The 57,671-nt window shown below is 45.1% G+C and carries 30 protein-coding genes (2 of these 30 running past the window's edge); 28 read left to right on the plus strand and 2 right to left on the minus strand.

Annotated features, from left to right (window positions below; all coding sequences use genetic code 11):
* The 28 genes from QZ407_RS05165 to QZ407_RS05300 all read left to right on the plus strand — a co-directional run.
* Window positions 1-665, plus strand: partial view of a malectin domain-containing carbohydrate-binding protein gene (locus QZ407_RS05165; protein WP_295768271.1) — the end only. 3,019 nt of this gene lie to the left of the window's left edge; the window shows 665 of its 3,684 coding nt (coding positions 3,020-3,684); its start codon lies beyond the left edge, outside the window; the stop codon is at window positions 663-665.
* Between the two features lies 1 nt (window position 666).
* Complete coding sequence (locus QZ407_RS05170; RefSeq protein WP_295768274.1) at window positions 667-3,480, plus strand: family 78 glycoside hydrolase catalytic domain; 2,814 nt, start codon at window positions 667-669, stop codon at window positions 3,478-3,480.
* A 42-nt stretch (window positions 3,481-3,522) separates the two neighbouring features.
* Window positions 3,523-4,650, plus strand: coding sequence for a glycosylase (locus QZ407_RS05175; protein WP_295768276.1), 1,128 nt, complete (start codon window positions 3,523-3,525; stop codon window positions 4,648-4,650).
* 162 nt (window positions 4,651-4,812) lie between these two features.
* Window positions 4,813-7,233 (plus strand): beta-galactosidase GalB, encoded by a 2,421-nt coding sequence (gene galB / locus QZ407_RS05180; protein WP_295768278.1) that lies wholly within the window; start codon window positions 4,813-4,815, stop codon window positions 7,231-7,233.
* Window positions 7,234-7,461: 228 nt separating this feature from the next.
* The gene (locus QZ407_RS05185; protein ID WP_295768281.1) at window positions 7,462-9,036 is read left to right on the plus strand and encodes a sodium:solute symporter; all 1,575 of its coding nucleotides are present in this window, start codon (window positions 7,462-7,464) and stop codon (window positions 9,034-9,036) included.
* A 26-nt stretch (window positions 9,037-9,062) separates the two neighbouring features.
* A complete protein-coding gene (locus QZ407_RS05190) occupies window positions 9,063-10,013 on the plus strand; it encodes a dihydrodipicolinate synthase family protein (RefSeq protein ID WP_295768284.1) in 951 nt (316 codons plus the stop codon).
* Between the two features lie 450 nt (window positions 10,014-10,463).
* Window positions 10,464-12,095, plus strand: coding sequence for a fucose isomerase (locus QZ407_RS05195; RefSeq protein ID WP_295768287.1), 1,632 nt, complete (start codon window positions 10,464-10,466; stop codon window positions 12,093-12,095).
* Window positions 12,096-12,097: 2 nt separating this feature from the next.
* Window positions 12,098-12,796, plus strand: a complete 699-nt coding sequence (locus QZ407_RS05200) for a DUF3826 domain-containing protein (RefSeq protein ID WP_295768289.1) — start codon at window positions 12,098-12,100, stop codon at window positions 12,794-12,796.
* Window positions 12,797-12,952: 156 nt separating this feature from the next.
* The gene (locus QZ407_RS05205; protein WP_295768291.1) at window positions 12,953-16,084 is read left to right on the plus strand and encodes a TonB-dependent receptor; all 3,132 of its coding nucleotides are present in this window, start codon (window positions 12,953-12,955) and stop codon (window positions 16,082-16,084) included.
* Between the two features lie 12 nt (window positions 16,085-16,096).
* Window positions 16,097-17,974: a RagB/SusD family nutrient uptake outer membrane protein gene (locus tag QZ407_RS05210; protein WP_295768293.1), complete on the plus strand. Its 1,878-nt coding sequence runs from the start codon at window positions 16,097-16,099 to the stop codon at window positions 17,972-17,974.
* Window positions 17,975-18,357: 383 nt separating this feature from the next.
* Window positions 18,358-20,019 carry a polysaccharide lyase gene (locus tag QZ407_RS05215; RefSeq protein ID WP_295768296.1) on the plus strand — a complete coding sequence of 554 codons (1,662 nt, stop codon included), beginning with the start codon at window positions 18,358-18,360 and terminating at the stop codon, window positions 20,017-20,019.
* Between the two features lie 81 nt (window positions 20,020-20,100).
* On the plus strand, window positions 20,101-23,193 hold the full coding sequence (locus QZ407_RS05220) for a DUF6298 domain-containing protein (protein ID WP_295768298.1): 3,093 nt from the start codon (window positions 20,101-20,103) through the stop codon (window positions 23,191-23,193).
* Window positions 23,194-23,199: 6 nt separating this feature from the next.
* The gene (locus QZ407_RS05225) at window positions 23,200-24,597 is read left to right on the plus strand and encodes a glycoside hydrolase family 140 protein (RefSeq protein ID WP_295768300.1); all 1,398 of its coding nucleotides are present in this window, start codon (window positions 23,200-23,202) and stop codon (window positions 24,595-24,597) included.
* A 13-nt stretch (window positions 24,598-24,610) separates the two neighbouring features.
* Window positions 24,611-25,636: a glycoside hydrolase family 43 protein gene (locus QZ407_RS05230; protein WP_295768302.1), complete on the plus strand. Its 1,026-nt coding sequence runs from the start codon at window positions 24,611-24,613 to the stop codon at window positions 25,634-25,636.
* 21 nt (window positions 25,637-25,657) lie between these two features.
* A complete protein-coding gene (locus tag QZ407_RS05235; RefSeq protein WP_295768304.1) occupies window positions 25,658-27,505 on the plus strand; it encodes a six-hairpin glycosidase in 1,848 nt (615 codons plus the stop codon).
* The gene (locus tag QZ407_RS05240; RefSeq protein ID WP_295768305.1) at window positions 27,505-28,941 is read left to right on the plus strand and encodes a sialate O-acetylesterase; all 1,437 of its coding nucleotides are present in this window, start codon (window positions 27,505-27,507) and stop codon (window positions 28,939-28,941) included. The genes QZ407_RS05235 and QZ407_RS05240 overlap by 1 nt, the downstream gene beginning before the upstream one ends.
* A gap of 11 nt (window positions 28,942-28,952) precedes the next feature.
* The gene (locus tag QZ407_RS05245; RefSeq protein WP_295768308.1) at window positions 28,953-31,742 is read left to right on the plus strand and encodes a glycoside hydrolase family 2 TIM barrel-domain containing protein; all 2,790 of its coding nucleotides are present in this window, start codon (window positions 28,953-28,955) and stop codon (window positions 31,740-31,742) included.
* Window positions 31,742-34,498 carry an alpha-L-rhamnosidase gene (locus tag QZ407_RS05250; RefSeq protein ID WP_295768310.1) on the plus strand — a complete coding sequence of 919 codons (2,757 nt, stop codon included), beginning with the start codon at window positions 31,742-31,744 and terminating at the stop codon, window positions 34,496-34,498. The genes QZ407_RS05245 and QZ407_RS05250 overlap by 1 nt, the downstream gene beginning before the upstream one ends.
* Window positions 34,499-34,528: 30 nt before the next feature.
* The gene (locus tag QZ407_RS05255) at window positions 34,529-35,257 is read left to right on the plus strand and encodes a DUF3826 domain-containing protein (RefSeq protein ID WP_295768312.1); all 729 of its coding nucleotides are present in this window, start codon (window positions 34,529-34,531) and stop codon (window positions 35,255-35,257) included.
* 7 nt (window positions 35,258-35,264) lie between these two features.
* On the plus strand, window positions 35,265-36,416 hold the full coding sequence (locus QZ407_RS05260; protein ID WP_295768314.1) for a sialidase family protein: 1,152 nt from the start codon (window positions 35,265-35,267) through the stop codon (window positions 36,414-36,416).
* 145 nt (window positions 36,417-36,561) lie between these two features.
* Window positions 36,562-38,025, plus strand: a complete 1,464-nt coding sequence (locus QZ407_RS05265) for an acetylxylan esterase (protein WP_295768317.1) — start codon at window positions 36,562-36,564, stop codon at window positions 38,023-38,025.
* Window positions 38,026-38,175: 150 nt separating this feature from the next.
* A complete protein-coding gene (locus tag QZ407_RS05270; protein ID WP_295768319.1) occupies window positions 38,176-39,087 on the plus strand; it encodes a sugar phosphate isomerase/epimerase family protein in 912 nt (303 codons plus the stop codon).
* A 138-nt stretch (window positions 39,088-39,225) separates the two neighbouring features.
* Window positions 39,226-41,769: a right-handed parallel beta-helix repeat-containing protein gene (locus QZ407_RS05275; RefSeq protein ID WP_295768321.1), complete on the plus strand. Its 2,544-nt coding sequence runs from the start codon at window positions 39,226-39,228 to the stop codon at window positions 41,767-41,769.
* A 51-nt stretch (window positions 41,770-41,820) separates the two neighbouring features.
* Window positions 41,821-42,906 (plus strand): Gfo/Idh/MocA family oxidoreductase, encoded by a 1,086-nt coding sequence (locus QZ407_RS05280; protein ID WP_295768322.1) that lies wholly within the window; start codon window positions 41,821-41,823, stop codon window positions 42,904-42,906.
* A gap of 9 nt (window positions 42,907-42,915) precedes the next feature.
* A complete protein-coding gene (locus QZ407_RS05285) occupies window positions 42,916-44,511 on the plus strand; it encodes a sodium/solute symporter (RefSeq protein ID WP_295768324.1) in 1,596 nt (531 codons plus the stop codon).
* Between the two features lie 3 nt (window positions 44,512-44,514).
* Window positions 44,515-47,808: a glycoside hydrolase family 2 TIM barrel-domain containing protein gene (locus tag QZ407_RS05290; RefSeq protein ID WP_295768326.1), complete on the plus strand. Its 3,294-nt coding sequence runs from the start codon at window positions 44,515-44,517 to the stop codon at window positions 47,806-47,808.
* A gap of 236 nt (window positions 47,809-48,044) precedes the next feature.
* Window positions 48,045-51,410, plus strand: a complete 3,366-nt coding sequence (locus tag QZ407_RS05295; protein WP_295768328.1) for a glycosyl hydrolase — start codon at window positions 48,045-48,047, stop codon at window positions 51,408-51,410.
* 173 nt (window positions 51,411-51,583) lie between these two features.
* Window positions 51,584-53,629 (plus strand): glycoside hydrolase family 127 protein, encoded by a 2,046-nt coding sequence (locus QZ407_RS05300; RefSeq protein WP_295768330.1) that lies wholly within the window; start codon window positions 51,584-51,586, stop codon window positions 53,627-53,629.
* Window positions 53,630-54,345: 716 nt separating this feature from the next.
* Here the strand turns inward: QZ407_RS05300 and QZ407_RS05305 are convergent.
* Together QZ407_RS05305 and QZ407_RS05310 are read right to left on the minus strand one after the other, a co-directional pair.
* Complete coding sequence (locus tag QZ407_RS05305) at window positions 54,346-56,658, minus strand: DUF5703 domain-containing protein (RefSeq protein ID WP_295768332.1); 2,313 nt, start codon at window positions 56,656-56,658, stop codon at window positions 54,346-54,348.
* A 4-nt stretch (window positions 56,659-56,662) separates the two neighbouring features.
* Window positions 56,663-57,671 carry the 3' portion of a sialate O-acetylesterase gene (locus tag QZ407_RS05310; protein ID WP_295768335.1) on the minus strand. 416 nt of this gene lie beyond the right edge of the window, so only the last 1,009 of its 1,425 coding nucleotides appear in the window; its start codon lies beyond the right edge, outside the window; the stop codon is at window positions 56,663-56,665.

The following is a 57,671-nucleotide window of genomic DNA, read 5'->3' on the forward strand; positions in this document are numbered from 1 at the left end:
TCACTTCAGGTTCGGCTGCTTTTAGCATGAGTGAGGATGGAAGTGTGTATGTAGGCATGAATGCCGGAGCCGGCAATCGCCCCGAATGGTTGAAAGGGTATGAAGTAAGCGGCTTGAAAATTCAAACGGATGCAAGTAACGGTGCGACGCTTAACCTGTATCGCAAAGCGTATAAAAAAGGTGAGACAGTTAATTTGGGAGCCAATGTTGGTACGCAAATGTATACCGTTGCAGTGTTACCTAACGTTTCCCTTGCACCTGCAACTGATTTACGTAAAACCATCACCTACCGTGCCGATGATGCCTTAGCGCAAGGCAATGGGGCGGTTAAAGATACCCTGAGCGGTCGCAAGGTTATCCGCTTTACCCAGCCAGCGGGCGGTAGAGCAACTTTTGCCATTACCCCCGGTGTGGGCGATGTGTATGCGCTCCGCATTAAATATTACAACTTTACAGACAGGCCACTCACCGGAAAGATGACGCTGCTAGCCGAGGATGGCACCGTAATGAAAGAAGAGGATGTAATCTTTGGTGTTGTTAAAAAAGGTAAATCAGGAACCCATGCTACTACTACGGGTACCAGTATAAATGCAGGTAATTACCGTGTGGTAATTACAGGTGTTGATGCTAAAGCCCTCAACCTGTCGGGCGTTGAAATGCAATAAAATGAAGATCAAGAAATTATATATATGGCTTTTGTTACTGCCGGTACAGGTTTTTGCGCAGGCACTAAAGGTTGCTAACCTACAGTGTGAATACAAGGCTGCGCCGCAGGGGGTAGAGGCAGCATCACCAAATCTGAGCTGGCAATTGCAAAGTACCGGACACAATATTATTCAAACCTCATACCGGGTACTGGTGGCCGATAATATCCAAGCACTGGCTAAAAACACAGGTAACGTTTGGGATTCGAAGAAGGTAAGTTCGTCTGCATCTATTCAAGTGTTGTATAGTGGCAAGCCGCTGCAAGCCGCCAAAACTTATTACTGGAAGGTGATGGTTTGGGATAATCAGCAGCATACCTCGGCCTGGAGCAAACCCGCCGAGTGGCAAATGGGGCTGTTAACCAAAGCCGATTGGAAAGGCGCGCAATGGATAGCTTATGACAGGTTGCCCGATTCGTCGCATATTACTCCACTCATTCACCTACGTGGGCCTAAAAAGTTAGGCTTAGCCAATGATGTATTGCCTTTGCTGCGCAAAACGGTCACCATTAAAAAGCCTGTTAAAAAGGCTACGATGTACATAAGCGGTTTAGGTCATTTTGAGATGAGCGTAAACGGCACCAAAACCGGCGATCACTTTCTCGACCCGGGATGGACGGGTTATGATAAGCAAGCCCTGTACGTACCGCTTGATGTTACCAAACAACTAAAACAAGGCGAAAATGCCATTGGCGTAATGCTGGGCAACGGCTTCTTTTTTATTCCGCGCGATGTGCGTTACCGCAAGTTGACCGGCGCTTACGGCTATCCTAAAATGATTTGCCGCTTAGTAACCGAATACACCGACGGTACAACAGAAAGCGTAGTGAGCGACCCTACATGGAAAACCGCACCAAGCCCAATTACCTATACCAGCATCTACGGCGGCGAAGATTACAACGCCAATTTAGAGCAGGCGGGCTGGAACAAACCCGGCTTTAACGATGCCGCCTGGAAAAAGGCAATTGTAGTTGATGGTATCCTGCAGTTAGATGCACAAATAGCAGAGCCGTTAAAAGTGTTTGAACAATTCACGGCAAAAAGCATCAAAAATTTAGGCGCGGGTGTTACCGGCCAGTATAGTAAACCAAAGGATAGCACCATGAAGCAGAAGGTGATGCGCAGCCGGTACTTATATGATTTTGGACAGAACCTTTCGGGCATATTTGAGCTAAAAGTAAAAGGCAAAAAGGGTGATACCGTACGCATTTACCCTGCCGAGTTATTGGCTGCTGAAGGAACCATTAATCAAAAAGGATCGGGAAACCCGCATTATTATGATTATGTGGTGAAAGGTGATGGTGAGGAAGTTTGGCAGCCGCGTTTTACTTATTACGGGTTCAGGTATATGCAGGTAGAAAATGCAGTTGCACCGGGCGAGGCTAACCCCCATAAGTTACCTGTGGTAACCGGGTTGAAGAGCTTACACACGCGCAATGCTGCTCCAATTGTAGGCGAATTTTCATGTTCGAACGAGTTATTTAATAAAACGTTTGCGCTGATCGATTGGTCGATAAAAAGTAACATGGCCAGCGTGTTTACCGATTGTCCGCACCGCGAAAAGCTAGGCTGGCTGGAAGAAGCGCATCTGGTTGGAGGCTCCATCCGCTACATATATGATATAGCCAACCTGAGCCGCAAGTGCATTAACGACATGCAGGTAGCGCAGACGGCAGATGGCTTGGTGCCCGAAATTGCACCGGAATTTACCAACTTTGGCGGTATCTTTCGCGATTCGCCGGAGTGGGGGAGTAACTCTATTATTATGCCTTGGTATGTTTACCAATGGTATGGCGATAAGAAAGTATTGGCCGATAGCTACAGTATGATGCAGCGTTACCTTACCTATTTGGCAGGTATGGCAAAAGAGAATATCCTGAGTCAGGGTTTAGGGGATTGGTATGACTTAGGCCCCAAATCCCCCGGCTTGTCGCAAAATACCCCTCAGGGCATCACGGCCACGGCCATTTACTATTACGATTTAAACATTGTAAGCCAGATAGCCCGCATGCTGGATAAACCTGCCGATGCAGCTAAATATGAAAAACTGGCTATTGAGGTAAGAAAGGCATTCAATCAAAAGTTCTTCAACCAACAAACCAAACAGTACGGTACCGGCAGCCAAACGGCCAATGCCATGGCGGTATACTTTGATTTGGTTGAAGCGAAGGATAAACAAGCCGTAATTGCCAATATTGTAAAAGAAATTAAAGACCATAACAATGCGCTTACCGCAGGTGATATTGGTTACCGTTACCTTTTAAGAGTACTGGATGATGCCGGTCGCTCGGATGTGATATTTGACATGAACAACCGATCGGATGTACCAGGTTACGGCTATCAACTGGCCAAAGGTGCCACAGCACTAACCGAATCATGGCAGGCGCTGCCGGGTGTGTCAAATAACCACCTCATGCTGGGCCACATCATGGAATGGTTTTACAGCGGGCTTGCTGGTATAAAACAGCCCGATAACGTTAATGGCGTTGGTTTCAGGTCTATTGATATTAGGCCAGAGCCGGTTGGCGATGTAACATCGGCGCAAGCCAAAACACAATCGCCTTATGGCATCATCAGCACAAAATGGAAAAAAAAAGGCGGCACTTTTTTACTGGATGTTGAGATACCGGCCAATAGCAGGGCTACGGTTTACCTGCCGGTTGCACAAACCGCTAAGTTGAGTATGAACGGTAAGGCAGTACAGGCCACAGGGTATGAAAATGGCAAGGCAATAATGAAAGTGGGTTCGGGTACTTATCATCTTGAAGCTAAGTAGGATTACTGACTATATGTGATTTTTTGAAAGATAAAGTTGAAAATGAAATACAAAAACATAGGTTTAATGCTGGTTATGCTGTTATTGGCAACTAGTACAGTTTGGGCGCAAAAGGCTAAGAAAAATGTGCCCGAAAGCGTAATGAACGACATTTACGAAAAGATAAAAACACCTCATAAATACGGTTTGGCGCTGGTTCCGGTAGAGAACAGCAAAAAGATGGATTGCCCTACTGTGTTTCGTAAAAATGGGCAGTGGTATATGAGTTACATCATTTTTGACGGCCGTGGTTACGAAACGTGGCTGGCCACCAGTGCTGACCTGCTTAACTGGAAAACCACCGGGCGCATCATGTCGTTTACAGATACTACCGATTGGGACAGTAATCAAAAAGCGGGCTATGTAGGCTTACAAGACCCTAAATGGGGCGGCAGCTACGAATTGCAAAAGTATGATAACAAGTACTGGATGTCGTACTTTGGCGGTAACAGTACCGGTTACGAAAAAGGATTGCTATCCATAAATATGGCCTATACCGAAAAAGATCCTACCGTGGTACACGAGTGGAGCCGCTTGCCAAAACCGGTATTAATGTCAACCGATAGCAATGTGCAATGGTGGGATAACCACACTATGTATAAAGAAACTGTGCTTTGGGATAAAAAGAAATCGCTAGGACATCCGTTTATTATGTATTACAACGCCAACGGCGACAGTGTAAATAAAAAACGCGGTGCCGAGCGCATTGGCATGGCTTTTTCAGACGACTTGAAAACCTGGACCCGTTATAAAAATAATCCATTGTTAGATCATAACATTGGCATAACCGGCGACCCGTACCTGCAAAAAATTGGCGACGTTTGGGTAATGTTCTACTTCGGTGCGTTTTGGAAAGATAAAGGCGGCGCGTTCAACCGTTTTGCATGCTCGTATGATTTGCAGAACTGGACGGAATGGAAAGGCGACGACCTGGTAAAATCTACCGAGCCTTATGATAATATGTTTGCGCATAAATCATGCGTAGTAAAATGGAAAGGTGTAGTTTACCACTTTTATTGTGCTGTAAATAAAGCCGATCAGCGTGGTATTGCCGTGGCAACATCAAAAGATATGGGCAAAAGCAAGCTTAATTTTGTAGCTCCCCCGCCATTAAAGGCTAAAAAGAGTTAATGCAGTTTGCGTTAGGGATAGCAGCGGAAAGCCCGGAGTGTAGCGTAGCAAAACGAGGACTTGCAGCGAATAGCCTGGGCCGGAGGCAACGCCCTGATTAATTATTGGTTGATTAAGTTGATTGGTTAAGTAGTTGTATTGAGAACCTCTCTTTGCAACATTATGATAAAATATGTACCTATGCGGTTAAAGTTTTTAAGTGCAGTAGCAATATTTATAATGAGCTTGGCAGCGGCGTATGCCCAGCCGGGACGTAAGGTGGAGAGCTTTAACAGCAATTGGCGCTTTTATTTAGGCGATGAAATCAATGCCAAAGAAGCTGCTTATAATGATAACGAATGGCGCCAGCTTACGCTGCCTCATGATTGGAGCATTGAGGGTAAGTTTGATGAAAAGAACCCAACAGGGCAAGCCGGAGGTGGTTTACCTGCTGGTATAGGCTGGTACCGCAAAACGTTCGCTATGCCGCAAATGGCACAGGGTAAAAATGTTTTTATTGATTTCGATGGTGTATACTGTAACAGCGAGGTTTGGATAAACGGGCACTCGCTGGGTAAACGGCCTAATGGGTATATCTCGTTTCAGTACGATTTAACGCCTTATTTGAATTACGGTGCGCAAAAAAACGTAATAGCCGTTAAGGTTGATAACTCGGCGCAGCCTAATTCGCGCTGGTACAGTGGTTCGGGAATTTATAGGAATGTGTGGTTAACTACTACTTCAAAATCATACATACCGCAGTGGGGAACGTTTGTTACCTCAAAAGTAAACGCCGCTAATGCCATTATGAGCATGCAAACACAGGTTGTGGTTAAGCAAAAGGGGTTGCGGTTAAAGGCATCGGTGCTAACACAATCGGGCCAATTGGTTAATTCTATCACCACAGAATTAAATGATAATGATACGGCTGCTACTGTTAGCCAGAATATTGTAATTGGGCAGCCAAAGCTTTGGTCGGTAAATAACCCATACCTGTACAAGGTTGTGTTGCAGGTTATATCGGGTAAGCAGGTGATCGATAAATATGTAGTGCCGGTGGGCATCCGTAGCTTTAATTTTGATGTAGATAAAGGCTTTTCGCTCAACGGTGAGCGTATGAAAATAAAAGGCGTTTGTATGCACCATGATTTGGGCGCATTAGGTGCCGCAGTGAATGTACGTGCCATGGAACGCCAGTTAGAGATACTTAAAGCGATGGGGTGTAACGCTATCCGTACGTCGCACAATCCGCCTGCGCCTGAATATCTTGACCTTTGCGACCGCATGGGCTTTATCGTGATGGATGAGGCGTTTGATATGTGGGCCAAAAAGAAGAACAAGCACGATTATTACCAGTATTTCCCGGCATGGCATCAGCGCGATCTGGAGGACCAGATTAAACGCGACCGTAACCACCCTTCGGTAATGATATGGAGCATTGGTAACGAGATACGCGAACAATTTGACAGTACGGGCATCACCCTGACCCGTGAGTTGGTTAAAATTGTAAAGGATTTAGATACCACCCGCCCAGTTACTACTGCCTTGAGCGAGGCCGATGGTAAAAAGAATTTCCTTTATAAGTCGGGGGCGCTGGATATTTTAGGCTTTAATTATCACCCCGAAACTTATGCCGATTTTCCGAAAAACTACCCCGGTGAAAAGTTCATAGCAGCCGAAACTATCTCGGGCTACGCCACCCGTGGTTACTATGATACCCCTACCGATAGCACGCGCCACTGGCCTACCAGTGCCAAAGCTAAACTTACTCAGGGTAACGATCGGTTTGCCGTTACCGCTTATGATAATGTGGCTGCTTATTGGGGATCGACCCATGAGGAAACCTGGAAGCTGATTAAAAAGTACGATTATCTTTCGGGAGAGTTTGTATGGTCAGGCTTTGACTTTATTGGCGAACCTGTGCCTTATCCTTGGCCTGCCCGTAGTTCATACTATGGTATTATTGATTTGGCTGGTTTCCCTAAGGATGTGTACTACATGTACCAAAGTGAATGGACCGATAAGCCAGTTCTGCACCTTTTGCCTCACTGGAATTGGGAAGCCGGCAAAACCGTTGATGTGTGGGCATATTACAATAATGCTGATGAGGTAGAGCTATTCCTGAACGGACGTTCGTTAGGTACCCGCAGCAAGCAGGGCGAGGATTTGCACGTGGTTTGGAAGGTGCCTTTTGAGCCGGGTATATTGAAAGCGGTATCGCGTAAGGATGGTAAAGTAGTACTAACTGAAGAGAAACGTACTGCAGGTAAACCTGCTAAAATTGAATTGGTTGCTGATCGTAAACTCATCAAGTCAGACGGTAAAGATCTGTCGTTTATAACGGTACGCATTTTGGATGCCGGAGGCAATGTAGTGCCTGATGCAGATAATCTGGTAAATTTTACTGTAAAAGGTAAGGGGACTTTGGCCGGTGTTGATAATGGTGCACAGGCAAGTATGGAATCTTTTAAAGAACCACAACGCAAGGCGTTCCATGGGCTTTGTTTGGCTATAGTACAGGCTAGTAAAAGCGCCGGGTTACTTACTGTAACGGCACAATCAGAAGGCTTGCTGCCTGCCACGGTTATAATCAGAGTAAAGTAGTTACCATAGCAGCCCTCCCTCAACAGGAGGGCTTATATTGGTAATAAATTAATCTCACATTTCCAAAGTCACCCCTCCCGGGGAAGATTTTGAAAGGGCTGGATAATATGCTATAACATGAAGCGAAAATGTTATAGAACAAACTGTGTGGTATCTGATAGTTTTGTTTTTAAGGCATAGGCATTCCTGGCCAGCCGACCAATTAAACCAAATATCAGTTTTACATAGATGAAAAGCCTACCAGCTCTCGATCTTGGTGTTATTGCTATATACCTGTTGGCCATGTTGCTGGTTGGCTTTTATTTTTCGCGTAAAAATAAAAACGCCGAGCAATTTACCAAGGCATCGGGTTCTATACCCGGCTGGGCTTTGGGAATATCTATATACGCCACCTTTTTAAGCAGTAACACTTTTTTAGGTGTACCTGGCAAAACTTTTGGCACCAACTGGAATGCTTTTGTGTTCAGTCTTTCAATGCCGTTGGCCGCCTGGTTTGCGGCTAAGTACTTTGTGCCTTTTTATCGAAATACGGGAGAGGTTTCGGCCTATACACATCTCGAGCACCGCTTTGGTGCATGGGCGCGCACTTATGCGGTTGTATGCTTTCTGCTCACTCAATTGGCTCGTATGGGTTCTATATTTTTCGGTATAGCCTTGAGTTTGCAGGCGCTTACAGGTTTCAGTATGAAGATGATTATCCTAACCATGGGCATTTGTATAATCATATATACTGTGCTAGGTGGCATTGAAGCCGTAATATGGACTGAGGTTGTTCAAGGCATCATCAAAACCTTTGGAGCACTGCTTATTTTATACATTATTATCACCAACATGCCGGGCGGCATAAGTAAGGTGGTTGAAATTGGGAAGACGGATAATAAGTTTAGTCTGGGTAGTCTTGCACCCGATTTTACCACGTCAACCTTTTGGGTGGTGCTGCTGTATGGTTTCTTTATCAATCTCAATAATTTTGGTATGGATCAGAACTATGTGCAGCGCTACCATACCGCTACGTCGTCAAAGCAAGCAGCCAAATCAATATGGCTGTGCGTTTGGCTGTATGTGCCGGCCTCGTTGCTATTCTGTGTTATTGGTTCGGCTTTGTATGCTTATTACCAGGTTAACCCCGAACTGACAGAAGCCATTCGCCACCAGGTAGCAACCGAGCGTTTACACGGAGCATCGGCTGCTGATATTGCTCAAATGGCGGCATCTTTAAAACCCGAAGATTACGGCGATAAGGTGATGCCTAATTTTATGGTAACTAAAATACCTGCCGGTTTAGTTGGTTTGATAGTTTCAGCCATCTTATCGGCTGCAATGAGTACCATTAGCTCAGGCATGAACGCATCAGCCACGGTTTTTGCCGAGGATATTTACAAGCGTTACTTTAAGCCCGGCATCAGCGTCAAGCAAAACATGACGTTGCTGCATACCGCCACCGTAGTTGCTGGTATTGCCGGTGTGGCTGCAGGTATAGCAATGATAGGTGTTAAAAGCGTGCTTGATGTTTGGTGGCAGTTATCGGGCATATTTGCCAGTGGCATGCTGGGCTTGTTTTTACTGGGCATCATCAGTAAGCAAACCCATAACCACGAAGCTATCATAGCCATTATCGTTGGCATCGTTGTTATTTTGTGGATGACGCTGTCTCCGCTTTTACCGCCCGATTCGGGCATGCTTCGTAACGTACTTCACCAAAATATGGTGATAGTAATTGGTACACTGGTTATCTTCTTAACCGGCATTATACTCACCCGTATAAAACAAAACAAATTGGCACGTACCTCAGCTACACATTAATTTTAATAATCATTTATCCCAATATAATGACTACTACTAACACCACACCGGCAAAAAAAGGTTTTATCCCCGTAATGCTTACGCCGTTTACCGAAACCGGTAAAATTGACTTTGACGCGCTTACAGGCCTTACGGAGTTTTACCTTGAAGCCGGAGCCGCCGGTTTGTTTGCCAATTGTTTATCGAGCGAAATGTTTGAGTTAGACGAGGCCGAGCGCATACAATTAATCGAGCATGTGCTGAAGGTAACTAATGGTAGTGTCCCTGTGGTGGCTACCGGCACCTTTGGCGGGCCTATAGCCAAACAGGCCGAATTTGTAAACCGCGTTGCCAATACAGGTGTACAGGCCGTAATTGGAATAACCGGTTTGCTGGCCGAAGAGAACGAAAGCGATGAGGTGTTTAATGGCAGGGTAGAAGAGTTGATGCGGTTAACCGGCAATGTATCCTTAGGTTTTTATGAATGTCCGGTACCTTACAAACGTTTGATATCTCCCGAGCAATTACATCAGTTTGTATCTACCGGGCGAGTTACATATCATAAAGATACCTGTTTGGATATCGAGCAAATTAAAGCCAAGTTGAACGGTACTAATCGTCAGCCTGATTTTGGTTTGTATGATGCTTATATGGTTCATGCAGTGGAATCGTTAAAAGCCGGTTCGGCAGGACTGTCATGTATACAGGGTAATTATTTCCCTGAGCTGTTAGTTTGGCTGTGTGATAATTATAACAATGAGGTATTAGCGGCTGAGGTAAATCGTGTGCAACAATTTTTTATTGACAACATGGATGTGATGCATAACGTATACCCAAAGGTTGCAAAATATTATCTTCAAAAGCGAGGTGTTAAAATGAACGGTTACACAAGGCGCAATGTTGGAGAAATTAGCTCTGACGTGAAAGAACAAGTTGATAAATTATACAAGGACTACAACGTTTTGCAGCATGAACTGCAGATAAAAAGTGTACTGTAGTTTAACAGTTTTTAATAAAAGTCGGCTGAGGTTTGCGAAAGCCAGCTTTTTGTTGTTCGCATTAACATCTTAATAGTTATTTGCATGGTTTGTTAATAATATTTCTACATCATTTTGTAATGATTGTAATGTTGATATTAAACACCTGTGCCATTGATAAATAAGGGTATAAATCAATATAATTTAGTACCCATTTGATGCTAATATCGTATAATAAATAGATAACAACTGTTAAAAAAGCCTCTCAGGGTTATCAGATATTTGTAATCTAACCAATTAGTGAAAATTTAAACACATCATTTTTTAAGCTGAGAATGGTAATTAAGTAGTTATAAACCAGTTAAATGTGTAAAAATAACACTAACATTTAAATGGTTGACTGCAATACCTGCACCTCTGTACGTTCAAGAAATCTGATTTAGCTTCCGCTATTGGTTACAAAGCCAAAATATGTCTAATACAAGCAGTAACAAACAGGTTTTATTAGTTGCCAGCGGCGATCTGCGCTTATCAGCAAATCAAAATTGCTGGGCAGCTCAACACGAAATGGAAAGCCAGCTAACGGCTGCCATTGAAAAGCAGGGCTGGACTGTAAAGCGCGCACATGCTTACGACGAGGTTAAACAACACGGATTTATTGATTCTCAAAAAATGGGTATTGATGTATTTCGTGGTATTGACCCTAATCAACCTATTATAGTTGCCGAAAGTGTTTGGCAATATACTCACCACGTTTTAGCTGGCCTAACAACGCATAAAGGTCCAATTTTAACATTAGCCAACTGGAGCGGTACATGGCCGGGTTTGGTGGGCATGTTAAACTTAAACGGATCATTAACCAAGGCAGGCGTTTCATACAGCACGCTTTGGAGCGAAGACTTTACAGATGACTTCTTTAATGCAAAAATTAAAGAGTGGCTGCAAACCGGCAAAATAAAACATGATCAAAGCCATGTAAAAAGCTACGATCTGGTAAATATTCCTTTAGAAGACGAAGCCATTGGTAAAGCATTCGGGCACAAGCTTAAAAGCAATAAAGCTATTATGGGTGTGTTTGATGAAGGATGTATGGGCATGTTCAATGCTATTGTTCCTGATGATCTGTTGCATGCTACAGGTATTTTTAAAGAACGTTTAAGTCAGTCTACCTTGTATGCTGCTATGTTGCAGGTAGCTGACGATGAAGCACGGGAAGTACTGCAATGGTTGCAGCAAAAAGGCATGCAGTTTAACTGGGGCACAGATGCTGCAACAGAACTCACCGAAGCACAAACACTGGAGCAATGTAAAATGTACATAGCCGCATTGCGTTTAGCCGATGAGTTTGGTTGCGATACTATAGGTATACAATATCAGCAGGGATTAAAAGACCTTACCGCTGCCAGTGATCTGGTAGAAGGTTTGTTAAATAATCAAGACCGTCCGCCGGTAAAATCAAACGATGGTCGTGAGCTTTATGCCGGTGATGCATTGCCGCACTTTAACGAAGTTGATGAATGTGCCGGTTTAGATGCATTGGTTACTTATCATCTGTGGAAAGAGTTAGGTATGCCTGGCGAAACCACGCTGCATGACTTGCGCTGGGGCAAGCATTTTAAAGGAGATGGTATTGATGATTTTGTTTGGGTGTTTTTAATTTCAGGCGCTGCACCTCCTGCCCATTTTATTGGTGGTTATAAAGGCGCGTCAAGCGACAGACAGCCGGCAATGTATTTTCGTTTAGGTGGTGGCAGTTTAAAAGGCATCAGCAAACCTGGTTACCTGGTTTGGAGCCGTGTTTATGTAATGAACAATGAACTGCACTGCGACTTGGGGGTAGGTGAATCTGTTTTATTACCAGATGCTGAAACTCAAAGACGCTGGGATATGACCACTCCGCAGTGGCCTATCATGAATGCTACGCTTAAAGGCGTATCGCGCGACCAGTTAATGGCTCGTCATAAAGCCAACCACATACAGGTAGTTTACGCTACCGATGAAAACAAAGCACACCAGGCATGCCGTATAAAAGCGGCAGCGCTAAGTGAAATGGGTTTAAAAGTTCATTTTTGTGGTGATGTAAATTTAAAAGTAACTAATTAGTGATGATGATGAGAAAAGTGATTTACGGTTTGCTTGCCGTAGTTTTATTGAGCGTTACAAGTGCAGTAGCACAAGATAATACCAGCGCTGCCGAAAAGGAAATAGCTTACCGTAAGGTGGTATTTGACCGCGCGGCAAAAATTGTTAAAGGCATCAATCTTCCTGATTCTGCCAGGGCACTTGATGTAACCAAGGTTGTAGCTAAGCAATATCAGGATTTAAATGACATATACACCTTCCGTGATAACCGTAAAGCGGCCATTAAAGCGGAAACCGGCGACAATAAAGAGGCTGCGGCAGCGCATTTGAAAAAGCTTGACGAAGAAACCACTGCCAAAATTGACAAACTGCACCCGCAATACTTAACCCGCTTAAAAAAGGCTGGCTTAACACCTGAGCAAATAAATCAGGTTAAGGACGGCATGACGTACAACGTACTAAACGTAACTACAACGGCTTATAACAGCATGTTGCCAAACCTTACCAACGAGCAAAGAACTCAAATTGCTGCCTGGCTTATTGAAGCAAGAGAACATGCAATGGACGCGGAATCATCAGAAAAAAAACATGCATGGTTTGGTAAGTATAAAGGACGTATAAATAATTACTTGTCTGCAGCCGGTATTGACATGAAGAAAGAAGAGGCTGCATGGTTAGCCCGCGTTAGAGAAGAAAAAAACAAACAACAGTTAAATAAATAAAAATTAAGCATACACGCAGCGTTACAACGCTCGTGTATGCTTTTAAGCAATAAATATTAAAACATAAATTTTAAGCATGAGATAAACATTACGCTTTTCCCTCCAAACAAAATTTAAATAACAAACCCAATTTGTGAACTATACTAAATTAATAAGATGAAGAAAATTCTACTTTTCTTATCGCTTTGTATTGCCTCAATATCGGTGTTCGCACAAACACGAACCATTACCGGTACTGTAGTAAGCAGCGATAAAAATGAGCCACTTGTGGGCGTAACTATCCAGGTTAAAGGAAGCCCAACGGCAACACAAACCGACGTTAATGGTAAATACGCCTTGAAAGTTACAAGCTTGCAAAATGTTGTGCTTACCGTGAAGTACTTAGGATATGCTTATCAGGAACGTACCCTGCGTGTTGGCGAGAATAACTTTGACGTAAAGCTTGTGCAGTCAAATAATAATCTTGACGATGTTGTGGTAGTTGGATACGGTGAGCAAAAAAAAGCTACTGTGACTGGATCAATAGCAACCATCAAAGCTAAAGACGTTGAAGACATACCGGCAGGTAACTTATCGTCACTTTTAGTTGGCCGTTTACCGGGTGTAAGCATTGGAGGCGTAGCCTCTGGTCGTCCGGGTGTAAATACAGCTATTAACATTCGTGCAGCAAGTTCATTTGGTGGAGTAACTCCAACATTATTTGTAATTGATGGTTTTGTTCGTGATCAAGCTGAAGGTCAGGCCGCATTTGATCGTTTAGACCCGAGTGAGGTTGAAAGTATATCAGTTCTTAAAGACGGTGCTGCTGCAGTTTACGGTGCTCGTGCCGCGGGAGGTGTTGTATTAGTAAAAACTAAGCGCGGAATTGAAGGTAAGGCTAAAATCAGCTATGCCGGTTCTTATGGTGTAAACAACCCAGTTAAAATTCCTGATATGTTAAGTGCCTATGACTTAGCTCGTCTTGTAAATGAAAATCTTCGTGTAAATTCACCTAATACTTATCAGGCAAACCGTTACACCGATGACGAACTGGATGCTTTTAGAAGTTTAAATTATAATTGGCTTGATGAGTCTTTCAAAAATTCTACCACTCAGCGCCATGCGGTTAACATACGTGGGGGCAGCAACAAAATTGGATATTTTGGTAGCGGTACATATTACAAAGAACTTGGTAACCTAAAAGGAACATCTTATGATAAGTATACTTTAAGGTTAGGTGTTGATGCTGAAATAAATAAAAACCTTACAGCAAGTATAACATTAGCAGCAGATAACAACGTAAATCAAATTCCTTACATCAACAACGAACAGGCCGAGCCAATGAACCTTACCTTTGCAAGTTTATTGCAAACACCGCGTTGGGTGCCTGTCTATATAAATGGTTTACCTGTAGGCCAAAACACCCGGGGGTTGGGTATTGCACACAACGTGTCGGCTGCTACTAACCGTAATAACTATTCGCGTACCACAGGCAATAACACTACCTTAAATGCATCATTGAACTACAAAGTGCCCGGGGTTGATGGCTTAAAATTAGGTGTTATTTACAACCGTAACGTGAGTACAGCTTACAATAAATCGCACCGGTTAAACTATACGACTTACATTTTTAATACAACCGGTACAAATGGTCACATTATTACCGACCAAAATCCGATTGCACGTATAATTAACAATGGCGAGCGTTTACTGGAGGATTACAACGGAAGTAATAGTTATCAGTTAAACGGAAGTATATCATATGATAAAAAGTTTGGTAAACACACCATTAACGCAATTGGCTTATACGAGCAATCTGAAACCAGCGGACAATTTTTACGTGCTTACAGAGATGGAAATCTTGTACCTGGCGACGAACGTCAGGAAGGTTTTAATCCTGCCTCAACCACAAGTTCAAGTAACCAGCCTATAAGTAGTCGTTTATCATATATCGGTCGTGTTAACTATAACTATTCTGAAAAATATTTATTGGAAGCTTCTTTTAGATATGAAGGTTCATTAAGGTTTTCACCAGAGAATCGGTGGGGTTTCTTCCCTGCAGTTGCAGCGGGTTGGAGAATTTCGGAGGAGTCTTTCTTTAAGGATAACGTAAAATTTGTTAACAACCTAAAGTTACGGTTATCAGCTGGCTTGTTAGGTAATGATGCAATTGCAACACGCCAGTATGAGCAAAGCTATGGTGTAGCTACATCAGGATATTTAGGATTAGGTTCTACACAGTTAACAGGTTTAAATCCTCGTCGCAATGGTTTGATTTTGTTCCAAACCTGGGAAAAAACACGTAACTACAACGCAGGTATTGATGTTGGATTTACTAATAACATAAGTGCAACGGTAGATGCATATTACAAGTACACTTATGATATTTTAACCAGTCGTGGTTCAATTTTGCCAACCAGCTTTGGTATTACCAGTCCGCCAAGTGAAAACTTTGGACGAGCAAGTGCCTGGGGTGTTGATGGTAGCGTTAATTACAACGGAAAAGTTGGTAAAGAATTTGGCTATACTGTCGGTATAAACGGAAGTTGGGGTAGAAACAGAGTACTTGAAATATACCAAAGTGCCGGTGCAATTGGTACTTGGGAAGATCAGGTTGGTAAAGGCTTCGGTGGTTCAGTAGGTTATATTGCTTTGGGTATGATGCGTTCACAAGCCGAGGTTGATGCCTTTATGGCTGCTAACCCAGGTTATACCATTAATGGACAGCCTCTTACACCAGGTATGATCTATTATCAAGACGTAGGTGGTCCTAACTATTCTGGACCGGATGGCAAAATTACTGCTGATGATCAGCGTATTATTGCCCCAGACAGAGGCAGTTTAGGTTTTGGTATTAATTTGGGAATGACTTACAAAGGTTTTAGAATTAATACCAACGTAGGGTTAAACGGCATTGGTGCTAAAACATTCTATGAGAATGATGCTATAAGACCAATTCAAAACACAAATGCTATTTTGAATTTGCCATCTTTCTGGAGCGACTTCTGGTCTCCCGAAAACCCAAATGCGGCATACCCGCGTCCTGTAAACAGTGCTTTCACAGGCGAGCGTTCAACATTCTGGATGCGTAGTGCTGTTACTCTTAATATTAATACACTTGATGCGTCTTATACACTACCGGCCAATTTAACACAGAAATTAGGTATACCGTCATTGCGTCTTTATTTTGCATCACGTAACTTATGGCGTATCATAAACCCGTTACCTTATCGTGATTATGCACTGTCTTCGTTTGTAAGATATCCAACTTTAAGAACATTTAATTTTGGTTTAAACATTGGCTTATAAAACAGATTTATAATGAAAAAAGTATTTTTATATATATCAGCAATTGTAGCGTTTAGCAGCTGTAGTAAAATATTGGAGCAACCAGATCCTACTGGGGTGCCGCCGGAGGTTGTTTTTGCAACAGAGCAAGCCGCAACCTTGTATGTTAACGACTTGTATTTTAGGAGCATGCCATTAAACGGTTTTGGTTTGAATGCCGCTTTTACCGAAGAGACTCCTACAACTTCTGCCACGTCGGCTGATGGGGTTTACATGTACGGTACTTTGGGTGTTGATGCGGTGGGCAATCCATTTTCGTTAGCAACCTACGGTCGCATACGTAACATCAATATTGGTTTGCAAGAAGTACAAAACAGTGCGTTAGATCAGGGGGCTAAAGACCGTTTAATGGGTCAAATGTACTTTATCCGTGCATGGGAATACTTTCAGTTGGTACGTATATATGGTGGTGTGCCATTTATATTAACCGTTGGCGATCCATTTAATGACAGTTTTGAGTTACCGCGTAAAAAAACCTCTGAATCATTTGAGTTAATTGTTTCTGACCTTGATAACGCTATACAAATGCTTTCACCTATAATGAACGATAGCGAAAGAGGACGCGTAACAAAACCGGCAGCAGCAGCTTTTAAAGCAAGGGTGTTATTATACTGGGCAAGCCCGCAGTATAATAACAATAACGATCCTGCCCGTTGGCAGCGTGCTTATGATGCATCAACTCAGGCTCGCATAATTTGTCAGGCCGCAGGTCGTGATTTGAACCCAACCTTTACCAATATTTGGTTACAGGAAAATACATCTACAAATAAAGAGTTGATTTTTGTGCGTCCGTTTGAATTTAATGCAACTATTACCAATTCTTGGGAAAACACTGCGCGTCCGCGTGAAGTAGGTTCAAATGGTGGATCTATAAACCCAACAGTGGAGTTAATGGAAGCTTTCCCAATGAAAGACGGAACGCCTTTCATTGCTCCCGGAACTGCTAAACCGGCTTATGAAAATAACAGCGTATTATTTTTCAAAGACCGCGATCCTCGTTTTTATGTAACAATTGTTTATAACGGTGCCGATTATCCGTTAACTGGCTTAAACCCTGGCACAATAACCAATGCCTCAAACCCTCGTGGTAACAGGCAGTGGCAATATGGTTATTATGCAAACGCAAATTCTACTGCCGTTACTCAGCTTGAAACCAATCCAACCTTAACAGGTTTTTATACCCGTAAAATGATTAACCCAAGCACAACGCAAACGTTGGTAACACAATCAGGTACTGATTGGGTTGAGATTCGTTATGCCGAAGTGTTACTTAATTTGGCCGAGTGTGCTAACGAGATTGGACAGTTGGCCGAAGCAAGAACTTTGGTTGGATTAATACGTGCACGTGCTGGTATAACAGCAGCTAATAATTATGGTATCACCGCTGCTACAAAAGATGAAATGCGTGCAGCAATTCTTAATGAGCGTCTATGTGAATTTGCTTATGAAGATAAACGTTACTGGGACATTCGTCGTCATAACCAGTATGCACAAGATTTGCCAGGCAATCCATATGGATCAAGCACAACCATCTACAACCCGTTTGCTAAAAAGAATGGATCTCAGCGTACAGGTTTATCATTTACGTTGAAGAAAGAATATCGCAATGCTGACTTTATTAAAATACGTGAGACCATTGACCTGAACACATCGTTCTACACTTATTTTACAGTTAGTCCTCGCATAAATCGTGAAGCTGGTACCGTAAATTATAGACAAACTAATTCACCTAGTGCCGGTAATCCAAGTTATAACTTCCTGCCAATACAAACTACGTTACTTAACCGCAGCCCTGGTGTTCTTCAAACACAGGGATGGGCAGCAAGTAACACATTCAATCCATTCGAGTAATGTAATTGTTAAAGAGCAACAAAGGGAGGCCGTAAAGCCTCCCTTTGTTGTTTTATTGCTTTGTATAATCTTGACTAAACCATTCGGTGTAAAAAGTATCATAATCGAGCAGAGCAGCGTTTATACTCCTCAAATATGTAACATATTTGCTATGTAGGGCTCATTTGGTCATTTGCGGGGGCAATGCTAACATCTCATAATAGTTTGTTAATATTTTATATAAAATCGCCCTTGCTACATTGCATCTTTGAAATAAGTATTTAAAGAACCAATATTACCTAGGTTTCCTGTTTTTATTTTGGAAAGCTTTTGCAGGTGAGGGCAAAAACTGTTACAGAGATACGCTTTTACTTCCGGGTAATAACCAATACAATGAACTGAAGATGAAGAAACGAATTTTAATTGCGTCTGTTTTTTTAGCCGGCATTACTGCAAATAATGCTTCGGCGCAATATCCTGATATTCCCGCCGATGTTAAAGCAGCAAGCGATGCCATGATGAAAGAGAATCAGCGCAAGTCTGATTCGGCATGGCAAATAGCTTACAAACAGGTTGATTATGATATGCGCCATGGAAAGCCGTTTATTCCATGGGCATCACGTCCTACTGATTTACCACAGGCCGATATTAAAGCATTTCCGGGTGCCGAAGGTGGTGGGGCTTACTCATTTGGTGGTCGCGGTGGTAAGGTGTATGTAGTTACCAGTTTGGCCGATAGCGGACCAGGTACTTTACGCTGGGCTTGCGAGCAGGGTGGCGCACGTATTATCGTTTTCAACGTTTCAGGTATCATCCGTATTAAAACTCCTTTAATCATTCGTGCACCATATATTACCATTCAAGGGCAATCTGCTCCTGGCATGGGTATCTGCGTGGCGGGCGAATCGGTTTGGATCAATACGCACGACGTGGTTATGCGTTACATGCGTTTCCGTCGAGGCGAAACCAATGTTGGCCGTCGTGATGACGCTTTAGGTGGTAACCCGGTGGGTAATATCCTTATTGACCATTGCTCAACCAGCTGGGGTTTGGACGAAAATATGTCGATCTATCGTCACATGTTCGACCCTGAAGATGGCAGCAAAGACGAGAAAAAAGGTACCGTTAACGTAACTATCTCAAACTGTATATACTCAGAATCATTAGATACCTGGAACCATGCGTTCGGTAGTACAACCGGCGGCGAAAACAGCATGCTGGTACGTAACCTTTGGGCTGACAATACCGGCCGTAATCCATCAATTGGCTGGAACGGTATTTACAACTTTGTAAACAACGTAGTATTTAACTGGGTACACCGTTCAATGGATGGTGGCGATTACACAGCTAAATTCAACATCATAAACAACTACTTTCAGCCAGGACCGGCTACGCCTAAAAACGAACCGGTAGGTCACCGTATCTTAAAACCAGAGTCGGGCCGTAGTAAGCTAAAATATAAAGTATATGGTATGGCTTATGTTAATGGCAACATTATGGAAGGCAATGCTAAAGTAACGGCCAACAATTGGGATGGTGGCGTACAGGTAGAGGGCGAAAAAGGTGAAGAAATGGAAGGTACTGGTAAATACACCGATTACATGAAATGGAATAAGCCATTCCCTATGCCGGCAACTAAAATTATGGATGCTAAAACTGCCCGTCAGTTTGTGTTGACAAATGCAGGTGCAACGCTGCCGGTACGTGATGCGGTTGATACCCGTATTGTTAAACAAGTAGCTACTGGTAAAATTGAATACAAAGACGGCGTTAAGCTACCTGAAACACAGTTTAAGCACCGTCGTTTACCTATCGACTCGTATAAAATTGGTATCATAACTGATCCAAGCCAGGTGGGTGGTTACCCTGATTACAAAGGCACACCTTATGTAGACAGCGATAACGACGGATTACCTGATGCTTGGGAAAAAGCTCATGGCTTGAATCCAAAAGATCCTAAAGACTCTGCAGCCATGGCTAAAAATGGTGGCGGTTACAGCAACATCGAAGTATATTTGAATACACTGGCTCAAAAAGGCGAAAAAAGTGTAGCACAGGTTAAGTAAATGTTTAATTGGATGATAATTGATTCCGCTTTTAAAAGAAACATAAGAATTTTGGTTGGTTGCATGTTTGGGTGCGCGCTTATGTGCGCGCCCGCATGGGCCCAAAAAACAAACAAAGTTAAACCTCAACCACCGGTTGCCGCTGAAAAGAGCGGCAAACTTGTTTATGCGGTTGACGGTAAAGGCAATCGTATCCCTGATTATTCCTACGCAGGATACAAAGCTTCAGAACAACCTATACCCGATGCTGCGGTAAAGGTTGTTGTTCCTGTAAAGTTTGGCGATGCTACTGTACGCATACAGGCAGCAATTGATTATGTAGCATCGTTACCGGCAAACAAAAGCGGCCTTAAAGGTACAGTACTCTTACAAAAGGGGATTTACCAGGTAAACGGAAGCCTGATATTTAAATCTTCTGGCGTTGTGTTACGTGGCAGCGGGATGGGCAACGATGGTACCACGCTAATAGCCGCAGGTACTGATCGTGAAACTTTCATAAGAATTGCGGGTAAAGATGACCGCAAGGTTATCGACACTGTTAAAATAGCCGATGGCTATGTGCCGGTTAATGCTACTTCATTTACTGTAGCTGGCAAAAAATTTAAAGCAGGCGATCATATCTTTATTCGTCGCCCGAGCACTAAAAACTGGATTGACTTATTAAAGACCGATCATTTTGGCGGCGGTATCACCGCACTAGGCTGGAAACCCGGCGAGCGTGACGTAATATGGGACAGAACCATAACTGCAGTATCTGGCAATAAAATAAGCATTGATGCACCGCTTACTACAGCCTTGGATACTGCTTACGGAGGCGGTTTAGTAAATACCTATCAATGGGCAGGCCGTATCAACAACATCGGCATTGAGAATTTAAAGCTGCAATCGGCTTACGATGTGCAAAATCCTAAAGACGAAGCGCACCGCTGGATGGCTATCACAATGGAAAATGTTCAGGACGCCTGGGTACGCCAGGTAGCTTTTGAGCATTTTGCCGGTTCGGCTGTTTTTGTGCTCGAAACAGGTAACCGCATTACGGTGCAGGATTGCAGGTCCACTGCTCCTGTATCTGAGATAGGAGGGCAGCGCCGCTACACTTTTTACACCATGGGTGGTCAAACGTTGTTCCAGCGTTTGTATGCCGAGCATGGTTATCATGATTTCGCCGTGGGCTATTGTGCTCCCGGGCCTAATGCGTTTGTACAGTGCCAGGCATGGCAACCGCATAGCTTTAGCGGTGCTATCGACAGTTGGTCGTCGGGTGTGTTGTTTGATTTAACCAACATTGACGGGCAGGCACTTAGCTACATGAACCGTGGCCAAGACGGTCAAGGTGCAGGCTGGACCACAGCTAACAGCATGTTCTGGAACTGTACCGCAGGTCGTGTTGATTGCTACCAACCGCCGGGTGCTCAAAACTGGGCATATGGTACCTGGGCACAGTTTGCAGGTGATGGTCATTGGGAAGAATCGAACAATTCCATCAATCCGCGTAGCTTTTATTACGCGCAGTTGAAAGAGCGTTTAGGCAAAGAAGTTCCTAAAGAACAATCAGATATTTTACCTTTCGAAGGCGAAGCATCAAGCAGCCCAACTGTTGAGGTGGCTATGGCTTTAACGGCAAACTCAGTTAAGCCGGCAGTAACCATAGGCGATTGGGTAAACCAGGCATCACAGCGTAACCCTATAACAGTAAATGCTGGCGGTGCTAAGGCTATCGATCAAATTGGTTTTAAACAGCCCACTGCACCTTCGTTAGCCGCTAAAATGGCTATTAATAACGGTTGGTTAGTTAGAGGCAACACTGTACTCAGCGGTTCTCGTTCTGATTCACCATGGTGGAATGGTTCGGTTGACCCTGTGTATTTAAAAAAGAATGCTAAACCGGCAATTACCCGTTGGGTGCCAGGCCGTACCGGTACTGGTTTAACCGATGATTTAACCGATGTGGTTAACTGGATGCAGGATAAACACATTGCAGGCTTTGAGCAAAACTATGCCCTTTGGTACGAGCGCCGTCGCGATGATCATGAGCGCATACGCCGTATTGATGGTGATGTTTGGCCGCCGTTTTATGAGTTACCTTTTGCCCGCGGTGGTAAGGAAACGGCTTGGGATGGTTTAAGCAAATATGATCTAACTACTTACAATAAATGGTACTGGAACCGTTTGAAACAGTTTGCAACCCTGGCCGATCAAAAAGGTCTAGTATTGATTAATCACAGCTACTTTCAACACAATATTATTGAAGCCGGCGCACATTATGCTGATTTTCCTTGGCGCCCGGTAAATAATATAAACAATACCGGTTTTCCTGAACCTGTGCCATACGCAGGTGATAAGCGTGTGTTTATGGCCGAGCAGTTTTATGACGAAACACATCCGGTACGCCGTAAACTGCATCAGGCGTTCATCCGCCAAAATTTGGATGCATTTGCCGATAATAACGGGGTAATACAATTTATCAGTGCCGAGTTTACCGGTCCGTTACACTTCGCAAAGTTTTGGGTAGAAACCATACAACAGTGGGAAAAAGAGAAAGGTAAAAACGCAATTACCGGCATCAGCACCACTAAAGATGTACAAGATGCTATACTGGCTAATCCGGCCCTTTCGGCAGGTATCGATGTAATTGACATCCGTTACTGGCATTACCAGGCCGATGGAAAAGTTTACGCTCCTGCGGGTGGCCAAAACCTGGCACCACGTCAGCAGGCTCGGCAGTTTAAGCCTAAGGCAACATCTTTTGAACAAGTTTACCATGCTGTAAGCGAGTATCGCCAAAGATATCCTGAGAAGGCAGTGATTTACTCGGGCGATGGCTTTGACCGCTTTGGCTGGGCAGTCTTTATGGCTGGTGGTTCGTTGCCTAATCTTCCGGTGGGAGTTGATGGCAGATTACTGGCCGATGCATCTACCATGAAGATAGTGAGTTTAAACGGTGAGCCAAAAGATCAGTGGGCGTTGGGTAATGCTGCCAAAGATTTTATTATCTATAGCAACGCATCCAATATTGCTACCCCTGCGGTAGATGCCAATGCAAACTATGAGGTAAACTGGATAGATACCAAAACCGGCGAAACCATATCAACGGCTAAGCAAAAGGGTGCAAAGCTTACTTCCTTACAAAGCCCTGCCAGTGGTTCGGTAGTGCTGTGGTTAAAAAGAATTTAAAATACTATGTCTAAAAAAATCATCTGCATTGTGCTTTTGGCATTGGTAGGGTTAGCTTTTGTAGCCAACAAACCGGCCGATTTGCCTCAACTTAAAATATCAGCCAACCACCGTTACTTCATGACCGGTAACGACAAGCCTTTCTTTTGGCTGGGCGATACCGGCTGGTTGCTGTTTGCCAAACTTAACCGTGCAGAGGCTGAAAAATACCTGGAAATACGTAAACAACAAGGCTACAACGTAATACAGGTGATGGTAATTCATGATATTAAAGAAGTGAATGCCTATGGTGATTCTGCTTTAGTGGCATCAAACATTGCCAATCCTAAAGTTACGGAGGGAAATAGTCCAGATAACGCTGCTCAGTATGATTATTGGGACCACGTTGATTACATTGTTGATTTAGCTGCAAAAAAAGGTATTTACATGGCTTTAGTTCCTGTTTGGGGATCAGTGGTGAAATCAAAAAACCACGATGTGCCAGCCGAAAAAGCCAAAGTATATGCTGATTTTTTGGCTAAACGCTACCAAAATTGCAGCAACGTAATATGGATGAACGGTGGCGATATTGCAGGTAGTGATTCTACCCGCGTATGGAACACTATTGGCGCAACCCTGCGCGAGGGAAATCCTGATAAGTTAATTACTTACCACCCGCGTGGCCGTACGCAGTCATCTACCTGGTTTCATAATGAGCAGTGGTTAGATTTTAATACTTTTCAATCAGGTCACCGCACTTACGCGCAAGACACCTCTAAAAAAGACCTTAAATACGGTGAGGATAATTGGAAATACGTAAATGTTGATTACAACAAAACCCCCGTTAAGCCCACATTTGATGCCGAACCCTCTTATGAAAAAATTCCATGGGGATTGCATAATGTAAAGCTTCCACGCTGGACGGCTGCCGATGTACGCCGTTATGGTTACTGGTCGGTTTTTGCAGGTGGTTGTGGCTACACTTACGGTAATAACGACGTAATGCAAATGCATAAACCAACTGATAAGAAGGCTGCCTACGGTTCTAGAGATTATTGGTACAAATCTATCAATGATCCTGGTGCTAAACAGATGGTGTACATCAAAAAACTCATGTTATCACGCCCTTACTTCGAGCGCGTGCCCGATCAATCGCTTATTGCAGGTAAGCAAGGCACCCGTTATAATTATTTGCTGGCTACGCGTGGTAAAAACTACGCCTTCATTTATACTTACAACGGTAAAAACTTCTCGGTTAGTACCAGCAGTTTGCCGGGTACTAAAATTAAATCATCGTGGTTTAACCCGCGCACAGGAGCAACCACCGCTGGTACCACCCAGGCCAAAGCCAAAACTCTTGCTTTTAATCCACCGGGTGAACCTAAAAATGGTAATGACTGGGTGTTGATTTTGGATGCTATTTAAGAATGGAATGTTCATGATAGAAGGAAGTATAAACACCCTGTCATTTCGAGGAACGAGAGATCTTCTTAAAGCGTTCAGCTGCCCGGTTCTTAAGGTTTTCCCTCTGTCGTTCCGGATGACGAAGTTTGTTATGCTGATATGCTGTGTGCTTTTAATCACCTCATGCGCCGCTAAAAAAGACGTTTACCTTTTTACCTCATTCCACGAACCTGCCAACGAAGGTTTGCGGATGCTGTATAGCAATGATGGTTACCACTGGAATGATTTTAAGCACGTATTCTTGAAACCTGAAGCCGGCGATGCCAAAATAATGCGCGACCCGTCAATGGTGCAGGGACCGGACGGAACTTTTCACCTGGTGTGGACTACCGGTTGGAAAGGTGATTTGGGTTTCGGCTATGCATCATCAAAAGATTTGATTCACTGGTCGCCTCAGCAGCACATTAACATTATGGCTACCGAGCCAACTACCGTTAATGTATGGGCACCCGAAATATTTTACGATGACGTAAAGAAACAATACATCATTGTTTGGGCATCGTGCATACCGGGCCGGTTTCCTAACGGGCAGGAGGATGCTAACAATAACCACAGATTATATTACACCACTACAACTGATTTTAAAGCATTCAGCACGGCAAGATTATTTCTTAACCCCGGTTTCAGCGTAATTGATGCGCAGATTCTAAAACGTGGAAGCGAGGATTATGTGCTGGTAATGAAAGACAATACACGTCCTAACCGTAACATTTTGGTGGCTACTGCTAAAGATCCGCTGGGGCCATATAGTGATTATAGCAACAGGTTTACGGAGCTTTTCTCTGAAGGACCCAATGCTACCAAGGTAGGCAACAACTGGCTTATATATTATGACTCGTACCGCTTAAAGAGATATGGGGCTATGCAAACCACCGACTTTAAAACCTTTACCGATTTCTCGAAAAAGGTGACGGTGCCCGAAGGTCATAAGCACGGTACAATATTAAAGGTAACCAGGAAAACGTTAAATAATTTAAAGAAAGAAACAGGCGTGCAGTAATGCAGGCCCTTTTGTGTATTTATGAAGTTATTAAATAGTAAAAGTATTTTAACCGTTATAGCGGCTATAGGTATAACAACTGTTAACGCGCAGGATACGGTGCACTACAGCGGTAAAACCTTATCAAACGTTGATTACCATCACGGACAGTTAGTGCCGGTTATAGGTGTGCATAGTCAGCAGGTTTTTCGTGCTAACCGCGAGCACCCCGATCAGGCCGATGGTTTTGGCTTCACCTATAACCATGCGCCTATGCTGGCTTACTGGAATAAAACTTTTTATGTTGAATACCTGAGCGATAAGGTAGGTGAGAGTATTCCGCCGGGGCAAACGTTAGTAGTTACCTCAAAAGACGGCAACACCTGGACCAAACCTGTTGTGGTATTTCCTCAATACAAAATTCCCGACGGTACAACTAAACCTGGTAAAGAAGGGTTAGTAGCCAAAGATTTAATGGCTGTAATGCACCAGCGTATGGGCTTTTACACCTCAAAATCAAATCACCTGCTGGTATTAGGCTTTTATGGTATTTGCCTTGATGCAAAAGACGACCCGAACGACGGCCTGGGCATTGGCCGCGTAGTGCGCGAAGTGTTGCCTGATGGTAAGTACGGCCCTATTTATTTCATTCACTACAACCCAAAATGGAACGAGAGCAATACTTCATACCCGTTTTATAAAAAAAGTAAAAATAAGGCGTTTGTGCAGTCTTGTGATGAGCTGATGGCCAACCCGCTTATGATGATGCAGTGGGTAGAGGAAACTGACCGTAAAGATCCGATCATTCCCCTGCATAAAGAATACAAGGCATTTAATTATTATCACCTGACTGATGGTCGCGTGGTGGGCTTGTGGAAAAATGCATTAACCGCTATAAGTAAAGATGGTGGTAAAACATGGCCAAACGCTACCCGTGCACCACGCTTTGTAAATGCGGCAGCCAAAATTTGGGGACAAAAAACAAGTGATGGAAAGTATGCCACGGTTTACAATCCTTCGGAATACCGTTGGCCATTGGCTGTATCAGTTAGTAAGGATGGTTTAGATTATACCAACCTGTTGCTGGTAAATGGAGAGATATCAACCATGCGTTATGGCGGTAACTACAAGTCATACGGACCACAGTATATACGCGGTATTATTGAAGGTAATGGTACCCCGCCTGATGGTAAAATGTGGCTTACTTACAGTATGAACAAGGAAGACATCTGGGTGTCATCGGTACCCGTGCCGTTGACCGAAGTTGCAACCACCCATGCTAATGATAATTTTGCTCAGCTACCCGCCGGTAAAGAACTGGATAAATGGAATTACAACAGCGGTTTATGGACTCCCGTGTCTATTGATAAAGCGCCTGATGGCACTAAAAGCCTCGCTTTAAAAGATTGGGACCGTTACGATTATGCAAAAGCAGAACGTATTGTGCCTGCATCGGAAGTTTTGGAAACCGAATTTGTGGTTGTACCCGCTCAAAACAGTAACGGCCAGCTCGACATCGAGTTTCAAGATGCTAAAGGCCAGGCCGGAATCCGTTTGGCTTTTGATTCAACAGGTACGTTCAAAGGCAAATCAGGCTACCGATATAAAAACTTCATGAAGTATGAAGCTGGTAAAGAATACCACATCAAACTAAAATTGAATGTGAAGAACCGCTTTTACACCATGAATGTAAACGGTAAAGAACTGTCGCTATCATTAATGTTTGCACCGTTAACCAGTGTAAGCCGTATTGTGTTCCGCACTGGTGACGTACGCCGTTTTCCTGACGCCGATACGCCTACCGATCAAAGTTTTGACTTACCTAAGGCTGGTGACCCGGTTAAACAGGCGGCCTTCTACATTAAATCATTTATAACAAAAGGTAACTAATGTTCAGAGGGTTTTATAAAGCTTTTGGCGTAATGCTAACCGCCTGCTTAATGGCCGCTAATAGCTATGCTACAGTTGTGCTGCCTAAAATATTGGGTAATGGGATGGTGTTGCAGCGCAACCAGACGGTACCTGTTTGGGGCACTGCTGCTAAAGGCGAAAAAATTACCGTACGCTTTGCCGGCCAAACCAAAACTGCAATTGCAGATACGGGCGGTAAATGGCGAGTGTTTTTAAAATCAATGGAAGCATCAGCTAAAGGCAGGGACCTGGTAATTTCAGGTACTAATAAAATTGTGCTGAGCGACATTTTGGTGGGTGAAGTTTGGTTGTGCTCGGGCCAAAGCAATATGCAATACGAAATGCGTAAGAATAGCAAAGTTGCCCGTCCTGATACCAGCACGGCAAATTCGCCTATTGATGAGCTGGAGCGCGCTCATAACCCTGCTATCCGTATTTTTTTAGTCGATAGAAAACGCCAGGTAAAGCCCGATTCAACTCATAGTGGGTGGAGCATTGCGCAGGATTCGGCTTTGCGCGCATTTTCGGCAGCAGGATACTTCTTTGCTAAAAAAATTCATGCCGAATTGAAAGTGCCTGTAGGTATCATATCATCAGCCGTGAGCGGCAGCCGTATTGAGCCATGGATAAACGAAACCGCATTCAACTCTGAGCCCTATTTTAAAACTATTAAGGTTGACGGCGATCCGGGTAAATTTTATCATCCAATGATAGAAACCCTGGCTCCGTATGCCATTAAAGGGTTTTTATGGTACCAGGGCGAAAGTAACGTGGGCGAAACCATGAGCTACATTTACAAGATGCAGGTACTCATTAACAGCTGGCGCAAGCTTTGGGGTAATGATAAACTGCCATTCTATTACGTTCAACTGGCTCCCTACACAAATTCTGTAGATAAAAAGTTTACCAACGAAACCCTGCCCGAATTTAGGGAGGCGCAGGTACAGGTATTACAGATACCCCGTACGGGCATGATTGTAACTACCGATTTGAACGATAACGTGAAAAACATTCACCCACCGTTTAAGTGGGAAATAGGTCGTCGTTTGGCTTTAGTTGCGTTGGCTAAAACTTATGGCTTAAAAAATGAATACTCAGGGCCGGTTTACGCCGGAATGAGCGTAGACCGCGACCAGGTTATCCTGAAATTTGATCATGTGGGTAAAGGTTTAATCAGTAATAATGGTAAACCATTAACTCACTTTGTAATTGCAGGTGCCGATAAAAAGTTTGTGCCTGCCAACGTCATGATCAAGGACAATGTTTTGGTTGTTTCATCACCTGACATTAAAAAACCTGTAGCCGTGCGCTTTGCGTGGGACGAAGCAGCTCAACCCAATTTTTACAATAAAGACGGCTTACCGGCTATGCCTTTCCGCACCGATAATCCGCTAAAATATAAACCCGCTAATTGATACTGTTTTTAATGAAGCCTGTTTGCCGTTATATCTTCCTCATTGCCTTGCTAGCTTTAGCAGGTCTACAATCATTTGCTCAGCAAACACAAAAAATGTATCTGTCGGGTACCGGAAGCGACAAAACGGTAAACTGGCAATTCCACTGTTCTACCGGCCGTAACTCCGGCAAATGGACTACTATACCCGTACCATCAAATTGGGAATTGCAGGGCTTTGGCAAGTACAACTACGGCTGGGCCAAAGATACCGCCCGGGGCAAAGAAGTAGGGCAGTATAAGTATAAGTTCAAGGTTCCGGCATCGTTTAAAGGCAAAACCGTTCAAATAGTTTTTGAGGGTGCGATGACCGATACGGAGGTAAAAATAAATGGCAAGCCTGCCGGGCCAATTCACCAGGGCTCGTATTATGCCTTTAAGTATGATATTACGTCCCTAATAAAGTTTGATGGCACCAACCTGTTAGAAGCAACTGTTGCCAAGCATTCGGCCAATCAATCGGTAAATGAAGCTGAGCGCAAAGGGGATTTCTGGATATTCGGCGGCATATTCCGCCCGGTTTATTTGCAGGCTTTGCCGGTGCAACACGTTAGCCGCGTTGCGTTAGATGCACAGGCCAATGGCAGCTTTAAGGCGGATATGTACTTGAAAAATGCGCCTGCTAACAGCACGGCTTCTGTACAAATTACTACTTTAAGCGGTCAAACGTTAGGTAGCCCGGTAAATGCAACGGTTACGGCCGATTCGGTTGTGCACCTGCAAGCCAATGTGGCTAATCCTAAACAATGGTCGCCCGAAACACCTGATTTGTATAATGCGGTATTTACCCTTACCCAAAATGGCAAGGTATTGCATACAGTTACCAAGCGCTTTGGCTTTCGTACGGTAGAAGTTAAACAGCGTGATGGTGTGTATGTGAATGGCTTAAAGGTTAAATTTAAAGGTGTTAACCGCCATTCGTTCTGGCCTACAACGGGCAGGGCATTAAGCAAAGCACGTAGTGTTGAGGATGCCAACCTCATCAAAGATCTGAACATGAATGCAGTGCGCATGTCGCACTACCCGCCCGATGATCACTTCCTTGACGTGTGCGATTCGTTAGGTCTTTTTGTGCTGGATGAACTGGCCGGATGGCACGGGCACTATGATACCCCAACAGGTACCAAGCTTTTAAAGGAGATGATGGAGCACGATGAAAATCATCCGTCGATTGTTTTATGGGTAAACGGTAACGAGGGAGGGCACAACCGCGAGCTTGATCCGCTGTTTCGCAAGCTTGATATACAAAAACGTACTGTGCTACATGCCTGGGAAGATTTTGGCGGCTTTGATACTCAACACTACCGAGATTATAATTATGGCATTGGCACTTATGATAACGGCCACAGCATAGTAATGCCAACCGAATTTTTACACGGCATGTACGATGGCGGTCACGGTGCCGGTATTGATGATTACTGGAAGATGATGCTGGCAAATCCGCTTTCGGCAGGTGGTTTCCTGTGGGACTTTGCGGATCAGGGTGTGGTACGTACCGATTTGAACGGAAAAATTGATACTGAAAAGGATAAAGGCCCCGACGGAATAGTTGGCCCTTATCACGAAAAGGAGGGAAGCTTTTTTACCGTAAAAGAAGTATGGTCGCCGGTGTTTTTTGAGCGTCGCGAAATTGCTTCGGGCTTTGATGGCGTATTTCACCTGGAAAACCGTTATAATGTAACCAACCTGAATCAATGTACCTTTACCGGTAAACTGGTGAGGATAAAAGATACCTATGGCAAAGCCAAGCCTGCCGAATTGGATATTGCCATTACCTCGCCTAATATTAAACCTTGGGAAAAAGGCGACCTCAAAGTCAATATGCCATCCGACTATAAAAGCTATGACTTTTTATACATTACCGTAACGGATAACCACAAGCGGGAGTTATTTACCTGGAGCTGGCCTATAACCAAACCTGAAAGGGTTGCCCGCAAAATTGTGGTTAAAGATGGTAAGCAGAGCATTGATGTTACCACGGTCGATTCGCTTTACCAGGTTAGCGCCAACGGCATCAAACTATGGTTTAGCAAAGCCAACGGCATGCTCAAAAAAGTAGAAAACGCTAAAGGTGTCATTCCATTCAATAACGGCCCGGTATTGCAGGAAGGCGCCAATAACTTTAAAAACTTCACGCAAAAGCTCGACGGCAAAAATGTGGTTATCGAATCGACCTTTGACCGCAAGGCCGCTTACAATACTTTACAATGGACAGTCTACCCAACCGGTTGGGTTAAAATGCAGGTACGCTATTTCCCGGGCGATTACTTCACCAATTTCGTAGGCGTAAACTTTTCGTTCCCCGAAAAGGAAATGAAAGCGGTAGAATACATGGGCAGCGGCCCATACCGTGTTTGGAAGAACCGCATGAAGGGCAACAAACTGGGTGTTTGGAAAAAGGACTATAACGATACCGAAACCGGGCAAAGCTGGAATTACCCGGAGTTTAAGGGCTACCATGCTAACATGTACTGGTGTAAATTTATCACTACCGGTCAGCCGTTTACCGTGCTAACTGATGATGAAGACACGTTTTTCCGCCTGTTTACGCCAACACCTCATGACGACCAGTGGCATAATTATGTAGTTAAATTCCCTTCGGGCGATATATCATTTATGCAGGGCATAGGCGCTATTGGCAACAAAACCCTGGGTGCCGAAGATACCGGACCCATGGGCATGAAGCACATTTTTTACGATTACGAGAAAGAGCCGATGCGTGCCAAGGAAATGAACCTTTATTTTGATTTTTCGGGAAGATAATGATGAAGTTATTTAAATATACAAAAGCGGTTTTACTGGGTTTGCTTATCAGCGCAAATGTATTTGCAGCCGATATACAACTGCAAAATTTGCGTTGCGAAATGTTGGTTAATCCGCAGGGAATTGATGTTACACAGCCGCGTTTAAGCTGGCAGTTAACCGGTAGCGGCCGTAATATTCAGCAAACTGCTTATGAAGTCCTGGTATCATCATCGGCTGCAAAGCTGGCTGCTGGTCAGGGCGACTTGTGGACTTCGGGTAAGGTATTTTCTGGTGAGTCGGCAATGATAGCCTACAAAGGCAAAGTGCTTAAAAGCGGTACCGCCTGTTACTGGAAGGTTAAAGTTTACACCAACAAAGGTAATAGTGAATGGAGCACTCCAGCTAAATGGAGCATTGGTTTACTTAACGCCAACGACTGGAAAGGTAAATGGATAGGCTACGAAAAAGGCTTTCCTTGGGACAGCGTATCTAAATTCTCGCGGCTTTCGGCGCGTTACTACCGCAAAGAGTTTTCATCTGCAGCAAAAGTTAAAAGAGCTACCGCCTACATATCAGGTCCCGGCCATTTCGAGTTATACATCAACGGCAAAAAGGTGGGCAACGAGGTATTGTCTCAAATGCCAACTGATTATACCAAATCGGTTCAATACAGCACTTATGATGTTACCATCGATGTAAAACCAGGCAAAAATGCCATTGGCGCCGTTTTGGGTAATGGCCGTTACTTTACCATGCGCCCTAAGTACAAGCCAAAAAAGATTAAGGAGTTCGGTTTTCCAAAAATGCTGGTGCAGTTGGATTTGGAGTACGCCGATGGCCATCACCAATTAGTGGTAAGCGACCAAACCTGGAAGATGACCGCCGACGGACCTATCCGCAGCAACAACGAGTATGATGGTGAGGAATATGATGCTACCAAAGAACTAACCGGCTGGAGCAAAGTGGGCTATAACGCCGCCAAATGGTTAAATCCCGAGTTGGTGGATGCACCGGGTGGTAAGCTGGTAGCTCAAATGAGCGAACCCATTAAGGTAATGCAAACCATTCAGCCTAAAAAACTGAGCGAGCTAAAAACCGGTACCTGGATTATGGATATGGGTCAGAACATGACCGGCTGGATCAAATTAAAGGTAAAAGGAAAACGTGGTGATAAGGTTACCATGCGTTTTGCAGAAACTTTGCAAAAAGATGGCAGTTTATACGTTGCCAACCTGCGCGATGCCAAGGTTACTGATGTGTATACCTTAAAAGGCGGTATAGAAGAAACATGGCATCCTGTGTTTGTGTATCACGGCTTTAGATATGTTGAAATTACCGGCTACCCCGGCAAGCTCAAAGAAAGCGATTTTACAGGTGAGGTAGTTTACGACGCATTGGCTACCATCGGCCAGTTCGAAACATCTAATGATGTGATTAATAATGTATACCGCAACACCTGGTGGGGTGTAGCCGGAAACTATAAAGGTATGCCGGTTGATTGTCCGCAACGCAACGAGCGTATGCCTTGGTTGGGCGATAGGGCTACCGGTTCCTTAGGCGAAAGCTTTATTTTTGATAACCATAAGCTGTACGCTAAATGGATGGACGATATTGAAGAGTCGCAAACCGCAGAAGGTGCCATTCCTGATGTAGCGCCGGCTTACTGGAACTATTACAGCGATAACATGACCTGGCCGGCTACTTATGTACTCATTGCCGATATGTTGTACAAACAGTTTGGCGATGCTCGTCCGGCCGAAAAGCATTATGCATCCATGAAAAAATGGCTTACCTACATGAAGGGTAAGTACATGAAGGACTACATTGTAACAAAAGATAAATACGGCGACTGGTGCGTTCCGCCCGAATCGCCGGAACTGATACATGCAAAAGACTCAACCCGTACCACCAACGGACAATTGATTGCTACGGCATACTATTACCGTATGCTTTTCCAAATGAAGCGCTTTGCGCAAATGTTTGGTAAACAGGATGACGCTAAAGAATTTTCGGCGTTGCAAGGCAAAATTGCCGATGCGTTTAACGCTAAGTTCTATAACGCCCAAACGCAGCAATACGATAATGGTACGGTAACTGCAAACTTACTGCCGCTGTACTTTGATATTACCCCGGTAGCTAACCGCAAAGCCGTGTTTGAAAACATTGTAAAACGTGTAACTACCATAGATAATAATCACATCGCTACGGGCGTAATTGGCACCCAATGGTTGATGCGCGGACTGACCGAATACGGCCGCCCGGATTTGGCTTACCGTATTGCTACTAACAAAGACTATCCAAGCTGGGGATATATGGCTGAGCGTGGTGCTACCACTATTTGGGAACTTTGGAATGGCGATACTGCCAACCCAAGCATGAACTCGGGCAACCACGTCATGTTACTGGGCGACCTGATTGTTTGGTATTATCAAAATTTGGCCGCTATTAAAGCAGGCATTAATCAGCCCGGCTTTAAGCAGGTGATTATGAAACCAACCCTGCCTGATGGATTGAAGTTTGTAAAATCATCTTACAAAACTCCTTACGGTTTGGTAAAAAGCGAGTGGAAAAAGGGAAGCAACTTTAACTGGAATATCAGCATACCGGCTAATGCAACAGCATTGATATCTATCCCTGCAAAAGCGGCCGATGATGTTACCGAAAGCGGTAAAAAGGCTGCCGAAGCAGAGGGCTTAAAGTTTGTAAAGATGGATAAAGGCTATGCCGTTTACGAGGCTGGCTCGGGTAACTACAGCTTTAAATCGGATTTATAAGAGAAGAACCAATATATAAACCAAACCGATATGAAGAAGTATTTTAAAACAACATTAGCATTGGCAGCGGCTTCGTTGCTCACCGTAGGTGCTTATGCCCAAAACACGGCAACTACGCCTGATGTTAAGCCAATGAGTGCCGAGGCCCGTGCAAAATCTGACGAGGAAACTGATAAACGTGCTGCTGAATGGGTAGCCTCATTAAACCTTAATAATCCGGCTAAAGAAACCGCGGTTAAAGGAATTATTGCTACGCACCTGAAAACCATCCGAGACTGGAATAATGAGCATCCGGCTTCAACAGTTCCTGCAGGTATAAACCCGGCCACGGGCAATCCGCTCAGCGCGGTTGATAGGCAGGTAATTGCCATTTCGGCGATGCCCAAATCAGTACATGAAAACCTGATGACCGGCCTGCGCCAAAATCTGGATGAAGCACAGGTAGAAGCCATATTGGATAAATACACCATTGGTAAGGTGGCCTTCACCATGAATGGCTATCGTTCCATTGTACCCAACCTTACCCCTGAAGAAGAAAAAGTGCTGACCGCTAACCTGAAAAAGGCTCGTGAGCAGGCGGTGGATTATAAAAACATGACCCAGATATCGGCCATTTTTGAAATATACAAAACCAAGAACGAGCAATACTTAAACACCCATGGCCGTAATTGGCATGATTTGTTTAAGGCCTACACTGATGCCGTAAAAGCTAAAAAGGCTGCTGCCAAAGCTGCTGCTGAAGCCAAACCGGCTAATTAAATATATAATGATGAAGTTTACCTCCCTGATAAAAAAATGTGCTCCGGCATTATTGCTGGCTGCAACGCTAGGTGCGAATGCGCAAAGCATAAGCAATCCATGGCGCAGCGGCATAATAACCGATGAGTTTATTTATGAGAAAGCACCTTATAAGGAATGCCACTCGTCGACCATTGTTGAAACGCCCAAAGGTTTAGTGGCCGCGTGGTTTGGCGGTACCAAGGAGCGTAACCCTGATGTATGTATTTGGGTAAGCCGCCGTGTAAACGGAAAGTGGACTGAGGGCATCAATGTTGCTAACGGTATTCAAAACGATACTTTGCGTTACCCAACCTGGAACCCTGTGCTGTACCAGATTCCTAAGGGTGATTTGTTATTATTCTATAAAATTGGTCCAAGCCCCTCAACCTGGAAAGGGTACTTAAAGCGCTCAAAAGATGGTGGCCTAACGTGGGGAGCTCAGGAGGCTTTACCAGAGGGATATTTAGGCCCAATCAAAAATAAACCGGTATTAGTTGGCAAAAACCTGTTTTGCCCAACCAGTGTAGAGGGCAAAGGCGGTTGGAGAATTCATTTTGAAGTTACTGCAGACTGGGGTAAAACCTGGAAGCAAATTGAGGTAGCCAAAGGACCGGATACTTTGGAAGGTATACAACCAAGCATCTTAGTACATAAGGATGGTCGCTTACAATTATTAGCCCGTAGCCGTAACCGTGCATTGCTAACGGCATGGTCGAGCGATAAAGGAATGACCTGGACACCGTTATTTAAAACCAACCTGCCCAACAATAATTCGGGTACTGATGCCGTAACGTTACAGGATGGTCGTCAGCTTTTGGTTTACAACCACGTGTTGCCGCCGGGTAAACTGGCTAAAGGCCCGCGTACGCCGCTAAACGTGTCATTATCAAAAGACGGTAAAAACTGGTATGCAGCTTTAATCTTAGAGGATTCGCCCATCAGTCAGTATTCGTACCCTTCGGTCATTCAAACTAAGGATGGCATGATCCATTTCATCTACACATGGCGCCGTCAGCGCATTAAACATGCCGTTGCTGACCCTAAGAAGTTGAAACTGGTAGAAATCAAGAACGGCGAATGGCCAGAAGTTAAAGGTTATAAACTTCCGGAAATAAAAAGCGACAGTAAGGATCTATAAGATGGTTGATATACTTAACGCACTAACATTTGTAAACCTCTTCTCGCGGCATCAGGGCTGTGCGGCAACTTCCGTCGTAGGTAAGAGCACTGCATTAAGTAGCACAGAACGTAGCCGCAAGTTTTCTTTTTGGTACCTTTTTCTTTTGTATAAAAGAAAAAGTACATCCACAGTCAGGAGTTCAATCACGTTACCTATCCTAACAGGGCACCGTACAAAGTTTACAGTACTAGCGTTAGGAGTATCGTTATTTGTTAACGCTATTGCCTTTGCACAAAACACCTCTGATAACGAATACAAGAAACCCCTTAAACAGGTTCTGGCCGAAGTTGAGGCCAAATTCAACGTAAAGGTTAAGTATTCGGAAGATATGGTGGAAGACCGTTGGGTGCCTTATGCCGACTGGCGTTACAAACCGACCGCAGCCAAAACATTGGCTGCGGTACTCGCTCCGCTGGATATGAAGGTGAATGAGGAGAAGCCCGGCAACTTTAAACTGAAATATTACGAGTACTCACGCTTAACGCCCGAGGAGGGGAAAGAGAAATTGGCTTACTTATCTTCATTTTACACTGATAAGGCCACTTGGGAGAAGCGTAAGGCTGATCTGCGTCCTTGCATGTATGAAGCTTTGCAATTGTCGCCTATGCCGGCTAAGCCAAAGTCGAAACCCATTATTACCAATAAACGGGTAATGGATGGTTATACTATAGAAAACATTGCTATTGAAACCCTGCCCGGCGTTTATGTATGCGGATCATTATACAAGCCGCTAAAAATAAAAGGCAAAATACCTGTAGTGCTTTGCCCCGACGGACATTTTGGCGACGGCCGTTACCGTGCAGATGGGCAGTACCGTTATGCCATGCTGGCCAAAATGGGCGCTATGGCTATCAGCTACGACCTTTTTGCCTGGGGCGAATCGTTGCTGCAGTTTGAAGGTAAAGACCATCGTCGTAGCCTGGCCATGACTATACAGGCGCTCAACAGTATGCGTATACTCGATTACCTGTTATTGTTAAAAGAGGCCGACCCAACCCGTGTAGCTATTACCGGTGCATCGGGTGGCGGCAGCCAAACTATGCTGATTACCGCATTGGATGACCGCATTAAACTAAGCGTGCCGGTGGTGATGTTGTCGAGCTACTTTTCGGGCGGGTGCCCATGCGAAAGCGGTATGCCCGTACATTTATGTGGAGGCGGTACTAATAATGATGAGCTGGCAGCCATGGCGGCACCGCGTCCACAACTGGTTATTTCGGATGGTGGCGACTGGTCGGCCAATGTGCCTGATACCGATTTTCCTTACCTGCAAAAGATATATGGCTACTACGGCAAACCAGAAATGGTTGCCAATTCGCATTTCCCTAAAGAGGGGCATGACTACGGTAAATCAAAACGCCTGGCCATGTATGATTTTGTAGCTAAGCAGTTCAATTTAAATATAGCCGCCGTTAAAGGTGCCGATGGCAAAGTTGACGAAAGCAAGGTGAATATAGAAAAATATCCGGCTATGTATGTGTTCGGTGAAAAAGGCGAGAAACTGCCGGCCAACGCGATACATAGCTTTGCTGAATTGGAGAAGGTTTTTACAGCGGCAAAGAAATAACCCCTCCTAATCCTCCCGGGGAGGGAGGACTTTAATGCAGTTTGCGTTAGGGATAGCAGCGTAAAGCCCGGAGTTTAGTGATAGCGAAACGAGGACTTGCAGCGGATAGCCCGGGCCGAAGGCAACGCCCGAATAAAAGAATTGAAAAATATGAAATCTACCAAAACCACACGTCGCGGCTTTATTGCTCAAACATCTATGCTTGCTGCTGGGCTTGCTCTGTCGCAAAGCGGTTGTGCATCGTTATTGGGAGGTGCGTCTAAAGGCGGTCGTTATAAAGTGGCAGTAGTTGATTTGATGATATTGAAGCGTCAGAAATTAGGGGCATTCCAATTAGCAAAAGACATAGGTGCCGATGGAGTAGAGGTAGATATGGGCGGATTGGGCAACCGACCGACCTTTGAGAACCAGTTAGCTCAGCCCGAAATAAGGCAACAATTTTTGAATAAAGCCAAAGAGCTGAATTTGGAGATATGTTCATTAGCCATGACGGGATTTTTTGCCCAGTCGTTTGCTAAGCGTGATGGGGTAGACCGCATGGTGCAGGATTGCATTAATACCATGAAGGCTATGAACGTAAGGGTGGCATTCTTACCGTTTGGTGTAAATGCCGACCTGATCAAGAATCCGGAGCTTCGTCCTGCTGTAGTTGAACGCCTGAAGATGATTGCGCCAAAAGCAGAAGAAGCAGGTGTGGTGATTGGCATTGAATCCGCACTGAACGCTACTGAGGAAGCTAAGCTGCTGGACGAGGTAGGTTCAAAAGCGATAAAAAGCTACTTTAATTTTTCGAATGCATGGACTAACGGCCGCGATGTGTGCGAGGAGTTGCAAATTTTAGGCAAGAAACGCATTTGCCAGATACACTGCACCAACACCGATGGTTCATGGCTGCAAAACGACCCAAAAGTGGATTTAAAAAAGGTTAAGAAAACTCTTGATAAAATGAGGTGGGCAGGCTGGCTGGTGATAGAACGTTCGCGCGATGCTAAAGACCCACGCAATGTGAAGTGGAATTTTACAGCTAATACCGCGTATGTGAAGTCGATTTTTCAGGGGTAGATGAAGCAATAATGTAATCCACCCTGTCATCCTGACGCAGGAGGAACCTTGTTCGAAGTGCACGGCTTGCCCACATGAACAAGATTTCTCGTTCCTCCAAATGACAAGGTAGGTAAAATGAATATTAGAACAACACACATGAATAATGCGCTACGCAAATTACTCTTCCTGTTAACGATACTTGTCCTCTCGGCAGGCGTGCGTGCGGCTAATATTTATGTGTCGCCTAAAGGAAATGATGCCAATGATGGTACCAAGGGCAGCCCCAAAGCTACGCTGAACGCTGCATTACGGCAGGCACGTGAGCTGCGCAGGCTGAATGATGAAAGCGTTAAAAACGGTATTCATATTATACTGGCCGGTGGCGAGTACAGGTTAAACGAGCCGGTGTTTATTCGTCCCGAAGATTCGGGAACGGCGGCATCGCCTACGTGGATTGAGGCCGCCGCTAATGAGCAACCGGTTTTAAGCGGGGGCGTTGATATTAAGGGCTGGAGAAAAGTTACTGCTAAGGTAACCGGTTTGCCTGCGCTTGCACAAGGTAAAGTTTGGGTGGCCGATGTTCCGATGTTGGAGGGGCAGGCCTTGCTGTTTCGCCAGTTATGGGTAAACGGAAAGAAGGCCGTTCGTGCCCGCGATGTAGATAATGATAATTTGATGAATCGCATCCTTTCGCTCGACAAGGCGAAGCAGGAAATGTGGTTACCTGCACCCAAAATCAAGACTGGAGCCATAGGCCAAATGGAAATGGTGATACACCAAATGTGGGCCATAGCCAATTTGCGAATTAAGACGCTGACAGTTGAAGGTGATAAAGCTAAAGTTACCTTTCAGCAACCCGAAAGCCGTATACAGTTTGAGCACCCCTGGCCGCAGGCGGTGATAGATAAGGATAAAAAGATGAATGGCAATTCGGCTTTTTATTTAACTAATGCTATAGAGTTTTTAAGCCAGCCGGGCGAGTGGTATGCCGATGCTAAAACCAATAAAATATACTACTGGCCACGCAACGGCGAAACCATGACTAGCGCAAAGGCGGTTGCCCCCACGCAGCAAACGCTGTTAAAAATGACCGGCACCGCCGACCGCCCTGTGAGCTATGTGTATGTAAAAGGTGTATGCTTTGAGCATGCTACCTGGTTGCGCCCGTCGCAGCAAGGCCACGTACCACACCAGGCCGGCATGTACATGACCGATGCCTACAAGCTGAAAGTGGCTGGTACTCCAGAAAAGAAAGGATTGGAGAACCAAGCCTGGGTTGGCCGCCCGGCAGCGGCGGTTGAAGTAGCTTATGCTCATCATACCGGTTTTGAGGGCTGCCGTTTTGAGCACATGGCATCAACCGGGCTAGATTACCAGCGCGGAACACACGATAACGAAATTAAAGGTAATTTATTTAGAGATATAGGTGGAACAGGTATACAGGTAGGTGCATTTTCGGACGAGGCCTTTGAAGTTCACCTCCCTTACAACCCTGAAGATAAGCGCGAGGTTTGTACCAACGAGCGCATTAATAACAACCTCATTACCGATGTTACCAACGAAGATTGGGGCTGTGTAGGCATTAGCACCGGCTATGTAAAAAACATCAGCATAGAGCATAACGACATTAGCGAAGTATCGTACAGCGGCATCAGTATGGGCTGGGGCTGGACGAAGCTTAATAATGTTATGAGCGGCAATAAAATAACTGCTAATAAAATATCCCGCTATGGTAAGCACTTGTACGATGTATCGGGTATTTACACACTTTCGGCGCAACCCGGTTCCGTTATTGCCGAAAACTATATAGACAGCGTTTACAAGGTGCCTTATGCGCATGATGTACACCATTGGTTTTACCTGTATTGCGATGAAGGTTCATCAGGTTTTACTGTAAAAAACAACTGGACTCCGGCTGATAAATTCCTGCAAAATGCCAACGGGCCTGATAATAAATGGGAAAACAATGGTCCGCAGGTAGTCAACAGCATAAAGCAAAATGCTGGTTTGCAGGATGGCTATAAGCACCTTTTCAAAAACGTATCAACTACAGCCACGTCGCCAATAAACTATGTAGGTTATGATGCTTATGCCGATAATCCGCAGGTAATTGAGATAGTAAATACCGATGATAAAGCTGTAGAGCAGGTGAAAGACCTGTGCATCCGTAACGGTATTCCTAAGTCGGCGGTTTACCAATGGACTAACCGCGTGGTGATCTTCGGCTACATACCTAATGCCGAAAGCCAGGTAAATAAACTGAAAGAGATGTTCCCTAAAGCGGAGGTGAAGTTATATACTGACAGGTTTTACACCTTTAACCGTAAAAAATACTGTCCTGATGGTAAAATTGTTGCCGAGTGGGACAACATAATCCTTAGCACAAACCTGGTTGCCGATACCCAAAAGCAACAAGAGTATCTAAACTACCACGCCACCCAGTTTACCAAGTGGCCTGAGGTAAGCAAAGGTTTCTGTAATGCCAGCTTCCAACAATTGGTTATATTAAAGAATGGCCGCCAGCTTATGCTGATCATCAGCATCCCCAAAGGTGAGAACCTTGACAAGCTGAACCCCAAAACAACCGAAAACAACCTCAGGGTTAACGATTGGAACAAGATCATGAGCCAGTACCAGGAGGGTGTTAAAGGTACAAAGCCGGGCGAGGTGTGGGTGTTCTTTCAACCTACGGGAAAATGAGGTTTTAGGTAAACAATTTGAAGTTTTATAAAGAAATACGAATATAAAGTTATGCTGAAAATAGGAATTTTAGGTTTGGGTGAAGGTCGCAGCACCATGTCGGCGGCGTTGCAAAGTTCTAAATGCGAGTTGACCATGGTTTGCGACCGCAACCTCGATATGTGTAAAAAACGTGCCGAGGAATTCAACTTTCATAGCTATACCACCGAGTATGATGAAATGCTAAACAACCCCGAAATTGACCTGATTGCCATTTACACGCCCGATCACCTGCATGCTACGCACGTAAAACAGGCGCTTTCGGCCGGTAAGCATGTTATTTGTACCAAACCGTTTATTGATGATCTTAGCGATGCTGTTGAGCTTATCCAGCTTTCAGAATCAACCGGTAAAAAAGTGTTTATTGGCCAAAGCTCACGCTTTTTTGAGCCGGCCAAACGTCAGCGTGAAGATTTTGAAGCAGGCTTAATTGGTGAGTTAATTACTATCGAAGCTCAATATCATGCCGATCACCGCTGGTTCCTGGAAAAACCTTGGGCATTGGAGCAGGCCTTTAAATGGCTGTACGGTGGTTTAAGTCACCCGGTTGATTTTATACGTTGGTATTTACCTAATTTAGAAGAAGTGATGGGTTATGGGATGATCAGCGCTAACGGTCAAAAAGCTGGACTGAAAAACGAGGATACCATGCACTTCATCTTTAAGGCTACCGACGGCCGTATTGCCCGTGTGAGTGGCTGTTATACCGGCCCGACGCAACCAGCCCAGCGCGATAGCGGTATGAGCACTATTCTCCGGGGAACAGAGGGGGCTTCGCAAGCCGATTACCATGAGTTACGCTATGCCGTTACCGATAAAACCGGCGAAGAAAAAATCATTGTTTGGGGCGATTCAACCTTAAAATATTACTTCCGCTTTGAGGGGCAGAGCCATCACGCAGGCGAATACCAGAATTACCTGGAATATGTAGCTGATTGCATTGCCAACGGACAAACCGCTTACCCTGATGTAAAAGAGGGCGTAGGCACCGTAGCGCTTCTACAAGCTATGGACCGCTCGCTTAAAACCGGCGCACCGGTAAAAATTAACGATATATTGGCCGAGTACGGCATTTTACCTGATACACTTACAGCCTAAACTTACGGCATGGGAAACATTGTACAACATTTAACCTTGCTCGATTACGCCATTGTTGCCGCCTATTTGGGGGTGCTGATGTTTTTGGGTGTGCAGGCCAGTTTTAAAAACCGCAAACGAGGCGACGAGGAAGGAACTTTGTTCCTAGGCGATAAATCGCTGGTCTGGTCAAGCATCGGCTTCAACATGTGGGGTACTAACGTAGGCCCGTCTATGCTGGTAGCTTTTGCTGGTGTTGGCTTCAGTACGGGCATTGTGGCCGTTAACTTTGATTGGTATGCCTTTGTGTTTTTAATGCTGCTGGCATTGGTGTTTGCCCCGCGTTACCTGGCTGCCAAAGTAAATACCATGCCCGAGTTTATGGGTAACCGCTACGGCGATTCTACCCGTACCATTTTGGCCTGGTATGCGCTAATCAAAATTCAGATCTCTTGGCTGTCGCTTGGTCTTTATGCAGGCGGAACGTTAGTAAGGCAGATATTAGGTATACCCATGTGGGAATCGGTTATTGTGCTGGTGGCCTTTGCCGGTTTGTTTACCTATATGGGCGGTTTAACGGCTATTGCCAAGGTAAACGTTTTCCAGATGTTACTGCTTATAGGCGTATCTATTTTACTTACTGTTTTGGGTTTGCAACGCGCAGGGGGCTTATCTAACGTAATTAGCCAAACACCGTCAGGCTTCTGGAATTTACTACATCCAACAACTGATACATCTTACCCTTGGCATGCCATTTTATTGGGTTACCCGGTTGCTGCCGTAGCCTTCTTTTGTACCGATCAATCTATGGTGCAATCGGTATTGGGTGCCCGTAATCTTGAGCAAGGGCAACTGGGTGTTAATTTCATCGGCTGGTTAAAAATTCTTTCGCTGCCGCTGTTCATATTCACCGGTATACTTTGCCGCGTTATTTTCCCTGATTTAAAAGACGAAAATCTGGCCTACATGACTATGGTGACCAACTTGTTCCCTGCAGGATTGAACGGTTTGGTAATTGTGGTATTAATAGCCGTTTTGGTGGGTACCATAGGCTCGTCGCTAAACTCGCTGAGTACTGTATTTACCATGGATATTTATGCCGAGCGTATTAATAAAAATGCAACCAACAAGCAACTTATCAGTGTTGGCCGCATGTCTATCATTGTGGGTTGTATCTTGTCGGTAGGGGTAGCCATTGCGCTGGATAGCATTAAAGGCTTGAAGTTTTTTGATGTGTTCCAGTCCATATTAGGCTTTATTGCACCGCCTTTATCGGTGGTGTTCCTGCTTACTGTTTTCTGGAAACGTACAACCAAGCTGGCGGTTAACACGGTGCTTTCGGCTGGTTCGGCGTTCAGCTTGCTGGTGGGTATATGTTACCTGTGGGTTTTTCCTAAAGATGTATATACTTTTTGGCCGCATTACTTGTTGCTGTCGTTTTACACGTTTGCTTTCCTGATGGTGGTTGCCATCATCGTATCGCTGGTTGACCCTAATCCTAAGGTTTACATAGCCAATATTAACGAAGTAAAAAATACACCGCAAACAACATCCAAAGTTAAAATGGCCTGGGTGCTGTTAACCGTGGTGATGATTGGCTTATACTTATATTTTAACGGACATTAATTGATGAAGAAACAAATCATCTACCTTATAACTGCACTTTTACCCGGAAGCGTTTTTGCACAACTGGTTGATAAAACACCGGCTGCCGTACCCAACGCCCCGGCTGTTTTCAGTACCGAACCCTGGGAAGACCCGTTGGTGAGCGGCATTAACCGTGATGTCTCTCGTGCTACGGCTTATTCGTTTGCTACAATAAATGAAGCTTTAAAAGGCGAGCGTGAAAAATCGGGCCGCATGTTGTCGCTCAACGGACAGTGGGATTTTTCGTTTGCCGAGAAACCTGCCGATGCACCTAAGGATTTTTACAAAAGCCGTGTTAGCGGCTGGAAAAAAATAGCCGTGCCTTCAAGCGTAGAAATGCTGGGTTATGGCAAGCCTATTTATAAAAGCGCGGTATATCCGTTCCGCCCGGTTAATCCACCTTATGTACCGCATGATGTGAACGGCGTGGGCAGCTACCAGCGCACGTTTACCCTGCCAGCAAACTGGAAAGACATGAACGTTACCCTGCACTTTGGCGGCGTGAGTTCGGGCTTTAAGGTTTGGTTGAACGGCAAGTTTTTAGGTTATGGCGAGGATAGTTTCCTGTCATCGGAATTTAACATAACGCCTTATTTACAGGCAGGTGAAAACATTGTGTCGGTACAAAACATCCGCTGGAGCGATGGTTCTTTTTTGGAAGATCAGGATCAATGGCGTTTAAGCGGCATTCACCGCGAGGTAATATTACTGGCCGAACCTAAACTCCGAATTGCCGATTTCTTTTACCAAACCAAGTTGGATAAGCAGTATAAAGATGCTGTGCTGAGCATTCGCCCGCGTATGGAGAATTTGACTGGTAAGGCTATCAACGGCTATCAGCTTAAAGCCCAGTTGTTTGACAAGAACAGCAAAGCAGTTTTCGACAAGCCATTGCAACGTAGCGTTAACGATATTATTAACGAGATATATCCGCGTTTGGACAACGTAAAATTTGGCCTGATGGAAGCCAAAGTAAACAACCCTGCCAAATGGAGCGATGAACAGCCGAACTTATATACACTTACTTTATCGTTAGAAGATAGCACAGGTAAGGTATTGGAGGTGAAGAGTTGTCGTGTAGGTTTCCGCAGTGTGGAGTTTGCCAAGGATAACAGCAAACTGCTCATCAATGGCAAGGTGACTTATTTGTACGGCATCAACCGTCCCGACCATCATGCCGTTAAAGGCAAGGCCCTTTCGCGCGAAGATATATTGGAGGATGTGCGCACCATCAAGCGTTTCAACTTTAATTGCATACGCACCAGCCATTACCCAATGGACCCGTACCTGTACGACTTGTGCGACCAATACGGTATTTTGGTGATAGACGAGGCCAACCTCGAAACCCACGGACTCGGCTCCAAACTAAGCAACGACCCTGCCTGGACCAGCGCTTATCTTGACCGCGCCACGCGGATGGTTATGCGCGATAAAAATCACCCGAGCATCGTTATCTGGAGTTTGGGTAATGAAGCCGGCAGAGGACCAAACCACGCTGCAATGGCCGCCTGGATTCATGATTTTGATATAACCCGTCCCGTGCATTACGAACCTGCACAGGGCACGCCGCAGGCCGAAGGCTACATTGATGTAACCGATGCGCGTTACCTCAAACCAAACGATCACTCGCACCGCCTGCAAAACCCCATTGACGAGCCTTATGTAGATATTGTAAGCCGCATGTACCCGGCCTTATACACAGCGCCTTTGCTGGTAAACCAAAAAAACGGTGATAACCGCCCCATTTTCTTTGTAGAATACTCGCATGCTATGGGTAACTCAAACGGTAATTTGAAAGACCTGTGGGACCAATGGCGTTCGGTACCGCGTGTAATTGGTGGTGCTATTTGGGAATACAAGGATCAAGGTTTGCTGAAACGCGATTCGGCCGGGACTGAGTTTTTTGCCTACGGCGGCGATTACGGTGAAAAGTATTTTGACAATTTTACTATAAAAGGAACGGTAGCTTCGGACGGGCGCCCTAAGGCGGCTATGTTTGAGAGCAAGCACGTGTTTCAACCTGTGGTGAGTGAACTGGTTGATGCAGCTAAAGGCCTGGTGAAAATTACTAATCGTAGTGCTGTGCAATCGTTAGCCGGTTTTGCCATTTTGCTGCAAGTGCGGCAAGACGGTAAAATTGTGGTAAGCAAACCGCTACCATCCATCAACCTTGCAGCCGGTAAGGATACCACCATCAGCGTTAAATCTTACCTGCCATCATTAAAAGCAGGAAATGAATACCTTGCTGATATTCATTTCAGCTTAAGCAAAGATGAACTTTGGGCAGCCAAGGGTTACGAGGTTGCATCAGACCAATTTGCATTGACCGGCTTGGTACAAACCAAAGCGGTAGCTGCTAATGGTGCCGTTATCTTAAACGATGGTGCCGATGCTTATACCCTAACCGGTAAAGGCTTTAAATTAAGCATCAACAAGCAAAATGGCGCTTTAAGTTCATACCTATTCAACAATCAGGAACAAATAGCAGCCCCGTTGCTGCCGCATTTTACCCGTCCGGTAACTGATAACGATCACCGCGGCTGGAAATCGGATAAAAAATTGAAGCCCTGGTATACCTCAGCTCCTAAACTAAAAGATGTAAAGGCCAATAGACTGGCCAATGGTTCGGTGGCTGTAATTAGTAATTATATAGTCGTGGGCGATAGCGCTGCGGTAACCGTAACTTACACTGTTAATGCAACAGGTGTAGTTAAGGTTGATTACCAGTTTACGCCAAAAGTAAGCGGCCTACCTAACCTGCCAAAAGTGGGTATGCAGGGCGGCATTAAACGTAGTTACGATAACATCAGTTACTACGGCCGTGGTCCTTTAGAAAATTATATTGACCGTAGAAGCGGATTTGAGGCTGGTATTTACAGCCAGTCGATTACCGATTTTATGGAGCCTTACGCCGTACCGCAGGAAAACGGTAACCGCACCGATGTACGCTGGATGTTTTTAGGCGATAAGCAGCAAAATGGTTTGTTGGTAGTAGCCGATAGTCTGCTGAGCATGAGCGCCTGGCCGTACACCGAAGCCAACATTGTAGGTGCCAAGCACACCAACAAACTGAAAGATGCCGGTTACGTAACCCTCAATATCGATTTAATACAAATGGGCGTAGGCGGTAATGACAGCTGGTCGGACGTGGCTGCACCGCTGGATATTTACCAGATACCGGCTAAGCCATATAGCTATGGGTTCACTTTGTTGCCTTGTAAAGCTACGCCTGCTAATGTTGGTATTGTGGTAAGTAAGGTGAAAAGTAGTAAGTAGTACAGAAGCCTCGGCCGCGTTAGGGATAGCAGTGGAAAGCCCGGAGTGAAGCATAGCGAAACGAGGACTTGTAACGGATAGCCCGACCCGGAGGGTAACGCCCAAAAGAAAAATAAAAAATAGACACGTCGTCATTTCGAGTGATAACGAGAAATCTTGTAAAGCGAATAAGCTGAGCAATTCGAACAAGATTTCTCCTAAGGCGAATTGACAAGTAATTAATAATTTAATTGAGAATGAAGAAGAACCTGATAAGATGTCTAACACTTAGTATTATATGCCTGAGTTCTTCCATTGATAAAGTTTTTGCACAAACCAACGGCAAAACCACCCAACAGCCCGATTTAGGGAAGGTCTTTAAGAACCCACCGTACGCTGCCAAATCGTGGGCAATATGGTATTGGATGCAGGCTTCGGCAAGTAAGGCTGGTATAACAGCCGATTTGGAAGCCATGAAGAATGCCGGTTTGGGTGGTGCCTATTTAATGACTATTAAAGGCGTTTCTAACCCGCCGTACATATCGCCGCCTGTTGAGCAGCTCTCGCCGTTGTGGTGGGATATGGTGAAATTTTCAATGCAGGAGGCCGACCGCTTAGGCTTGAAGATGGGCATGCACGTAAGCGATGGTTTTGCGTTGGCCGGTGGCCCGTGGATTACCCCCGAGCTGTCGATGCAAAAGGTAGTGTTTAGCAAAACCATGTTGAACGGCGTTAAGCAATTTAATGATACGCTGCAGCGCCCGGAAAGTTATAAAGGCTATTATAAAGATATTTCAGTGCTGGCTTACCCGTCGCCTGTTGGTGCGGGAGTAAGCAGCAATACGGTTAAGCCTAAGATAACAACCAGTTTGCCTAATACTGATGTGCAGTTTTTAGCCGAGGCAGGCAACAGGAAAACCTTTGCCACTACCGATTCCTGCTGGGTTCAACTGGAGTTTGCCAAGCCTTTTCTGTGCCGCTCTTTGGTGGTGCATACGGCATCGCCTAATTACCAGGCGCAACGTTTACGCATTGAAATAAGTGATGATGGCAAGACATTCCGTAAGGCAGGGCAGTTATTGCCGCCGCGCCACGGCTGGCAGGATGCCGGTATCGACGTTACGCATGCTATCGCACCAACCACAGCCAAATATTTCAGGTTCTACTACAACCGCGATGGTTCGGAACCGGGAGCTGAGGATCTGGACTTTGCCAAGTGGAAACAATCATTAAAAATTACGGGTATAGAGTTATCGTCCGACCCGCGTATCAGCCAATATGAGGGTAAAACCGGGGAAGTTTGGCGCGTAAGTAAAAATACCACGGCCGAGCAGTTGCCTGCCGAATTGTGTATTAATACAGATAAAATTATTAACCTTACTGATAAGCTGGATGCTAGCGGTAAGTTAAACTGGAAAGTGCCTGCGGGTAACTGGACTATTTTACGCATTGGCCATACTTCTACCGGGCATACTAATGCTACGGGTGGCAAAGGCGCTGGCTTGGAGTGCGATAAGTTTAACCCGGTAGCCGTTAAAATGCAGTTTGATCACTGGTACGGCGAGGCATGGAAACAGATTGGTCCTGAATTAGCAAGCCGGGTATTGAAGGTTTTCCATATGGATAGCTGGGAGTGCGGCAGCCAAAATTGGTCGGCCGGGTTTGCGCAGGAGTTTAAGCAGCGCCGGGGGTACGATTTAATGCCTTACCTGCCTGTAATGGCTGGTGTGCCGGTAGAAAGTGCTGCAAAATCGGAACAGGTACTGGCCGATGTGCGCCAGACCATTGCTGAGCTAATTGTTGATAAATTCTACGTTACGCTGGCTAACCTGGCGCACGAAAAAGGCTGCACCTTTACGGCGGAGAGTGTTGCGCCAACCATGGTAAGCGATGGGCTGTTGCACTACAACATTCCCGATGTTACAATGGGCGAATTTTGGTTGAATAGTCCTACGCACGATAAACCTAATGATATGTTGGATGCTATTTCGGGCGGGCATATTTATGGTAAAAATATTATCCAATCGGAGTCATATACCGAGCTGCGCACCATGTGGAACGAGCATCCGGGTATGTTGAAGGCCTTGGGCGACCGTAACCTGGCGTTAGGTATTAACAAAATTGATTACCACGTAAACATGCACAACCCTTGGATTGACCGTAAACCCGGCATGACCCTCGATGGAATCGGCCTGTTTATGCAACGCGACCAAACCTGGTACAAGCCCGGCCGTGCATGGGTTGCATACGTTAACCGTTGCCAGGCATTGCTGCAGCAAGGTCACCCGGTTACCGATGTTGCCGTATTTACCGGCGAAGAAACCCCGCGCCGTTCGCTACTACCCGATAGATTGATACCTACCTTGCCCGGCCTTTTTGGCGCCGAAAGAGTTGTCCGTGAGAAGGAGCGTTTGGCTAACAAAGGTTTGCCTATGCGTACTATTCCTATTGGGGTAAATAGTAGCGCTAACATGCTGGGTTCTGAAGACTTGATTGATCCATTGCGTGGTTATAAGTATGATTCGTTTAACCTTGATGCGCTGATGCGCTTGGCTAAAGTAGTGAACGGGCGAGTTGAACTGCCCGGCGGCGCCAGTTACAAGGTGCTGGTTATACCAGGCGCTACGCAAATGCTGCCTAACGGTGCAGTGCGATCGGCTGCGGTGGTTAATAAACTGAACCAGTTGATAGCCGATGGCGCTACCATTATCTATCACCCGGAGACTGGCCCGGCGTTAAAGCAAAGCGGAAAAGGAAAATTGATAATTGGACCTTACCAGCAGCCTGATTTGAATAGTATTGGTTTAGAGAGAGACTTCATTGCATCTGAAAATGGTAAGACTGCCGATAGCATTTCGTGGAATCATCGTTCAGGAAATAATAATGAAATATATTTTATTTCAAACCAGTTGAGCGCTAAACGCAAGCTCGAGGTATCATTGCGTTTAACCAACCAAATACCTGAGCTATTTAATGCCCTTACCGGCGAAATTAGCGAAGCGCCAGGCTGGAAAATAGAAAATAGCCGTATATTGGTTCCTGTGGAGTTGGAAGTTGGCGGGTCGGTATTTGTGGTGCTGCGTACGCCAACCAAATCTTTAGCAGGTGCGGTAAAGACTAACCCTGCCCCGCAAAACGTTCAAACTTTATCAACGGCCTGGACAGTTACCTTTAACCAACAATTGGGCGGACCAAAAGCACCTGTAAAATGGAATGCTTTACAAGACTGGAGCCTCTCCGCCGATTCAACCATCCGTTATTATTCGGGAACTGCCGTTTATGCACAAAGCTTTAATTGGAAGGCTACAGCCAAACCGGGCGAAAGTGTATGGCTGAATTTAGGAAAGGTAGACAACCTTGCCGAGGTAAGCGTTAATGGCGTGCCTTGCGGCGTGGCCTGGACAGCGCCTTACCGTGTAAATATCACAAAGGCCCTTAAAACGGGCAAGAACGAAATTAAAATAAAAGTAACCAACACCTGGGCCAACCGCTTAATGGGCGATCACCGTTTGCCTAAAGAAAAGCAGATAACCTGGACCAACGCGCCTTACCGTTTAGAGGGGAGGCCATTACTACCGGCAGGCTTGATGGGGCCGGTGGTTTTGGAGAAGGTTGGGAAATAACAGTAACCTGTCACGTTACACATGTTTCGGCAACCGACGGATACGCAGGCAGTAGGCTTAGGATATGAATTGCTGAAACAAATTCAGTATGACATAAGACATTACTTCATACCTCACAATTACGTGCGAATAAACTAAACGTAGAGGCACTATACTTTGTGCCTCTTATGAACATGAAAATGATGAAGACGCTGATTAAAATAAAATGCATAACCGCATTGCTGGCTTTGGCCGGTACGCAGGTTATGGCGCAAAGCAAGGCGCTGGTTAACACTTCGGCAAGCCCGTATGCCAAGCTTGGCAGTGTTGATATGGGCAACGTTACCTGGACCAAAGGCTTTTGGGCCGACCGTTTCCAGGTGTGCCGCGATACCATGATACCTAACTTGTGGAAGGTTTATACTGATCCTAATGTAAGCCACGCTTTCAAAAACTTTGAGATAGCGGCTAAATTAGATACTGGATCGCACTCGGGCCCTCCTTTTCATGATGGCGATTTTTATAAGCTATTTGAGGCAGTGGCCAGCATGTATGCCGTAACCAAGGACCCAAAGCTTGATGCATTGATGGATAAAACCATTGCAGTTATTGCCAAAGCACAAAGGGCCGATGGTTATATCCATACCCCAACCATTATTGCCGAGCGTAACGATCCGAAAAATGCCAAGGCATTTGCCGACAGGTTGAATTTTGAAACCTACAATTTGGGTCACTTAATGACAGCCGGTTGTGTGCATTACCGCGCTACAGGTAAAAAAACAATGCTCAACCTGGCTATTAAGGCTACCGACTATTTGTACAACTTCTATAAAAAAGCATCGCCCGAGTTGGCCCGTAACGCCATTTGTCCATCGCATTACATGGGTGTGGTTGAAATGTACCGTACCACACGCGACCCTAAATATCTGGAGCTGTCTAAAAACCTTATAGATATTCGTGGTTTGATGAAAGATGGTACCGACGATAACCAGGACCGCATCCCTTTCCGTAAACAGACCAAAGTAATGGGCCATGCCGTACGTGCTAACTACCTTTTTGCCGGTGCCGCCGATGTTTATGCCGAAACTGGCGATCAATCTATAAAAGATGTGCTCGACTTGATGTGGAACGATGTGGTGACACGCAAAATGTATGTAACGGGTGGTTGCGGTGCGCTGTATGATGGTGTATCGCCCGATGGAACTTCTTATCAGCCAACTGACGTGCAGAAAGTTCATCAAGCTTACGGCCGCGATTACCAATTACCAAACTTCACCGCTCATAATGAAACCTGTGCTAACATTGGCAACGTGCTTTGGAACTGGCGCATGCTGCAAACCACAGGCAAGGCTCAATATGCCGATGTAATGGAGCTGGCTTTGTACAACAGCGTGCTTTCGGGTATTAGTTTAAACGGTAAGAACTTCTTATACACTAATCCTATGAGCTACTCTGATGATTTGCCGTTTAGCCAGCGCTGGTCAAAAGATAGAGTACCTTACATCAAGCTATCCAACTGTTGCCCGCCAAACGTAGTACGTACAATTGCCGAGGTGAGCGATTATGCTTACAGCGTATCAGACAAAGGTTTGTATTTTAACCTGTACGGTGGTAATGCCTTGAACACGAAACTGAAAGATGGTTCGGCTTTAAAGCTTAATGTGGTTACCGAATACCCGTGGGATGGCAAAGTAAGCATCACTTTACAGCAAGCACCTAAAAATGCTTATTCAATGTTTTTGCGTATACCGGGCTGGTGTAAAGAGGCCACCTTGTTGGTGAATGGCAAACCTGTAGAAGCAGCATTAACCAGCGGTGAGTACGCTGAGGTAAACCGCAAATGGAAAACGGGCGATAAAATTGAACTGAATCTGCCTATGCCGGTTCAACTGTTAGAATCGAACCCGTTGGTTGAGGAAACCCGCAACCAGGTGGCGGTTAAACGTGGTCCGGTGGTATATTGCCTTGAATCGGCCGATTTGCCTAAGGGACAAAAAGTGTTCAACGTTGCCATACCTGTTAAAAATAATTTGAAGCCTGAGTTGATTAAGATAGAGAGCAGCCCAATCATGAGCCTTACCGGCCAGGCCGATTTGCTTGGAGAAGCAAGTTGGAAAAATACACTTTACCGCGAGGTGGGTACTGCAAGTTCAAAAGTTAACGTGCGATTAATACCTTATTATGCGTGGGGTAATCGTGGCCATGTGGACATGGCTACGTGGTTGCCGGTGGATAGGTAGGTCTTTTTTTAATTATGATTGGTGTCATTTCGACGTTAGTAGAAATCTTAGACGCATAGCTCGGATGGGATTTCTCCTAACGTGGGAATGACATTTTTATTCGTAAAATATTCATTAGCCTGTCGCTTCCCGCTCATTCGCCGCGGAGGCTGTTACTTTGTCATAGCCACAAAGTAACCAAAAGGCCTATTCATCGCAATCCCTGCCATCCCTCAGGCAGCTCCCGGCCGGGTGCGCTGAATGCCCAACGCTCTTCAAAGCAAAACAGCAAAGTTGCGCCTCAGCTTTACTGTTTGCTTTTTCTTGGATATCTTTTTCTCTCACTTACACTTTGGGAGTTTGTCACCTTCTGGCTTCGGGATGAAAGCGGGGCAGCACTGATGGACTGTCCGGTGACATTTTTAGTTAAACAGGATTCGGTTGTGGTAACGCTTTAGTAACAAACTATGCAAAAGCACTACCCTAACGATATTTTTTTTGCGGCATCAGTGTTTTGCGGGTAGCACAAGCCCTAGTTAAAGCACAGCAGTGATATAGCAAATAAACGTAGCCGCAACCTTTTCTTTGGGTTACTTTTCTTTTAGCAAAAGAAAAGTAACATCCACTGGCTTACGGCAAGTACATCCCTGTGCTAACAAGGCACTGGCTGAAGTAGAAGCACAAAGCTTTTTCTACACAGAAATTGCTTCGTTCCTCGCAATGACGGGGTTAGTTAATCACTTCAACATATTCACCACATCACCCTTTCTACTCTCCGGCCACACCTTTAAATCAACTAATTTACCGGCTTTAACCGTAGCCTCAACTGTGGTTTCATAAGGTGCATGCAGTTTAAAATGCACGTCCCAGGTTTTGGGCCATGCAGGGAAGAGCATGATTTTTTTGCCGTCGGTTTGCAGGAGCATTTCCTGTACGCCAATCATGCCCGAGCTGCCCCAGTTATGGTCGGGTGTCCAGTCGTAACCAGGACCCCAAAAGGCAGGGAAACGGCGGCCGGAATTTTTCAGTTTGAAGATACTAAGCTTGGCGGCTTCATCGGTTAAGCCCAGGCGGGCAGCAAAAATATTATCCTGTTTCCAGCCCACACCGCTACGGAATTTTACAGCAAGGGTGTCGTACTTCCAAGTGTTAAGGGCTACGTCAATATCAGGTTTGCCAACGCCATAAATCCCCCAAGGAAAAACAGGGTATAGCTGCATGCTTTCAGTATTGTTTACCCGTTCCCAGTTTTGTGCAGGGGCAATGGTTTTATGGCCGTTTGTTTCACGAAAACTCATAGGAGGGATGCGGCTAAGCATCAGGTTCCAGTTCTTTTTTTGCTCGTCGGTTAAGTAACCGGCGGGAAGCTCCAGCAGGCGTTTAAGCACCGTTTGCAGGGCGGCAATAGTTGAGCTGGAGTTGTAGGCCATTTTAAACGTTTCGCCTGCCGAACCGGGATAAAGCACCAGTTTCCCATTTCCATCAAAGGCTTTGCTTCCACGGTTGCGAGCTAAGTATTGGTAGTGCTCATTAAAGAAAGTAAGGCAGCTTTCAATAAAGGGGATATACTGTTTAACGTCTTTGCCGGTGTAACGCTCGGTTTCGAGCATCATATAGCAAAACTCAAGCACCGTGTCCCACTCATACTCCAGCCAGGCGTTGTACTCCATGCCTTTGTCGTAACCGGCAGGGCGTTTCCAGCCGTATTCGGTAACATTGGGCAGTCCAAAATTCTCCAGTTGTTCAGTGAAGCTTGCACCTGCGTGGTTCCAGTAGGTTTTGCTGCGTAGTTCGGCGTTTTTGAGAGTGCGCAGGTAGAAATCAAACTGCGGTTTCATCAGCTCAAAGTCGCCATTTTTGAGCATAGGGTAGTATACCAGCCGCTGGTTTTGCGCGGTCATTAAACCGCCTCCCCAAAGGCGAAAATCGGGGGTGAATTTAGATGCACTATCAGTAAACTGAGGATCATAAGTAAACAGGCCACCATTAAATTTAGTAGGGTATTGCCCGTAAGCATTGCATCCCAGCATATAACGAAATAACTGGTAATTGCGCCCAACCTGCCAGGCTTGGCTTTGAACCGAATCAGTATTGATGTATATAAAGCTGCGATTCCAGTACTGTTTCCACCAGCTTTGGGTATTTAATTCGGCTTTCTTGGCCAATTGGGCTTCTTTGATTACTTGGTGTAACCCGGCCTGCCATTGACCAAAAGCGGGCACTTGTGACGTATGCAGGTACAGCTCAATGTTTTGTTTTTTGGAGGCTGATTTACTTTGCAGTTTCCAACCTCTAAAAGCTGTACCATACAGCGTTCCTGTATACGTTCCGGCATCAACCATGCCCTTACCCTGCATGCTGCCGCCAAAGGTAAGGTGCTTCAAGGGGTTAAACATTTGCGCTTTTACGCCATCCATACCCTCATGAGCTACCGTTGCATCAAAAACGGTGGTGTCTGCATTGCGATGATAAAAAACAATACTATTGCCGCTTGCAGTAACCTTGTCCTTACGGGTACGAATGTCGGGGCGGTTTGCCCATTTCCACGATCCTTGATTGTTTTCGCGGCCTTTGGTGTAACGGTCTTCTGTGCGCCAGCTTTCATACGCGGCTTCTGTCTTTATGGCTTGATTGCTGCTTACATCCACATGTATCACCGGCCTATGCACATCCACCCAAACCTTAATGTTTGCTTTCAATTTACCGTTGCTGCCCTCAATATTAACCGCGCCGGTTTGTAGGGAAAGTTCCTGCTTGAAATTTTTGCCCTCAAATGGATTAGGATACAATTTTACCCGCACCCGGCCAAGTTTTAAAAAGGTGTTATTTTCATCAAATGTGCCGCTTTTAGATAAATAAAAGAACATTGCACCTTTTTCTACCCAAACATTTAAGCCAATATCGCCGCCACCGCAGGGCATGCTCTCACCTGAGTTTTGGCTTTGGCTTGTCCAAACAATATTATTTTGCTTTAGCTCATTAGTTTGAGCCAAGGCAGTGCCGGCTACAAATGAAATAACAAGGCAGGCAATCGAAAGCAGATACCTCATTCTGTTACCAATTATCTGTTCTGAATGATGATACCGGCAAGCCGTCTGTTCCGTAAAGTTCGCCTACAATAAAATCGCGGAAAGCGTAGCGTACGGCAACAGGTTGTTTAACCTGGGACGATGATACGTTTACTGAGCTGCCACTGATCACCGCTTTGGCAGGATAAAACTTTTGGTCTTTACCTGCAATTTCAAATTGGGTTAAAGGTTTGCTGTATGAGGTTAAGCCGTTGGCAACGTTAGTAAATTTGATGGTTGCCAAAGTGTCTTTAACGGTTATTGATTCATATTCGGGGCTGGCAAAACCAAAGCCTTTAATATCATAAACTTTACCTAAAGCAAGATAAGCCAGCCGGGTACCGCCCGGTTCTTTGCGCGCAGGGTGAATGCTGGGTTGTTCGCCAATATCCATTAGCACGGCCATGCCGCTGTTAGGAATGGTTTTTAATGACTTACGTTGCGCATCGCGTAAGTAAGCCGAATTGTATTTGCCGCCTTTGTTATATGGTGGCAGTTGGGCGTAGTCATACGGTGCTATCTGTGCATATAAAAACGGAAAATCACCTTGCGCCCAAAGTTGGCGCCAGCGTTTTACTAATGCAGGAAACAACAGTTCGTAATTATCCGGGCGTTCGTAGTTTGATTCACCCTGGTAGTAAATGGCCCCTTTGATGCCGTAACCTAAAATCGGATGCAGCATACCATTGTATAAGGTAGTAGGGGTACGGCTTACCTGTTTAATGGTATCGCCCTTTGCCGGAATTTTTACTTCGGGGAAAGCCTTCAATACATCCGGGTCTACCCATGCTTCGGCATATGAGCCGCTATAACTGCAGTTAATTAAACCAACCGGCACGTTGAGCATCTCGTTCAGCAATCGGCCAAAATAATAGCCGGTAGCGCTAAAGTTGCTCACAAACTCCGGACTTGCAACCCGCCACTCCGACGGCTTGCTGTTTTCCTGAACCTCGGTTACCGATGAACGTGGAACGGTATATAAACGAATGTTGTTA

It is taken from the genome of uncultured Mucilaginibacter sp. (assembly GCF_913773635.1).
Taxonomy (GTDB): Bacteria; Bacteroidota; Bacteroidia; order Sphingobacteriales; family Sphingobacteriaceae; genus Mucilaginibacter.

Excerpts from the sequence above, each read along its gene's own strand:
- QZ407_RS05170 (WP_295768274.1), top strand. The coding sequence starts at position 667 with ATGAAGATCAAGAAATTATATATATGGCTTTTGTTACTGCCGGTACAG.
- QZ407_RS05175 (WP_295768276.1), top strand. The coding sequence starts at position 3,523 with ATGAAATACAAAAACATAGGTTTAATGCTGGTTATGCTGTTATTGGCA.
- galB (WP_295768278.1), top strand. The coding sequence starts at position 4,813 with ATGATAAAATATGTACCTATGCGGTTAAAGTTTTTAAGTGCAGTAGCA.
- QZ407_RS05185 (WP_295768281.1), top strand. The coding sequence starts at position 7,462 with ATGAAAAGCCTACCAGCTCTCGATCTTGGTGTTATTGCTATATACCTG.
- QZ407_RS05190 (WP_295768284.1), top strand. The coding sequence starts at position 9,063 with ATGACTACTACTAACACCACACCGGCAAAAAAAGGTTTTATCCCCGTA.
- QZ407_RS05195 (WP_295768287.1), top strand. The coding sequence starts at position 10,464 with ATGTCTAATACAAGCAGTAACAAACAGGTTTTATTAGTTGCCAGCGGC.
- QZ407_RS05200 (WP_295768289.1), top strand. The coding sequence starts at position 12,098 with ATGATGATGAGAAAAGTGATTTACGGTTTGCTTGCCGTAGTTTTATTG.
- QZ407_RS05205 (WP_295768291.1), top strand. The coding sequence starts at position 12,953 with ATGAAGAAAATTCTACTTTTCTTATCGCTTTGTATTGCCTCAATATCG.
- QZ407_RS05210 (WP_295768293.1), top strand. The coding sequence starts at position 16,097 with ATGAAAAAAGTATTTTTATATATATCAGCAATTGTAGCGTTTAGCAGC.
- QZ407_RS05215 (WP_295768296.1), top strand. The coding sequence starts at position 18,358 with ATGAAGAAACGAATTTTAATTGCGTCTGTTTTTTTAGCCGGCATTACT.
- QZ407_RS05220 (WP_295768298.1), top strand. The coding sequence starts at position 20,101 with ATGTGCGCGCCCGCATGGGCCCAAAAAACAAACAAAGTTAAACCTCAA.
- QZ407_RS05225 (WP_295768300.1), top strand. The coding sequence starts at position 23,200 with ATGTCTAAAAAAATCATCTGCATTGTGCTTTTGGCATTGGTAGGGTTA.
- QZ407_RS05230 (WP_295768302.1), top strand. The coding sequence starts at position 24,611 with ATGATAGAAGGAAGTATAAACACCCTGTCATTTCGAGGAACGAGAGAT.
- QZ407_RS05235 (WP_295768304.1), top strand. The coding sequence starts at position 25,658 with ATGAAGTTATTAAATAGTAAAAGTATTTTAACCGTTATAGCGGCTATA.
- QZ407_RS05240 (WP_295768305.1), top strand. The coding sequence starts at position 27,505 with ATGTTCAGAGGGTTTTATAAAGCTTTTGGCGTAATGCTAACCGCCTGC.
- QZ407_RS05245 (WP_295768308.1), top strand. The coding sequence starts at position 28,953 with ATGAAGCCTGTTTGCCGTTATATCTTCCTCATTGCCTTGCTAGCTTTA.
- QZ407_RS05250 (WP_295768310.1), top strand. The coding sequence starts at position 31,742 with ATGATGAAGTTATTTAAATATACAAAAGCGGTTTTACTGGGTTTGCTT.
- QZ407_RS05255 (WP_295768312.1), top strand. The coding sequence starts at position 34,529 with ATGAAGAAGTATTTTAAAACAACATTAGCATTGGCAGCGGCTTCGTTG.
- QZ407_RS05260 (WP_295768314.1), top strand. The coding sequence starts at position 35,265 with ATGATGAAGTTTACCTCCCTGATAAAAAAATGTGCTCCGGCATTATTG.
- QZ407_RS05270 (WP_295768319.1), top strand. The coding sequence starts at position 38,176 with ATGAAATCTACCAAAACCACACGTCGCGGCTTTATTGCTCAAACATCT.
- QZ407_RS05275 (WP_295768321.1), top strand. The coding sequence starts at position 39,226 with ATGAATAATGCGCTACGCAAATTACTCTTCCTGTTAACGATACTTGTC.
- QZ407_RS05280 (WP_295768322.1), top strand. The coding sequence starts at position 41,821 with ATGCTGAAAATAGGAATTTTAGGTTTGGGTGAAGGTCGCAGCACCATG.
- QZ407_RS05285 (WP_295768324.1), top strand. The coding sequence starts at position 42,916 with ATGGGAAACATTGTACAACATTTAACCTTGCTCGATTACGCCATTGTT.
- QZ407_RS05290 (WP_295768326.1), top strand. The coding sequence starts at position 44,515 with ATGAAGAAACAAATCATCTACCTTATAACTGCACTTTTACCCGGAAGC.
- QZ407_RS05295 (WP_295768328.1), top strand. The coding sequence starts at position 48,045 with ATGAAGAAGAACCTGATAAGATGTCTAACACTTAGTATTATATGCCTG.
- QZ407_RS05300 (WP_295768330.1), top strand. The coding sequence starts at position 51,584 with ATGAAAATGATGAAGACGCTGATTAAAATAAAATGCATAACCGCATTG.
- QZ407_RS05305 (WP_295768332.1), bottom strand. The coding sequence starts at position 56,658 with ATGAGGTATCTGCTTTCGATTGCCTGCCTTGTTATTTCATTTGTAGCC.